The organism is Streptomyces viridochromogenes DSM 40736 (genome assembly GCF_000158955.1).
Classification (GTDB): Bacteria; Actinomycetota; Actinomycetes; order Streptomycetales; family Streptomycetaceae; genus Streptomyces; species Streptomyces venetus.
Genome location: NZ_GG657757.1, coordinates 2581465 through 2639135, shown reverse-complemented (window position 1 = coordinate 2639135; position 57671 = coordinate 2581465). Strand labels below are relative to the sequence as shown.

Genomic DNA, 57671 nt, shown 5'->3' with positions numbered 1-57671 from the left:
TGCTGTGCTTCGCGGTCTTCGCCTTCTGGGAGACGAGGGTGAAGGAGCCGCTGATCCCGCTCGCGCTGTTCCGGTCCGTGGCGCTGTCCGCCGGTGTCGTGCTGATGGTCCTGATGGCCATCGCCTTCATGGGCGGCCTGTTCTTCGTGACGTTCTACCTGCAGAACGTGCACGGCATGAGCCCGATCGACGCGGGACTGCACCTGCTGCCGCTGACCGGCATGATGATCGTCGGCTCGCCGCTCGCCGGCGCGATGATCACCAAGGTGGGCCCGCGGATCCCGCTCGCCGGCGGTATGGCGCTCACCGCGATCGCCATGTACGGGATGTCGACGCTGGAGACGGACACCGGAAGCGGCATCATGTCGCTCTGGTTCGCCCTGCTCGGCCTCGGTCTCGCGCCGGTGATGGTCGGCGCGACCGAAGTCATCGTCGGCAACGCCCCGATGGAGCTGTCCGGCGTGGCGGGCGGTCTCCAGCAGGCCGCCATGCAGATCGGCGGCAGCCTCGGTACGGCCGTGCTGGGTGCCGTGATGGCGTCCAAGGTCAACAGCGACCTCGCGGGCAACTGGGAGAAGGCGGGGCTTCCGCCGCTGACGCCGGAGCAGGAGCACCAGGCGTCCGAGGCCGTCCAGGTCGGTGTCCCGCCGCTGGCGCCGGGGACGCCGGACGCGATCGCCGCCAAGATCACGGGCGTCGCGCACGACACGTTCATCTCCGGTATGAGCGCGGCGTCGCTCGTCGCCTCGGGGGTCGCCGTGGTGGCGGTGCTGGTGGCGTTCCTGACGAAGCGCGGTGAGAACGCGGGGGCCGGCGCGGGCGCGGCGCACATCTGACGGCCGCCCCCGAGGTGTTCGCCTATCAGGGTGAACAGCACCGTCGAACTCTCCCCTCCGGCGCGCATCGCAGGTCACAGTGGGTCAAGTCCTCCGCAGGGCATGGAGGGTGGACGCTGCGGCGCGCTGCTGGAGGGGGGCAGCGCGCAGGCAGCGGGATTAGGGCCTGCATGGGGGGTACTCGACCATCAAGTACCCGAACCGAACCCCAACCGACTGAGGGTTCACGGGAGTTGATGATGGCGAGCTTCGGACACGGTACGCGCAGGCACCCCCGCTCACGTGGCCGGATGTGGTCACGGACCGGGCCGGATCGCGCGACGCTCGGAATCATCGGAGTCATCTGCGCGGTCGCCGGATTCTTCGTGCTGGGGATCATCCTCGGCCCCGCGGCGATCGTCTGCGGCTGGCTCGCCATGGGCCGCGCCTGGTCGGGCTCCCGCCCGACCACGGCCGTGGTCGCCCTCGTTCTGGGCGCCATCGACACGCTCCTGGCCATCATCTGGCTGGCCGGAGCGGCAACACCGGGCAACGGCATGCTGTTCTGAAGCCAGCTGCGGGCATGCGTGCCGCCAGAGGCGGCACGGGTGGGCGCGGCGGCACCCTGCTACGCCGGGCTGCGCAACACCCCGCCCCCAGCGACGACCCCGAGGGCTACTGAACTCGCGTCCCCTTCAGCGCCGCGACCTCTCCCCGCAACGCCCGCACCTCCTCCGCCAGCTCCCGAATCGCCTCCGTCTGCCGCCGCTCCTCCACGTCATCCTTCTCGAACCGCGCGATGAACCACGCCGCGATGTTCGCCGTCACCACACCCAGCAACGCGATCCCCGACAGCATCAGCCCGACCGCGATCATCCGCCCCAACCCGGTCGTCGGCGCGTGATCCCCGTACCCCACCGTCGTCATCGTCGTGAAGGACCACCACACCGCGTCCCCCAACGTCCGGATGTTCCCGTCCGGCGCGTCCCGCTCCACCGACAGCACCGCCAGCGACCCGAACATCAGCAGCCCGACCACCGAACCGGCGACATACGTCGTGAGCCTGATCTGCGACGCCATCCGCGCCCGCTGCCCGACCAGCAGCAGCGTCGACACCAGCCGCAGCAACCGCATCGGCTGCAGCATCGGCAGCAGCACCGCCGCCAGATCGAGCCAGTGCGTGCGTACGAACAGCAGCCGCTCCCGGGCGAGCCCGAGCCGTACGGCGTAGTCGAGCGCGAACGCGCCCCACACCACCCACTCGACGGCCATGCACACCTCCACCACGCCCCGGCTCGCGTCGGGCCGGACGATCGGCACGGCATAGGCGACGGCGAAGGCGAGGGCCAGGCCGAAGAGCGGCCGTTGCGTGTGCTGTTCCCAACGGAATTGGGCCGACTGCTGCTGCATGGCCGAATCGTAGGAAACGTGAAGGGGTGGTGCGCCCACGGTGTACCCGTGAGGCTCACCACCCCTTGACGAGTGCCGGACGCGTTACGCGTCGCCGCCCGCGGCCCCCGGGTCGGCCGCCGCCACGTCGAGCAGCTGGTACCGGTCGATCGCCTGCTTGAGCACCGACCGGTCGACCTTGCCGGCACGCGCCAGCTCGGTCAGCACCCCCACCACGATCGACTGCGCGTCGATGTGGAAGAAGCGGCGGGCGGCGCCGCGCGTGTCCGCGAAGCCGAAGCCGTCCGCGCCCAGCGACTGGTACGTCTGCGGCACCCAGCGCGCGATCTGGTCCGGAACCGCTCGCATCCAGTCGGACACGGCCACGACCGGACCCTGCGCGTCGGCGAGCTTCCGCGTCACGTACGGCACCCGCTGCTCCTCCTCGGGGTGCAGCAGGTTGTGCTGCTCGCAGGCCACGGCCTCGCGCCGCAGCTCGTTCCAGGAGGTCGCCGACCACACGTCGGCCTTGACGTTCCAGTCCTCGGCCAGGATCTTCTGGGCCTCGATCGCCCAGGGCAGCGCCACCCCGGACGCCAGGATCTGCGCCGGGACGGTGCCCGCCGTGCCCTCGCTGAAGCGGTAGAGGCCCTTGAGGATGCCGTCGACGTCCACGTTCTCCGGCTCGGCCGGGTGCTGGATGGGCTCGTTGTAGACGGTCAGGTAGTAGAAGACGTCCTCGCCGTGCGGGTGTTCCTCGTCGCCGCCGTACATCCGGCGCAGGCCGTCCTTCACGATGTGCGCGATCTCGAAGCCGAACGCCGGGTCGTACGCGACGCAGCCCGGGTTCGTGGAGGCCAGCAGCTGGGAGTGGCCGTCCGCGTGCTGGAGGCCCTCGCCGGTCAGGGTCGTACGCCCGGCGGTCGCGCCCAGGACGAAACCGCGCGCCAGCTGGTCGGACATCTGCCAGAACTGGTCGCCGGTGCGCTGGAAACCGAACATCGAGTAGAAGACGTAGACCGGGATCAGCGGCTCGCCGTGGGTCGCGTAGGCCGAGCCGGCCGCGATCAGGGACGCCGTACAGCCCGCCTCGGAGATGCCGTCGTGCAGCATCTGGCCGTTCGGCGACTCCTTGTAGGCGAGCAGCAGGTCACGGTCGACCGACTCGTACTGCTGGCCGAGCGGGTTGTAGATCTTCGCACTCGGGAAGAACGAGTCCATGCCGAACGTGCGGTACTCGTCCGGCGCGATCAGCACGAACCGCTTGCCGATCTCCTTGTCCCGCATGAGGTCCTTGAGGAGGCGGACGAAAGCCATCGTCGTCGCGATGGACTGCTGGCCCGAGCCCTTCTTCACGGTCGCGTACGTCTTGTCCTCGGGTAGCGGCAGCGGCTTGGAGCGCACGACACGCGTCGGGACGTAACCGCCGAGCCCCTTGCGGCGGTCGTGCATGTACTGGATCTCCTCCGAGTCCCGGCCCGGGTGGTAGTACGGCGGGACGCCGGACTCCAGCTCCTTGTCCGAGATCGGCAGGTGGAGGCGGTCGCGGAAGCGCTTGAGGTCGTCGACCGTCAGCTTCTTCATCTGGTGCGTGGCGTTGCGGCCCTCGAAGTTCGGGCCCAGGGTCCAGCCCTTGATCGTCTTGGCGAGGATCACCGTCGGCTGGCCCTTGTGCTCCACGGCCGCCTTGTACGCCGCGAAGATCTTCCGGTGGTCGTGACCGCCGCGCCCCAGGTGCAGGATCTGGTCGTCGGTCATGCCCTCGACCATCGCGCGCAGCCGCTGGTCGTCGCCGAAGAAGTGGTCGCGGATGTACGCGCCGGTCTCCGTGGCGTACGTCTGGAACTGTCCGTCGGGCGTGGTGTTCATCTTGTTGACCAGCACGCCGTCGCGGTCCTGGGCGAGCAGCGGGTCCCAGCTGCGGTCCCAGACCAGCTTGATCACGTTCCAGCCGGCGCCGCGGAAGACCGACTCCAATTCCTGGATGATCTTGCCGTTGCCCCGCACCGGGCCGTCGAGGCGCTGGAGGTTGCAGTTGACCACGAAGGTCAGGTTGTCCAGGCCTTCCCGGGCGGCGAGCGTGAGCTGCCCCAGCGACTCGGGCTCGTCCATCTCGCCGTCGCCGAGGAACGCCCACACGTGCGACTTGGAGGTGTCGGCGATCCCGCGCGCGTGCATGTAGCGGTTCATCCGGGCCTGGTAGATCGCGCCGATCGGGCCGAGGCCCATCGACACGGTCGGGAACTCCCAGAAGTCCGGCATCAGCCGCGGGTGGGGGTACGACGACAGGCCGTGGGGCGCCTTGGACTTCTCCTGACGGAAGCCGTCCAGGTTCTGCTCGCTGAGCCGGTCCAGCAGGAAGGCGCGGGCGTAGATGCCGGGCGAGGCGTGGCCCTGGAAGAAGACCTGGTCGCCGCCGAGGCCGTCGTCCTTGCCGCGGAAGAAGTGGTTGAAGCCGACGTCGTAGAGGGAGGCGGAGGACGCGAACGTGGCGATGTGGCCGCCGACGCCGATGCCGGGGCGCTGGGCCCTGGAGACCATCACCGCCGCGTTCCACCGGGTCGCGTTGAGGACCTTGCGCTCGATCTCCTCGTTGCCCGGGAAGAACGGCTCGCTCTTGGTCGGGATGGTGTTGACGTAGTCCGTGCTGCGCATCTCCGGCACGGCCACGCGCTTCTCGCGGGCCCGCTCGATCAGCCGCAGCATGAGGTAGCGGGCCCGCTCCCGGCCGCGCTCGTCGACGGCGGCGTCGAGGGAATCGAGCCACTCCTGCGTCTCTTCGGGATCGAAGTCAGGAACCTGACTCGGAAGGCCGCCAATGATGATCGGGTTGCGATCGGATGCGGAAGCCACGCTGTTCCTTACCTGTCAGAGGGCCTGCGAGGGCCGCTGTTTCGCTGTCGTCGCCGGGGCGTCGTCGCTGGGGCGCGCCTTCCCCATGGTCCACCTCGGGGCCGGGAAACGTCATCTCTACCGACCGGTAACCCAGACGTGAGATCGACTCCGTGACGTATCGGGCGAATACCTTCGAGTCTCGTACCCACAGACGATTCCCAAACGCCCAAACAGGGCAGAAAGGTGTGGTGTACGTCACCTCGGACCATGATGGTGTGCCTGGAGTTGCGGCGACACGGCCAGGATCGTCACCGTTTCGGCGGTCTGAACGGCCGGGTACTTGCGCGATCCGTCCCGCCCGTGTGGACTACGGCCAATGCTTCGCGCACGCGCGTGGCTGAGATATTCCCAAGACATGATCAGGAGGCAACCCGTGAGCGCGACCGCGGACCACGCGGAGGAGCGGACGAACCCTGCCGCCAGGCTGGGGTTCCAGCCCGGGCAGGTGGTCCAGGAGATCGGCTACGACGACGACGTGGATCAGGAGCTCCGCGAGGCCATCGAGGGCATTGTCGAGAGCGACCTGGTGGACGAGGACTACGACGACGTGGCCGACGCCGTTGTGCTGTGGTTCCGTGACGACGACGGCGACCTGACGGACTCGCTGGTCGACGCCACCACGTACATCGAAGAGGGCGGTGCCATCCTGCTCCTCACGCCGAAGACCGGCCGTTCGGGCTACGTAGAGCCGAGCGACATCTCGGAAGCCGCCACGACGGCGGGTCTGACGGCGTCCAAGAGCGTCAGCGTCGGCAAGGACTGGAGCGGCAGCCGGCTGGCCACGCCGAAAGCGGCCAAGTCCAAGCGCTAGCCGCACGGGCGGGGCGGATCGGCGCTGCCGGTCCGCCCACCGGTCTGCGCCGGTTCCTGCGTAGGGTGGTCCCACTGTCGAAGCCCCAGGAAGGGACACCCACCACGATGGCGATCCAGGTCGGCGACAAGGCCCCTGACTTCGAGCTCAAGGACAACCACGGCGCGAGCGTGAAGCTGTCCGACTTCCGCGGTGAGAAGAACGTCGTCCTGCTCTTCTACCCCTTCGCCTTCACCGGCGTCTGCACCGGCGAGCTGTGCGAGCTGCGCGACAACCTGCCGCAGTTCTCCGACCGCGACACCCAGCTGCTCGCCGTCTCCAACGACTCCATCCACACCCTGCGCGTCTTCGCCGAGCAGGAGGGCCTGGAGTACCCGCTGCTGTCGGACTTCTGGCCGCACGGCAACGTCTCGCGTGCCTACGGCGTCTTCGACGACGACAAGGGCTGCGCCGTGCGCGGCACCTTCGTCATCGACAAGGAGGGCGTCGTGCGCTGGACCATCGTCAACGGCCTGCCGGACGCGCGCGACCTGAACGACTACGTGAAGGCGCTCGACGCCCTGTGACGCCGCTCGGGCCGCACACGCTCGACACCCGCTGATTTGTCGCCTTCAGGGACTGCGAGGGGCGGGAACCCGTCACTAGGATCGACTCGTTGATCCGACATCCGAGCACAACGGGGCATCCCGCCCCAGAACACCAATGGAGGACTCGTGGGAGTCAGCCTCAGCAAGGGCGGCAACGTATCGCTGACCAAGGAGGCGCCGGGCCTGACCGCGGTCATCATCGGTCTGGGGTGGGACGTCCGCACCACGACCGGCACCGACTTCGACCTGGACGCCAGCGCGCTGCTGCTGAACAACTCCGGCAAGGTCGGCAACGACCAGCACTTCATCTTCTTCAACAACCTCAAGAGCCCGGACGGCTCCGTCGAGCACACCGGTGACAACCTCACCGGTGAGGGCGAGGGCGACGACGAGCAGATCAAGGTCGACCTCGCCGGCGTCCCGGCCGACGTGGAGAAGATCGTCTTCCCGGTCTCGATCTACGACGCCGAGACCCGCCAGCAGTCCTTCGGCCAGGTCCGCAACGCGTTCATCCGCGTCGTGAACCAGGCCGGCGGCACCGAGATCGCCCGCTACGACCTGAGCGAGGACGCGTCCACCGAGACCGCCATGGTCTTCGGTGAGCTCTACCGGCACGGAGCGGAGTGGAAGTTCCGCGCCATCGGCCAGGGCTACGCCTCGGGCCTGCGCGGTATCGCGCAGGACTTCGGTGTGAACGTCTGAGCCGCCCGTAAGGCCTCGCTCGCGGGGCCTGAAGGTCTTTTCGTCCGGCGCCGCGCGGTTTACGTGCGGCGCCGGACGCGCAGGACCACCTGGGAAACACCATTCGGGGAGGGAATCATGGGCGTCACACTCGCCAAGGGGGGCAACGTCTCCCTGTCCAAGGCCGCACCGAACCTCACTCAGGTGATGATCGGGCTCGGCTGGGACGCGCGCTCCACCACCGGAGCCGACTTCGACCTCGACGCCAGCGCCCTGATGTGCAGCGGCGGACGCGTGCTCGGGGACGAGTGGTTCGTCTTCTACAACCAGCTCAAGAGCCCGGACGGCTCGGTGGAGCACACCGGTGACAACCTCACCGGCGAGGGCGAGGGCGACGACGAGTCGCTCCTGATCGACCTCTCCAAGGTGCCGCCGCAGTGCGACAAGATCGTCTTTCCGGTCTCGATCCACATGGCCGACGAGCGGGGGCAGACTTTCGGCCAGGTCAGCAACGCCTTCATCCGCGTCGTGAACCAGGCGGACGGCCAGGAGCTCGCCCGCTACGACCTCAGCGAGGACGCCTCCACCGAGACCGCCATGATCTTCGGCGAGGTCTATCGGTACCAGGGCGAATGGAAGTTCAGAGCCGTCGGACAGGGGTACGCGTCGGGGCTGCGGGGCATCGCGCTGGACTTCGGGGTCAACGTCTCATAACGCGATATGAGCAAAATCCGGGGCCCATGGGGGTGCCGAGGGGGTCCGACTAGACTTCGGCTTCAAAAGTTCGTAAAGCCGGGTACGGCGCGGGGGAGCCCCGTACACACACGATTGGGTAGCCAGTGGTTCTGAAAACCTTCGGGTGGTCGTTCGCGGTCACCGCGCTCGGCCTGGTCGCGGCGGTCCTGTTCGGCGGGTGGACCGCGCTCGGCGTCGTCGCGATTCTCTCCGTCCTCGAGATCTCGCTGTCCTTCGACAACGCGGTGGTCAACGCCGGGATCCTGAAGAAGATGAATGCCTTCTGGCAGAAGATCTTCCTCACGGTCGGCATCCTGATCGCCGTCTTCGGCATGCGGCTGGTCTTCCCTGTCGTGATCGTCGCGATCAGTGCCCAGCTGGGACCGCTCGAGGCCGTCAACCTCGCCCTGAACGACAAGGAGCAGTACCAGCAGCTGGTGACGGACGCCCACCCGGCGATCGCCGCCTTCGGTGGCATGTTCCTGCTGATGATCTTCCTGGACTTCATCTTCGAGGACCGGGACATCAAGTGGCTGGCCTGGCTGGAGCGGCCGCTGGCCAAGCTCGGCAAGGTCGACATGCTGTCGGTCTGCATCGCGCTGATCGTCCTGCTGATCTCGGCACTGACCTTCGCGGCCAACGCCCACCAGCACGGCGGCGCACACGTCGACAAGGCCGAGACGGTCCTGCTCTCCGGCATCGCCGGTCTGATCACTTACATGATCGTCGGCGGTCTCTCCGGGTACTTCGAGGACAAGCTCGAAGAGGAGGAGGAACGCGAGCAGGAGGCGGAGGAAGAAGCCGAACGCACCGGCAAGCCCCGCTCCGCCGTCGCCCTGGCCGGCAAGGCCGCCTTCTTCATGTTCCTGTACCTCGAGGTCCTGGACGCGTCCTTCTCCTTCGACGGCGTGATCGGCGCCTTCGCCATCACCAACGACATCGTCCTGATGGCCCTCGGCCTCGGCATCGGCGCCATGTACGTCCGGTCGCTGACGGTCTACCTGGTCCGCCAGGGCACCCTCGACGACTACGTCTACCTGGAGCACGGCGCGCACTACGCGATCGGCGCGCTCGCCGTCCTCCTGCTCGTCACCATCCAGTACCAGATCAACGAGATCATCACCGGCCTCATCGGCGTCGTCCTGATCGCCGCCTCCTTCTGGTCCTCCGTGCGACGCAACAAGGCGCTTGCGGCGGCCGAGGGAAAGGCCGACTCGGACGAGAAGACTGAGGTCTCGTCCGGGGTGTGACACCCCTCCGGGTGAGGAACGCTCTGTGCGGGGCGGCTGCCGAGGCGACTCCTCGGGGCCGCCCCGTCGGTCGTCAAGGGCCGCGGGTACGACGGTGACCCGCGGTCTCCAAGTGAACGTGGGGGCGGAATGGGCCTGTTCGACGGACTCCGGCGTGGCGATGTGCAGTTCGACTCGGGCCACGCGGCAACCAACGCGATCGAACTGACCAAACGGCGCGCTCAGATATCGCTCACCAAGCAGGACGCGGCCACCGGCCATCTGCGCGTCAACCTGAGCTGGCGGATGCGGACCTCCGACATCGGGGGCCCGCAGCGGGAGAGCCTGCTGCGGCACCCCTTCCGGGCGCTGAAGCCGCCGGAGGTCGTCGGCCACAGCCAGAGCATGGTCAACGTCGACCTCGACCTGGGCTGTCTGTACGAGCTCCAGGACGGCACCAAGGGCGTCGTCCAGCCCCTCGGGGGCTACTTCGGCGACGTCAACGCTCCGCCGTACGTCAAGCTCAGCGGCGACGACCGCTTCGGCTCCGGGTCCGGCGAGACGATGTACATCAACCTCGACCACCGCGAGAGCATCAAGCGACTCCTGGTCTTCGTCTACATCTACGACCAGACGCCGGCCTTTGACCGCACCCACGCCAGCCTCACCCTCTACCCGAGCAGCGGGCCGCGCATCGAGATCCACCTCGACGAACGCCAGCCACAGGCCCGCTCCTGCGCCGTCGTCATGATCGAGAACGTCAAGAACGAGATCGTGGTGCGCCGCGAGGCGAAGTTCGTCTACGGCTTCCAGGCCGAGATCGACCGGCTGTACGGGTGGGGGTTGCAGTGGGGCCGGGGGTACAAGACGAAGGTCGATCGCTGAGGGCCGCCGCTGTGCCCGGGGCGCCGCCCGGAGGGAGGACGCTCGGACGCTCGTGCGAGGATCCCCGGGTGCTCGTGCGAAGATCCCCGGGTGAATGATTTACGCGTCCGCCCCGCCATCGAGTCCGACCTTCCCACCCTCGTCCGCCTCCGCGACGACGCGGCACGTTGGATGCTGACCCGCGGCGTCACGGGGCAGTGGCGGCCGGGAGAGCTGGGCGAGGACCACTTCCACCGGGTCATGGCGCACGGCGAGGTCTGGCTCGCGGAGTCGGGCGGGCTCGTCGCGGGCGCCTGGGAGCTGTGGTGGGAGGACGAGAGCGCCTGGGGCCCGCAGCCGCCCGTGGCCGGATACGTGCACCGGCTCATGGTGGACCGGAGCACCGCCTCACCCGGCACGGGGCGCCGGCTGCTGAGGGCCGCGGAACGCCGGGTCGCGGCCGTGGGACGGACCCTTGTGCGTCTGGACTGCCTCGCCGGCAACGCACCGCTCAACGCCTACTACCGGCAGGCCGGGTACCGCGTCGTGGGCCGTAAGGAGGGCAAGCCGCAGCCGGGTGGGCCGCCCAAGGCGTTCACGCTGCTGGAGAAGGACCTCCGGCAGGACGTGGAGGGCGGCGACCAGGGCTTCCTCGCTGTCAGCGGCCGATGAACTGCGGGCCCTGAGGGGGCAGACGGACGTCCGGGTCGGGGGTCCCGGCGGGGACGGGCTGGGGATAGCCGTATCCCGACTGTGCCCCCGTGACGCCCGCCGTGGCCGGCGCCTGAGGGTAGCCGTAGGCGGGCTGGCCGGCGGGCTGCGGGTAGCCGTAGGCCGGCTGCTGGGGCGGATAGCCGTACCCGGGCTGCGCGGGCACCGCGGTCGGCTGCTCCGGCGGCAGTGGCCTGGACACCTCGGCGGCGGGCTGGGCCGGGGGATGCTGGATGGTCGCGGCCGTGGTCGGGGGTGTGGGAACGGTCGTGGTCGGCGGTTCCTCCAGCGCCTCCGACTCGTCCACGGAGATGCCGTAGTCGGTCGCGAGCCCCTCCAGCCCGTTCGAATAGCCCTCGCCCAGCGCCCGGAACTTCCAGCCCTCCCCGCGCCGGTACAGCTCACCGCAGATCAGCGCGGTCTCCTCGCCCGTCTCCGGCTTGACGTCGAAGTACGCCAGCGCTTCCGACCCGGTGCTCGCCGCGTCGTACAGCAGAATGCGCAGCGCCTGTACGCGGTCGAAGGTCACGCCGTCCGCCGATGCGACCAGCAGAATCCGGCTGACTCCCGACTCGACACCGGTGAGCTCCGTCTGGATCGTGTCGGTCAGGCCCTCGGCGACCCGCTTCTTGCCGAGCCGCCACACCTTCCCGGAGGGGTGCCGGGGCTGGTTGTAGAAGACGAAGTCCTCGTCGGAGCGCGTCCGGCCGTCGGGGCCGAGGAGCAGCGCGGAGGCGTCGACGTCCGGAACCCCCTGCCCGGGCGTCCAGCGCAGCACGGCGCGTACCGTGGTGGCTTCCAGCGGGACGTTCGACCCCTTCAGCATCGCGTGCGTCATACGGTCATCCTGCCTTCTCGGTCCTGCTCACGACAACGCGGGGCCGCGGCGTCACGAGCGGCGCCGACGGCCGTCGCGGACTACCGTCGTCATGGCCGAGTCTGGCTGTGCTTGCCCGCGTTACCTGAAATTCATGGCCTATGGGAACCTCTGACAACGCCTTCTACGTACTATTACCGGCCAGCTTTCGACGATTCGCAGGTCGCACAACCACCACGGGGGAGTTCCATGCGTCATTTCGGGCACGTCGCCCCTGAGGTGCGGAAGCGTCTCTTCCATCGCGAGCCGGGCGCGTTCACCCCGGACTCCCCGGCCCGGCTGCTCTCGGCCGCCCTGGGAGCCACGCTCTACAGCCCGGCCACCCGGCCGCGCCTCGCCGACGACATCCTCAAGCAGGCCGGTCGAGGCGTGGTCTCGATGGTGCTGTGCCTGGAGGACTCGATCGACGACGCGGAGGTCGGCCCGGGCGAGGAGAACCTCGTCCGCCAGCTCGCCGGCCTCGCCGGGCTCCCGGACGCCGATGTGCCGCTGCTGTTCATCCGGGTCCGTGTCCCCGAGCAGATCCCCGACCTCGTACGCCGCCTCGGGCCCGCCGTGCGGCTGCTGTCCGGGTTCGTGCTGCCGAAGTTCACCGCGGAACGCGGCATCCCGTTCCTCGATGCGCTGGCGACCGCCGAGGCCGAAAGCGGCCGTCGCCTTTTCGCCATGCCGGTGCTGGAGTCGCCGGAGCTGCTCTACCGGGAGTCGCGCGTGGAGACCCTGGAGGGCATCTCCCGGGCCGTCGACAAGTACCGCGACCGCGTGCTGGCCCTGCGCCTCGGCGTGACGGACTTCTGCTCCTCGTACGGGCTGCGCAGAGGCCCCGACATGACCGCGTACGACGTCCAGGTCGTCGCCTCCGTGATCGCCGACGTGGTGAACATGCTGGGCCGGGCCGACGGCACCGGCTTCACCGTGACCGGGCCGGTGTGGGAGTACTTCCGGGTCCAGGAGCGCATGTTCAAGCCGCAGCTGAGGCAGAGCCCCTTCCTTGAGGTGCAGGCCGCGGAACTGCGCGAGAAGCTGATTGAGCACGCCATGGACGGCCTGCTCCGGGAGATCTCCCTGGACCAGGCCAACGGTCTGCTGGGCAAGACCTGCATCCACCCCTCGCACGTGCTGCCGGTGCACGCCCTGTCGGTCGTCAGCCACGAGGAGTTCTCGGACGCCGAGGACATACTGCGCCCCGAGCGCGGCGGCGGGGGTGTCCTGAGGTCGGCGTACACGAACAAGATGAACGAGGTGAAGCCGCATCGGGCCTGGGCCGAGCGGACCCTGCTGCGTGCCGAGGTTTTCGGCGTGGCCGGCGAGGACATCGGCTTCGTGGAACTGCTGGCGGCGGGATTGCCGGGCTGAGGGCATGGAGAAGGCGGAGAAGGCAGTGAACGAGGGGGAGCACGGCGAGATGCGCGACGACGCCGACGGTGTCTGGTCCGGCAGCTGGGTCGCCGAACGGCTCGGTGTCGAGCTAGTCGGCGACGACCGGCTGACCGACCTGCTGGGGCTGGCACTGCGCCGCAACCCCAAGCGGGCCCACCTGCTGGTGTCGAACGTGCTGGGCAAGCACGTACCGCAGTCCCCGTCCGTCGTCTACGGCTACGGGTTCGAGCTCGGCCGCCGGGTGCGTGAGCTGCTGGGCGACGACGAGGCACGCCGGGCGGTGGTGCTCGGCTACGCGGAGACCGCGACCGGCCTCGGCCACTCCGTCGCCGACGGGCTGGGTCTCGCCCCCTGCCTGCACTCCACCCGCCGCCCCGTCGCCGGTGTCGCCACGGCCGGCGGCTTCGAGGAGTCCCACTCGCACGCCACCTCCCACCTGCTGCTGCCGGAGGATCCCGTGCTGCTGACCGGTGACGGGCCGCTGGTGCTGGTCGACGACGAGTTCTCCACGGGGAACACGGTGCTGAACACCGTCCGGGATCTGCATGGGCGGTATCCGCGGCGGCGCTACGTCGTGGTGGCGCTGGTCGACATGCGGTCGGCGGGGGACGCCGGGCGGCTGGAGGAGTTCGCCCGTGAGATCGGCGCCCGTGTGGACCTGGTCGCGGCGGCGTCGGGGGCGGTGCGGTTGCCCGAGGGGGTGCTGGAGAAAGGGCAGGAGCTGGTGGCGCGGTACGAGTCCGAGAGCGCCGCGGCAGGTGCTCTGCCGTCTGCGGCGCCGTCGGGGTTGTTCGCGCGGTTCCCCGCGCCCCCCAACGATGGCGCTGCCGTCGAAGCCGACCAGGAGGCCGACCCCCTGGGGGGCGCGGGGAACCGCGCGACAAGCCCCCACCGGCCCGCACCCGGAAGTCAACCGCATAGACCTGCGCTGGCCCGCCGGGCTGCCGGACGGCGGTCGGCACGGCTTCACTCCCTCCCATCGGGAGCGCTTGGAGGCCGCCCTGCCCGAGATGGCCGCCCGGCTCGCCGACGCCCTGCCCCCCGACGCACACCGCGTGCACATCCTCGGCTTCGAAGAGCTGATGTACACCCCCCTCCGGCTCGCGCACGAGCTGGAGCGCACGACCGACGTCGAGGTCCGTTACTCCACCACCACCCGCTCACCCGTCCTGGCCGTCGACGACCCGGGTTACGCGATACGCACCCGGCTCACCTTCCCCGCCCACGACGACCCCGCCGACGGCCCCGGCGAGCGGTACGCCTACAACGTCGCCGGTGCCGGATTCGACGCCGTCGTCGCGGTGGTCGACTCGACCGCGGACACTCCCGCGCTGCACGCGCCCGACGGCCTGCTGGCCCGGCTCGCCGCGCACGCCCCGCACGTGCTGCTCGCCGTCATCCCCTCGTACGTCCCCGACGCGTACGTCCCCGAAAGGCCCTCCATGCTGCCCGAGCCCCTCCGCGGCCCCGCCTTCTCCTCGTACGCGCCCGAGGAGGTCGGCTGGCTGCTCCAGGACCTCTCGGACGTGACGCTGGAGGCGCCGACCGAGGAGCGCGAGGAGGCGATCCAGAGCGGCGGCGCGCACTACGCCGAGTCGCTGCCCGTGGAGTACCAGCCGAACGAGCAGTACCAGGCCCTGTTCCACGCCGCGCTGGAGACCTCGGCGGCCCGCATCGCCCAGGCGGTCGGCGTGGTCACCGAGACGGTCCTCACCGAGCGCGCTCCCCGCCCGGTCCTGGTCTCGCTGGCCCGCGCGGGGACGCCCGTCGGCATCCTCATGCGCCGCTGGGCGCAGTACCGGCACGGCATCGACCTGCCGCACTACGCCGTGTCGATCGTCCGCGGACGCGGTATCGACGCCAACGCGCTGCGCTGGCTCGCCGCACACCACGACCCCCGGGACGTCGTCTTCGTCGACGGCTGGACCGGCAAGGGCGCCATCACCCGCGAACTCGCCCAGGCCCTGGAGGAGTTCGAGAAGTCCGACGGCATCACCGGCTTCAGCCCCGAGATCGCCGTCCTGGCCGACCCGGGCTCCTGCGTACGGACCTACGGCACCCGCGAGGACTTCCTCATCCCCTCCGCCTGCCTCAACTCGACCGTGTCCGGCCTGATCTCACGGACCGTGCTGCGGGCGGACCTGGTCGGCCCGCACGACTTCCACGGCGCCAAGTTCTACCGCGAACTCGCCGGCACCGACGTCTCGGTGACCTTCCTGGACGCCGTGTCCGCCCGCTTCCCGGAGGTCGCCGACGCGGCCTGCGTCCAGGCCAAGGAACTGCTCGCCGTCGACCGCTCGCCCACCTGGGAGGGCTGGGCCGCCGTCGAGCGCATCAGCGACGAGTACGGCATCCACGACATGAACCTCGTCAAGCCCGGCGTCGGCGAGACCACCCGGGTGCTGCTGCGCCGCGTGCCCTGGAAGGTGCTGGCACGCGCCGGGGCGGGCAGCGACCTCGACCACGTACGCCTGCTGGCCGAGCAGCGCGGCGTGCCCGTCGAGGAGGTCGACGCACTGCCGTACACCTGCGTGGGCCTGATCCACCCCCGGTACACCCGGGGCGCGACCGGCGCCGACGGCAAGGCGGTGACGCTCTGATGCCCGCACTCGTCGCCAGCGACCTCGACCGCACACTGATCTACTCCGCCGCGGCTCTGGCCCTCACCATGCCGGACGCCCGGGCGCCCCGGCTGCTCTGCGTGGAGGTGCATGAGAGCAGACCGCTGTCGTACCTGACGGAGACGGCGGCCCAGCTCCTCACCGACCTGGGCGACGCGGCCGTGTTCGTGCCGACGACGACCCGGACGCGCAAGCAGTACCAGCGCATCAACCTGCCGGGCCCGGAGCCCAGGTACGCGATCTGCGCCAACGGCGGCCACCTCCTGGTGGACGGCGTATCCGACGCCGACTGGCACGCCCAGGTGACCGCACGGCTCGCCGACCAGTGCGCGCCCCTCGCCGAGGTGCAGGAACACCTGCTGAGGGCCGCCGACCCGGTCTGGGTGCGCAAGCACCGCGTCGCCGACGACCTCTTCGCCTACCTCGTCGTCGAGCGTGAACTGCTGCCCGAGGACTGGGTGAAGGAACTCGCCGTGTGGGCGGAGAACCGCGGCTGGACGGTGTCCCTCCAGGGCCGCAAGATCTACGCCGTGCCCAAGCCGCTCACCAAGAGCGCGGCGATGCGCGAGGTCGCCCGGCGGACCGGGGCCGATCTCACCCTCGCCGCCGGGGACTCCCTGCTCGACGCCGATCTGCTCCTCGCGGCGGATCGGGGCTGGCGCCCGGGGCACGGGGAGTTGGCCGACACCGGTTTCACAGCTCCCTCGATCAGGGCGCTTCCCGAACGGGGGGTTCTCGCCGGGGAGCGGATCCTGACGGAGTTTCTGGGGGCAGTGAGGGGCGCCTGAGAGCTCGGGTGTCCTGGTCGTCGTGCGGGTGCGGCTTCGCTGTGGCTTGTCGCGCCCCGCGGCGGAGCCGCAGATCGACACAGCCCCGCGCCCCTTTGGGGCGCCCCCCTTCAGGGCGCCCCCCTTCACGGCGTCGCAGCAGCCGTAGGGCTATGAACCCCAGCGCCGCGAGCGCCGCCGCGGCGAGGACCACCTTCGAGTAGGTGGAGACGATGTCCGTGACCTGGTGCCAGTTCGCCCCCAGGAAGTAGCCCGCGAGCACGAACGCGGTGTTCCAGATCGCGCTGCCCAGGGTGGTCAGGCCCAGGAACACCGGCAGGCGCATGCGTTCGACTCCCGCCGGCACGGAGATCAGGCTGCGGAAGATCGGGATCATCCGGCCGAAGAACACCGCCTTGGTGCCGTGCCGCAGGAACCACGCCTCCGTCTTCTCGATGTCCGAGACCTTCACCAACGGCAGCCGGGCCGCTATCGCCACCGTCCGGTCACGGCCGAGCAGCGCACCGACTCCGTACAGCGCGAGCGCGCCGATCACCGAGCCGGCCGTCGTCCACAGCAGGACGGCGAGCAGGCTCATCCGGCCGCTGCTCGCGGCGAACCCGGCCAGCGGCAGGATCACTTCGCTGGGCAGCGGCGGGAACAGGTTCTCCAGGGCGATGGCGAGACCGGCGCCCGGCGCGCCCAGCGCGTCCATGAGGTCGTTGACCCACTGCGGCCCGACGTCCGCTGCGATGGCTGTCATGCCGCCACGCTAGGAAACCGGAGCTGAAGAACTCCTGAGGAAAGGCGTCAGCCGCAGCAGCCGCCTCCGCAGCAGCCGCCTCCGCCGCCTCCGGCGCCCGCGCGGGGTGCCGGTGCCGGGGCGGAGGCAGAGCCGCCGACCGCGACCGTGGAGAGGAGTTTCACCGTGTCGTCGTGACCCGAGGGGCAGGCCGCCGGGGCGGAGGACTCCGCCATGGGGCGGCTCAGTTCGAAGGTGTCGCCGCAGGTCCGGCAGCGGTACTCGTAGCGAGGCATGCGAACAGATTAATCTGCTGCCACGGAAAAACCGCCCTACCGGATTCCTTTGGAGCATTCTTGTCCGAACCGGTGTGGAGAATATGTAAAGGCCGCTGGTAACTTTCGATCGTCGCGAGGAGCCGTAAGGCCGGGGGGATGTGGGGCGCGCTGCCGTTGACCACGGCAGTCATGCCCTTCCGCGCGAGCACCATCGAAAGCGGGGAGGGGAGACGCAGCCGTGACCAGGGCTGGGTGGGAACCGGAAGAGACCATGCAGTTGAAATCTCCCGCTTCCCTATATACGAAATACGGGGAAGATGCGGAACTTGCGGACGAGTCCGCGCATTCGCGTGCGGCCTCGGGTGGGAAGCGGGCCGGCAGGTCGCGCCGTCGGCGCAGGGCCCCCCGGCCTTCCCCGCTGTCCCGACTCCGCGCCGCCGCGGGTTCGCGGCTGACCCCACTCATCGCCCGCGTGGCGCCCCACGCCCGTCGCCTGCGGCCCCGGTACCCGCACGCCGACCGCACCGGCTGGCGCCGCTGGGCGCCCTCCTGGCGGCAGTGGCTCGGTGCCGCGCTGACCTTCACCGGCCTCGCCCTGGGCTTCCTCGGCGTCGCCTACGCCGCCACCGACATCCCGGAGAACCTCAACTCGTACGCCACGCAGCAGGACAACGTCTACTACTGGTCCGACGGGACACCCATGGCCCGCACCGGCTGGGTGCGGCGGCAGGCCATGCCGCTGAAGGACATACCCGAGGACGTCCGCGACGCGGTGCTGGCGGCGGAGAACGCGAGCTTCTACAGCGACCCCGGCATCTCCTTCAGCGGCCTCACCCGGGCCCTGTGGCGCACCGTGGGCCAGGGAGACACCCAGGGCGGCTCCACCATCACCCAGCAGTACGTCAAGAACGTCTACCTCAACCAGGACCGCTCGGTCGGCCGCAAGTTCACCGAGGCCATGCTCGCCCTCAAGCTCGACAACGGGATGAGCAAGGACGACATCCTCGAGGGCTACCTCAACACGAGCTGGTTCGGCCGCGGCACCTACGGCATCCAGCGCGCCGCCCAGGCCTACTACGGCAAGGACGTCGGCGAACTCGACGCCGGCGAGGCCGCGTTCCTCGCCTCCCTCCTCAAGGGCGCCTCGCTCTACGACCCGGCCCTCAGCAAGGCCAACCACGCCCGGGCGGTGGAGCGCTGGTCGTGGATCCTCGACCGCATGGTCGACAACGGCATGCTGTCGAAGTCGGAGCGGGCCAAGTACAAGGAGTTCCCCGAGCCGCTGAAGCAGACACCGGGGTACGACACCGGCAAGCAGAGCGACTACCTCGTGGAACTGGCCGCCCAGTACGCCAAGAAGGCCGCGCACATCTCGGCCAAGGAGTTCGACCTCGGCGGCTTCCAGATCTACACGACATTCGACCGCAAGCAGGAGACCGCGCTCACCGACGCCGTGGCCGAGGCCCGTAAGAAGGCACGGAAGGACGACGCGGCCAAGGCGAAGACCCTGCACTTCGGCGCCGCCTCGGTGGCCGCCGACGGGCGGATCCTCGCCATGTACGGCGGCCCCGACCACCGCACGCAGGGCTACAACGAGTCGAACGCGACCACCGTGCCCGCCGGTTCGGCCTTCCTGCCGTTCGTCTACGCCGCCGGCCTGGAGCACGGCGTGCACAAGGCCCGGGACGGCGCCGCGACCGACGTCACGCCGCAGACCCTGTACGACGGGGACGACGGCATCCCCGTCATGACCCCAGAAGGGCCCTACTGGGACCGCGGCGGCAAAAAGGTCACCACCCACAACGACGGCAAGCGGTCCTACGGGCGGATCAGCCTGAGCCGGGCCCTCGCCCTGTCGGTGAACACACCGTTCATGCAGCTCGGCATGGACACCGGCCTGGACAAGGTGCGCGACACCGCTCAGGCGGCGGGCCTGCTCTCCTCCAGCTTCGGCCCGCAAGTGCCCGGGATGTCCCTGGGCAGTGCCACGCCCAGCGCGATCCGCATGGCGAGCGGATACGCCACGTTCGCCGCCGCCGGCACGCATGTCGAGCCGTACTCGGTGGCCCGGATCACCCGCAACGGTTCCGAGGTCCGGCTGGCGAAGCCGGCGTCCCGCCGCGCGGTGCGGGCGAGCGTGGCCGCGTCGGTCCAGTCCGCCCTCACGGACGCCTTCCGCACCGCCCGCCCCGGGGCGGACCCGGACACCGAGGTGGCCGGGAAGGCCGGCACCGTGCAGAACGACACCGCGTCCTGGTACGTCGGCACGGCCCACTCCGTGTCGACGGCCGTCGTGGCCTACCGCATCGACCTCAGCAAGAGCCTCGAACCGCTGCCGTTGCAGGGGATCGCGGGCACCTCCGACGACAGCGTCCCGTACCGCGTCTGGTCCGGTGCCCGAGGCCTCGGCTGACCCCCGCGCCCGGCACCACCCCACCACCCCCACCCCCCTCGCAGAATGAGCCGCGCATGAAGTCACCGTCCGGCCGCCGCCGCCGACCCCGCGGTCCCCGCCGCACCACGCCCCCGGGCATACTGACCCTGGCGGCCCTCCTCGTCGTCGCCTCCCTGGTCTCGGGCTACCTGGCCCTGAACCGCTCGGACCCCACCACCCCCACCGCCTCCTCCGGGGCCCGTAAGGCAACCTCGGAGAAGGGGGACAAGGAACCGTCTTGGGACGGCAGGACCAAGGTCCTCGGGGACGGCTCCACCTCCTACACCGGCCCGCAGAAGGGGCAGTTGAAGCCGGTGCCGCTCAGGCCGGGCGAGAAGCCGCCCCAGTTCGTGGTCTTCTCCTGGGACGGCGCGCTGCAGGGCGACGACGAACTCTTCTCGCACTACCGGGAACTGGCCGAGCAGTACGACGCCCACATGACCTTCTTCCTCACGGGCATCTACCTGCTGCCCAAGAGCAAGAAGGACCTCTACTCCCCGCCCCAGCACGCCAAGGGCTCGGCGGCGATCAGCTACGCCACCGACGAGCACATCCGCACCACGGTGGAGGAGCTCGGCAAGGCGTGGCAGGGCGGGAACGAGATCGGCACCCACTTCAACGGCCACTTCTGCGGCAAGAAGGGCGGCGGCGACTGGAGCGTTGCGCAGTGGAAGAGCGAGATCGACCAGTTCTACGACTTCGTCGAGAAGTGGAAGACCAACACCGGCTTCCAGGACGTCGACCCGCTGCCGTTCGACATCAGGAAGGAGGTCACCGGCGGCCGCGCGCCCTGCCTTGAGGGCCAGAAGAACCTGCTGAAGGCCGCCGAGGGCTACCACTGGCGCTACGACGCCAGCTCCGCGGGCGACTTCCAGATATGGCCCGGCAAGAAGAACGGCATCTGGGACTTCCCGCTGCAGATGCTCCCGTACGAGGGCGGCACGTACCAGGGCCTGTCGATGGACTTCAACTTCCTCTACAACCAGTCCGACGGCGAGACCGAGGGCGACTCGGCGAAATACCCCCAGTGGGAGGAGCAGACCGTCGCCTCCTACATGTCGGGCTTCAACCGCGTGTACTACGGCAGCCGGGCCCCGCTGTTCATCGGCAACCACTTCGAGGACTGGAACGGCGGCATCTACATGAGGGCCGTCGACCGGGTCGTCAAGGACATGTGCACGAAGAAGGGCGTCAAGTGCGTGTCCTTCAGGGAACTGGCCGACTGGCTCGACGTGCAGAAGCCCGAGACGCTGCAACGGCTGCGCACCCTGGACCCGGCGCAGTCGCCCGACTGGTCGACGGTCGTGAAGTAACGGGGACAACACCCTGAAATAACAGAGGCAACACCCTTCACAGCAGCCACACACTTCATGCGAAGATTTTCTCCCCCGGCAACCCTTTGGCCGGGGCAAGAGGGGAAACACCAGTGAAATCAAGGAAGTTGAACGTGACGCGCCGCCGCGTCTCGATACTCGGCGCCGCGGCGACCTCGGTCGTCGCGGGAGTCGCCCTGCTGCCCAACTGGAGCGCCGGCGCGGCGGTCATCGACGACCCGACCGTGGACGCGCGGACCAAGGCCACCTTCCAGCGGCTCGCCGACGCGGTCTTCACCGACCGCACCGACGCCCTGGTCACCGGCGCGCAGGGGGACCGCGAGAAGCCGCTGACCGACGGCTTCTCCGGCGACGTCAAGCTCTCCTCCGGCACGGCCCGCTCCGAGGACGCCACCCTGTCCGGGCTGGGACAGCGCAAGGAGACGCTGGCCAAGGCCGGCGAGAAGTACCGCAAGGCCAGCACCACCGTCACCCTGAACGCCACCCGGGTGACGGGGCGTACGGCCAAGGCGGCGGTCACCGAGACCACGACCCTGACCTACGCCGGGGCCCGGGGTGACGCGCCGCGGACCACCGGCTTCCAGGCCCGGCACGAGCTGACCTTCAGGGCCGACCGGCAGGGCGACTGGCAGCTGACCGGCATCCGCGACACCGACCAGGGCGGACTCGCGGTGAACACGCTCGCCAAGCCCGCCCCCGTCAAGGCGACCACCGCCGACGACACCATGCCGGACGCCCCGCGCGCGGCGACCACCCGCAACCCGGCCGCCGCCCCGAAGACCGGCACGACGTACGACTACAAGGCCATGGCGGCCTACGCCGAGAAGTACTGGAACGTCTACAACAAGGACTACCCGGACTTCAACGGACACGGCGCCGGCGGCGACTGCACCAACTTCGTCAGCCAGTCCCTCAAGGCGGGCGGCTGGAAGCACGTCCCCGGCTACGTCTACGACTACACCAAGTGGTTCGGCAACGCCGAGATCCAGTCGGACTCGTTCGTCGGCGTCAACGAGTGGTCCTGGTTCGCACAGAACTCCAAGCGGACCAAGCCCCTCGCCAACGTCTACCAACTGGAGGTCGGTGACGTCCTCCAGATGGACTTCGACAAGGACGGGTCCAAGGACCACACGATGGTCGTCACGTACAAGAGCGGCGGCGTGCCGTACGTGACCTACCACTCCAACAACACCCTCCGCAGGTCGGTGGCGAGCCTCGTCGCGTCGTACCCGACGGCGTACTACTACGCCTACCGCACCTGATTCCGGCCGGGGCCTGAGATCGGGCGGGGGCCGGGCTCAGTGTCCGGCCCCGCGCTCCTCACGGATCCGGCCCACCACACCGGCCGCCGTCTGCCGGATCGCTTCCGTCTCCGTCAGGAAGTGCCAGTAGTCGGGGTGGCGGCCCTCCAGGCCGGCGATCGCGCGATCGAGACGGGACACCGCCTCGTCCAGGGGACGGGCATGGCGCGGGTCGGGTGTGTTGCGGCCCGACATGGCCAGACGCTGGGCGTCGCGGAGGGCGAAACGGGTGCGTTCGATCTCCTGGTGGGGATCCTTCTGTACGGCGTTCAGCCGGTGCAGGCGGTCGCCGGCGGCCGAGACGGCCTCGTCGGTGCTGTTGAGCAGGGCCCGTACGGTCGACAGCAGGGACGTCGCGTCGGGCCAGCGCTGCTCGTCACGGGCGGTGCGCGCCTCGGCCAGTTTGGTCTCCGCCTGGCGGACGTTCTCGGCGGCGATGTCGGGGACGTGCTGCAGGTCCTGCCAGCAGGCGGCCGTGAAGCGGCGGCGGAGCTCGCTCAGGAGGGGTTCCACCTGTTCGGAGCGGGTGGTGAGGGCCTGCGCGCGGGTCCGCAGGGAGACCAGCCGGTGGTCGATCTCGGCGGCCCGCTCCGGGAGCCGCTCGGCCTCCACACGGATCGCCTCCGCCTCGCGTGTGACGCGCTCGGCCCGCTCCAGGGTCTCGGGCACGCCGTGCCGGCCGGCGCCCTGGTTCAGCTTGGTCAGCTCCGGGGAGAGGGCGGCGAGACGCGCGGCCAGGTCGTGCGCCGTCAGCCCCGATGATCGCGACGTGTCGAGGGCGTTGGAGGCGGCGAGCAGGGCCTGGCGGGCGCGCTCGACCGCCGGGGCGAGGCGGGCCAGCTGGGTCTCGGCCTTGCCGAGCAGCGGGCCGAGGCCGTCGGGGGAACCGGGCCAGGTCCTGCTTGACCCCGGCCCGAGTTTCCCTCCTTGGCGGGGGGTCAACCTCGGCGGGGGGCCCCCCGAGGGCCACCGAGGGCCTCCAGGTTCGTCACGGTTGAGGTCATAGGGGTCGACGGGCGTCGGATGTACCGGTGGGCTGACCTCGTCGATACGCCGGCCGAGGGCGTCGAAGTCGGCGACGGCACGCCGGGCGGCGGGGGAGTCGTCGACGGCGGTGATCGTCTCTATCGAGATCCGCAGGTCGCGCTGCGCCGTGTCGAGCTCGTAGAAGGCGGCCGCCGCGGCGTCCTTCGCGGCCTGTGCCTCGGCACGCTGGCTCTCGGCACGGCCGCCGAACCAGCGCCGGGTGCCCCCGCCCGCGAAGGCGGCGGACAGCGCCAGCGCGGCCATCAGCGGCAGTCCCATCAGGGTGAGTGTGTCGCGCAGCGGGCCCGGGGTGCGCGGGAGGCGGCGGCGCGGGCGGTGGGCGCGCGGCACCGACGGCGAGTACGGCTGTGCTGGTGTCGCCGTCACATGCCTCTCCCGTGGTGTGGTCCACCCTGCCCGGTGTCATTCTCCCACCGGTTAAGGACGAACACACGGGCCGGTCAGTTCACCGTTCGGACCGTGACTTTGCCGTCGCCGGTGTGGGCGGACACCACGTGGGAGCTGGTCTCGTCGCGGGGCACGGACACCTCCACGCCGCCGTCGCCGGTCTCGGTGGTCACCCGGTAGGCCGCCTCGGGCAGCGCGATGGTCACGGAGCCGTCGCCGCTGCGGGACTCCACACGGGTTTGCGGGACCGTGCCCCGGGCAATGTAGGCTGTCGACTCGTCCTGGCCGTGTGGTCCGGGAGCCGGGTGCGTAGCTCAGGGGTAGAGCGCCTGCCTTACAAGCAGGATGTCGGCGGTTCGAAACCGTCCGCGCCCACGGTACTGCGTAGCAGGTCAGAGGCCCTTCAGTGATCACCCTGGGGGGCCTCTCCTGTGGGCGGGTCCACCACGGCGATGCCCCGGCGGGCGGCCGAGCACCTCGCTGTCGTACGGCGCGTCGGCGCCGTGGCCGAGGAGCCCGTCGCCCGTGACCCGCAGGAGCCCCGCTCCGGGAGGATGGGCGGGGTCTGCGGCATGAGCGGCGCTACCGCCTCGGCAGTGCGATCTCCAGCGTCTGCTCGCTCTCGGGATCGAGGAGCTTGACCACCGGCGTGGGGCTGGAACGCTGAGCGGGCACAGCACCCACAGGAGGCACAGACGTGGGGCCGGCACTGAGGGAGACCTCAGCGCCGTTCTGCCGGGTGCCCCAGCCGGTGCGGGCACATGTGGCCATGCCGTACCAACGCAGCCAGCGCAGCGCCGTCCACGCCAGGATGATCGCCAGGGGCATCATCAGCCACGTCACCGCGCGCGAGCGGATCCGCTCGTCGCTGCGGATCACGCCGAGGTAGCGCAGCCCCTGTGCCCAGCCGATCAGGAACGGCACCCACAGCATGCTCGTCGGAGGCAGGTTGTCGAACGCGATCGGTTCCACCAGCAGGAGCCACGCCGTGACCATCTGCACGAGGAACACCTGGAACCAACGCATCAAGTGCAACCAGAACGCCGGCCGAGCGGGAGACAGGTACTTCATCCGCCACACGGAGCGGATCGTCGAGCCGCGCATCCACCGCAGATACATGCGCGTGAAGTGGCTCCATTTCTCCGGCATGGCGGTGAACACGACGGCGGAGGGCTGCTGGACGGTCAGGCCGCGCTCTTGCGCGTACAAGGTCAGCAGGCTGTCGTCGGAGAACATCACGGGTCTGCCGAGGAATCGCTCGTTGAGGTACGAGCCGAGATTGTCGCGGACGACCTCGGCCCGGTACGCGGCGAGTGGCCCGGAGTTCACTGTGACGGCACCGACGGCCGACTGCCCGGAGCGATCCACGAGTTGGCTCGTGGTGAACCACAGGTCGGTGATCCGGGCGAGGAGGTTGGCGCGGTTGTTCGTAGCGATGACGATCCCTGCCACGGACTGCACACGCGGCCGCGCGAACGGGGCGATGATCTCCGCGACGGCGTTCGGCGCGAAGCAGGAGTCGGAGTCGCAGGTGATGTAGATGTCCGCGTCCGGGCTGACGCCGACGCCGTGCGCCTGGGCGTGGCGCTTGCCCCCGTTGGGGACGCGCTGCCAGGTGCCGGCGACACCGGCCTGCCGGGCTGCCTGCTCCCACCAGGCCCGTACCTCGGCGTAGTCGCTGCTGGTGGAGCCGTCGTCAACGATGTGGACGCTGTCGGGACGCCGGGTCTGCCGGAGGAACGACTCGAGGCCGAGTCTGAGGTAGCCGGGATCCTCGTTGTAGACGGGGACGAGGATGGAGACGTGGAGCTCGTCGAGTTGGCGCAGCAATCGGGGTGTGAGCTTGCGGGGCCGCTCGAGGTGGTACATGAGCGTCTGCATCATGAACACGAGGAACAGCGCCAGCCATACGAGTGACAGCCGACTGGCGGTGTGGCTGTCGAAGGCGGCGGCGGTCAGGGCGTGGTGTGCGGTCCACGCGGTGGCCATGGCGAGGACGACGATACCCATGAGGATGGTGCCGGAGCGGTGCTGGCGGGCGGCCAGCACCGGCATCCGGCGGCGCTTTGCGCTCACTCGTCGCCCACGCTGCGTCCACGGCGGAAGCCGAAGCGGATCAGTACTACGCCGGCGATGACCGCTGCTGCTGCGGCGGCGATCATCCATCCGCCGACGTAGTAGGCGGTGCCGCCGATGACGACGGTGCCGAGGCCGGTTTGCGCGAGTTGCGCGTTGTCGGACATGCGGTTCCCCCCCTGGGAATGATTGTTGTGCAGGTCGAAGTGCATCAGGTTGTCGGTGGTGGACCGGGGGTAACTGGCGATGTTGGGCGCATGTTGCGCGTGTCATGTGACGTGGGTGAATGCCGGCGCCGTAGGTGAAGTAGTCATTCCGGCTTGAAGGGCACTGATTTCACTTTGTGAGGGCGTTCCGGCATGTGCGTCCGAGCCCGCCGAAGGGCTTGTCTACGATGTGCGTTGTGAACAGCCCCGTCCCGCGCCCCCCGCGCCCCGCCGTCCGGCGCCGGCGTGTGCTGTGCGTGCTGGGGCTGTTGGCGGGGCTGCTGGCCATGCACGGTCTCGCGCCCGGTGGCGCCATGCCGAGCCAGGAGCACATGCCGCAGGCGCGCATGGTGCAGGCGTCCGAGCGTTCCGAGGCCCAGGACGGTTGCGGGCAGGGCGGGCACTGCGGTGGCGGGCACGTCCAGCACGCCGACGCGACCTGTGCCTCGGGGGCTGTCGGGGGCGGGCCGGTGTTGCCCGCGCTCGTCGCCTCCCCGGTCGCCGTGGGCGTACGGGAGGACGTCGTACGGGATCGCGCGGCCGTGGAACAGGACGGTGCGCGTGCCCCGCCCTCCCTCGCCGAACTCCAGCTTCTGCGGATCTAGACACCCCTGCGCAACGCGCCGGCCCCATGCCGGTGCGGTGCGTCGCCGTGTCCGAATCCCTTGCTGATCCGTTCCTGATCCGTTCCGGATCAGCAGAAGCATCAGAAGCAGGAGTTCACGTATGAGCAGCATCCGTACCCTGACCCGCCGGGCCGCCCTCGTCGTGGCGGCCGTCGGCACCGGGTTCGTCCTCACCGCGTGTGGTGGGGGCAGTGGTGACGACAACGGCGGCGGGCACGGGGCGCACGCCTCCGCGTCCGAAGCCACGGCCGGTGCCCACAACGCCCAGGACGTCTCCTTCGCGCAGGGCATGATCCCGCACCACCGGCAGGCGCTGGAGATGGCGCGGCTGGCCGACGGCCGGGCCTCGTCCGGCGCGGTCAAGGACCTCGCGGCGCGGATCGAGAAGGCCCAGGACCCGGAGATCAAGACCATGACCGGCTGGCTGAAGTCCTGGGGCGAGGACGTCCCCGCGGCCGGAGGCGGCATGGAGGGCATGGACCACTCCGGCTCGGGCCACGGCGGGATGCCGGGGATGATGGGCGAGGCCGACATGGCCGAGTTGGAGAAGTCCTCGGGCAATGCCTTCGACACCAAGTTCCTGGCCCTGATGGTCGAGCACCACCAGGGCGCGGTGGAGATGGCCACCGTCGAGAAGAGCAAGGGCGGCTACGGCCCCGCCAAGGCCATGGCCGAGGACATCATCACCGCCCAGAACGCCGAGATCGGCGAGATGAACAAGCTCCTCGGCAAGGGCAACGGCGAGAGCGGCAGCAAGGGCTGACGCCCGGGTCGCTACGAGGTTCCGCCGGGCTCCTCCGGCGGAACCTCGTGGGCGTGCTTCAGCTCCGAGCGGGCCGCCACCCGCTCGGAGCCGGTGAGTTCGGACCAGTAGCGGTGGGTGCTGACGAACACCGCGAGCTCGTGCTCCCGCCGCCGCAGCTTCTCCACCTCGGCCTGCTCGTCCGCGCCCCAGCCGGGAGAGGCGGGGCGCTCCACCTTGCGCCAGCCGTTGTCGTCACTGAAGCCGTCCAGCGGCTCCACCGACCAGGGGAGCCGCTTCAGCAGGGCCGACAGCTCGGCCCGGACCTGATGGAGTTCCTCCTGACCGGCGAGGAGGTCACTCGGAAAGTCGTAGGTCGCAGCCACGACCCAATGATACGCCTGTTCGATTTTGGGTGGCGAGTTCCGTCTCGTGGTTCACCCCGAGGGGGTGTTCCTTCGCCAGCTCGCCCACCACCCGGGCCGCCACCGGGGCCGCCACGCCGTGCCGCTCGGCCGCGCGGAGCAGCGCCCCGCCGATGGCGTCCAGTTCGAGGGGCCGGCCCGCCTCGGCGTCGCGTTGCATCGACGACTTCGTCGCCGGTGGGAAGGCGTCGTAACGGGCGAGGGCCTGGGCAGGGTCCGCCGGTCCGCCGCACGCGCGGCTGATCGCGGCCGTCTCCTCCACGAGGGCCGTCAGCTCCTCGCGGTGGAGGGTGCGAACGTCGCCCAGGGGGAGTCCGTAGCGGGTGGTCAGCAGGGCGAACGGGGCGAGGAACGACATCTTCGCCCACAGGGCCGCCGTCTCGTCGTCCTGGACGCGGGTCGCCGGACCCGCGGCGGCGATGGCCGCCGCGAGGGTCTCGAGGCGGGCCCGGGGCGCCTGCGCACCGGCCAGGTCGACCTCGGCGAAGGGACTGGCGTGTTCGATGACGCCCGGGGCGACCCGGGTCGACTCGACGCGGATGACGGCGGGGGCCACGCGGCCCGGGCGGTAGCGGGCGCGCAGGGCGGCCGGGTGCTCCACACCGTTCAGGAACGGCACGAGGAGGCCGTCGGCGAGCGCCTTGGCGGGCACGCGCGCCAGGGCGGTGTCGAGAGCGGTGTGCTTGACGGTCACCAGACACGCGTCGACCGGTTCGCGCAGCCGGGTGTCGGCCTCCACCCCGGCCGTGAAGTCGCCGAAGCGTGCGCTGCGGACCCGTACGCCGTCAGCGCGCAGGACCTCGGCCGTCTCCTCGCCGGACAGGCAGATCACGCGGTGACCTGCGCGGGAGAGCAGGGCGGCGAGGAGGCCGCCCACGCCGCCCGGGCCCAGGACGGCCACGGTGAGTTCGTTTCCCATGTCGGTTCCCTCTCTCCGGTCGGCCCCGGAACGGTGGCCGCCTTTGAGTGATCATGACAGGAATCTCTGTCGTGGCGGGGCCGAAAGGGCGAGACTGGGGGCATGTGCCGGAGTATCAAGACCCTGCGTCCGCCCGCGATGCCCGAAGAGGCCACGGAAGCGGACATCCGGGCCGCCGCGCTGCAGTACGTGCGGAAGGTCTCGGGTTTCCGCGCCCCCGCCGCTCACAACCAGGAGGTGTTCGAACGCGCCGTGGAGGCCGTCGCGCAGGCCACGGCCGAACTGCTGGACGGACTGGAGATCAGGGGAGCCGGCGCCCGGCAGGCGAGCTAGTGCCCCGACAGGCGACGTTCGCCCCGTCGCGACGCCCGGCACGCTCCCCCAAGCTCTTCGAGCAGGGGGTACCCCCACTCGCCGCACCGGCCGAAAGCCTGAGTACGTCCCGTACGAGGACGTCCGGCCGGCACTCCCCAAGCTCTTCGAGCAGGGGGTACCCCCAGAGCACGCACCGGACGCCGCTCCTCGACGGGCAAACGTTGCCTGCCGTGGCATCAGGACACCGGCCCGGCTGAGGCCTACGGACGCCTCCGACACCTTCGGCCGGCGTCTGGGGCCTACGACGCCTCCGACACCTGCGGCCGGGGGCGCATCAGGTACGTCGCCCCGGCCCCCGCGCCGAACAGCGCCCCCACCGACACCGCCGTCGCCAGCCAGCTCGCGCCCAGCCAGTGGGCGCCTAACCAGCCGAGGGCGACGCTGTACGCGGCCCAGGTCAGACCCGCCAGGGCCGACCAGGGGAGGAAGTCGCGGGCGCGGCGGTGGGCGGCGCCCGCGCCGAGGGAGACGACCGAGCGGCCGGCGGGGGCGAAGCGGGCGAGGACCACGAGGGCGCCGCCGCCCCGGGCGAGGGCCGCGCCGAGACGTTCCTGCGCGGTGGTCAGGCGGCGGGAGCGGGAGATCGCCCGGTCCAGGCGGTCGCCGCCGCGCCAGGCGAGGCGATAGGCGGCCAGGTCGCCCAGGACGGAGGCGGTGGCCGCGCACAGGGTCAGGACCAGGATGTCGGGCACGTCGGTCGCCGACCCCGCGGCCGCCGCCGTGGCGGCCGTGATCACCAGGACGCCGCTGGGCAGCACCGGCAGGAACACGTCGAGCAGGACCGACAGGATCACCACCCCGTAGATCCACGGACTGGTGGCCAACACCCCCACTTGCTCCAGCACCGCAACTCCCCGTGACTCCCCCGTGGGCCGGACCGTGCCGCGGTGTCGCGGGGGAGCGGCAAGGGCGGCCGATGACAGCCATACAGCGTACGCCGGGGGTGTGACGGGCGGTTCACGGGGGGCTCGTACGTTCGGTACCACTTGTTCACCTCCGCGGACGCGGAAGGCGCCCACCCCGGCCCACATGGGAAGGCGCCCACCCCGGCCCACATGGGAAGGCGCCTCCCCGCGATCGCGGGAAGGCGCCGTCGCGCGAGGTGCCGGCCGGGCGGCTCAGGCGGCCACTGGGGTCTGGTCCGTGGACCGCTGTCCCTGCGTCGAGGTGCGCTTGGCGAACAGCCGGTCGACGCCGAACGCGCCGGAGCCCGTGAAGATCAGCAGGAACATGGCCCAGCAGTACATGGCCGCGCCCTCGCCGTTGTTCTCGATGGGCCACAGACCCTGCGGCTGGTGCACCTTGAAGTAGGCGTACGCCATGGCGCCGGAGGAGATGAAGGCCGCGACGCGGGTGCCGAGGCCCAGCAGCACCAGGATGCCGCCGACGAGTTCTATGACGGCCGCATACCAGTTGGGCCAGGCGCCGGTCGGCGCGGTGCCGCCCTTGCCGTCCGCGCCGCCGAGGACGCCGAAGAGCGCGACGGCGCCGTGGCAGGCGAACAGCAGGCCGATGACGATCCGGAACAGTCCGAGAGCGTACGGCTGTGCGCCGTTGAGGCGAGCGGTCATGTGGGGGTCTCCTTCGGACGGCCGGCCCGGGGAAGGCCGGTCGGGGGACAGAACCGATGAGTAGCCCACGTTAGGTGTGCCTAATTGATGCTTGCAAGTTCAACATTTGGCCACTGGTTTACCTCTGATTGCGGCCCTCTCGCGCCCCTAACTGCACGTAGGGCGGCTCTCGCCACTGCATCCGCGTCCGAAAGTGTGACCGAATCCACCCCCGGCCGGGCCCCCGCCGCGGTCACCCAGTGCACGCCCTCCGTCGGCACCCCGAAAGCGAACCGCCGTGCGTGCGCGGCTCCTTGACGGTCAATCAGATGATAGGGGCGCGGGGTCACATCCAACCCCCCTGTTTCGTGACCGTCGACGGTGTGCGGCCGGCACCGCCCGGTCCGCAGCAGCCCCGCGAGGAGTTCGTCGGCCGTGTGCCGCAGGTCGGGCTCCGGCAGACGGGCCTCTATGAGGGTTTTCACGCGGACCGACGAGCCCGGTATGTCGGGGGAGTACGCCGTCCAGGCTCCGTCCACCTCCGCCACCCGCAGCCGCGGCCCGAGCACCCGCACCACACCCGCCTCCACCAGCGCCGCCAGCTCCTCGATACGGCGCCGGGGCGGGCCGATCGACAGGAAGGCGTTGAGCGGGGTGTACCAGCGGTCCAGGTGGTCCCGGCGGGAGGCGCCGGCGATGCCGCCGTGGTCGACGATCAGCCGGAGCTCGTTGCGCAGGTCGCGCAGCACGTCGAGGGCCGCCTTCGACGGGCCGCGCACATTGCCCAGGGCGGCCTGCGCCGCGTCCTCGCGCAGGTACGACAGCAGCCAGTCGCGCCACTCGCCGGGGTGCGCGAAGTGCCGTCCGGCATACGGGCGGGAGAGCCGCTCCCAGCACCAGCGCTCCTCCTGCGGCACGCCGAACTCGTCCAGCAGCAAAGCCTCTTGGGGGTCGCCATGCGGTACGGCCAGGAAACGCTCGACGAGTTCGCGGCCCCGCCGTCGCCCGGGCGCTCCCGGCCGCTGGAGCAGCGCGGCGTAGTAGACCGCCTCCACCTCCTTCGCCACCAACGGCCACACCTCCGCCAGGAAGTCCGGCGCCTCCCCGGAGTCGGCGCGCTTGCGGAAGCCCGCGATCACCTCCGGCGTGAGGACCAGCGGGACGTGCCGGCCGTAGGGCCCCTTCGCGTTGTCGCCCCGTGCCTGGTACGGGATCCCGCGCCGCGACCCCGCGTACAGCCGCGGTTCGCGGCCGGAGGGGAGATAGCGCAGGCCCCGCGCGTCCGGTACGAAGCGGCCGCCGCGGCCGGTCGTCAACAGGGCCGCGTGGTCGAAGAAGTTGAGGCCGAGGCCGCGCAGCAGGACGGGTTCGCCGGACGGTACGCGGGACAGGTCGACGTCGGCCGGATTGGCGGGCGGGACGTGGCACAGGCCGTGGTGTGCGGCGTGGGCCGCCAGACGCCGCTGGTCCGGGTCCGCGGTCGTCGGCAGGTGCCCCTGGGCCAGGACCACCGCGGACAGGCCGGTGAGGACACGGCCGTCGTCGAGGGCGAGGTCCTGGTGGCCGTCAGGGGCGTCGTCGAGCCGGACCGCGCGTGCCCGGTGCGTCTCGACGCGTACGGCCGCCGGAGCGTCCCGTACGACCCGCGCGAACACCCACTCCAGGTAACGGCCGTAGTCCGCCCGGGCCGGGTACTCGTCCGGGCCCAGCGTGCCGCCCGCCCACTCGTGCAGGCTCGGACCCGGGCGGATCGGGCCCGAGCAGTCCACGCTGTCGTCGGTGAACAGGGTCACCTGGCAGGCCACGGTGTTCATCAGCAGCTCGGACGACTGGCCGGTGCGCCAGACGCGGCCGGGGCCGGGCGGGTCCGGGTCGATCACGTGCACCGTCAGCCGGGCACCGGGCGGGAGGAGCTCCGGGGCGGAGGCGCAGAGACGCTCCAGCACGCTGGTGCCGCGCGGCCCGGCGCCCACCAGGGCGACGGCGAAGGGCGGGGGGTGATCTTCCGGTACGGATTCCTCGGTCGACGCAGGCAAGGGTGGGACTCCCGGGCGTGTGGGGCGCGTGTCGGCGGGTCCGCCGGTCGGGAAGCGGACGGTCCGCCTCATCATGCCGTCGTCGGGAGCCGGAACCGAGTCCGGTGGGAAGGACGGACGCTCGCTGTGGCATGCGTCACGAGCATCGTGGGGCACAGTGGCGACAAGCGGACGGAACGGGTGGAATGCCGGGATCCGGATGCGGCGCCGTGCACGACCGGGACCACAACGCAGCCCGCAACGTCCTTTTCGAAGGACGCCGCATCGTCGCCGCCGGACGGGCCCGGACGCCAAACGCCTCGTGGAGCGCCGGTAAGACCAGGGCGAAAGTCCCGGCACGGCGCGGTGAAGCGGGAAGCCCCGGAGGGTCAGCCGACCCAGGCCGGATCCCCTGGTGATGAAGCCAGGGAGCACGTCAAGGGGCGAGCTCGGAGTCCAGGAGCGTCGCGAGCCGCGGGCCCGCTCCCTCTCGCGCCCGTGCCCGCTCCAGCCGCAGCCGTGCCGAACGCCCGCGCAAGGTCAGTGTCATGAGCTGGTTGCCGAACCAGGGGCCGTCGGTCTTGCGCCAGGTGACCGGCGGTGGCGCGAGTCGTCCGTGCCGGGCGAGGCAGCGGCCGATGCCGCGCGACACGGCGGTCCAGCCGATGCGGAAGGCCAGCCGCATGGAGAGCGGCACCGAGTTGTGGACGGGGGAGCAGACCAGCTGCACCACCCGGGCGCCGGGCCAAGAACAGCGGACCACGAGGGCTCGGCGACGTAGGCGTGGTGCACGTCCCCCGACAGCACGCACACGGTCGCCGGCGCGTCCGGCCCCGAGCCGGCCTCGGCGATCAGGCCGGCGAGCCGGGCGAAGGACTCGGGGAAGGCCGACCAGTGCTCCAGGTCGGCGGCCCGCCGCACCTTCTCGCCGAACCGGGCCCAGCGGGGACCCCGTTCGCCCCGGCACAGCGCCGCGTTCCACCCCTCGGCGTCATGCACCAGATGCGGCAGCAGCCAGGGCAGCGAGGTGCCGACGAGGAGGTGGTCGTACGCCCCGGGCGAGTCCAGCACCTGCTCGCGCAGCCAAGCCTCCTCGCCCGGGTCGAGCATCGAGCGGCCCTGCTCGTCGAGGACGCGGGCCGCCCGGCTGTCCACCATCAGCAGGCGTACGCGCCCGAAGTCACGGCGGTAGCTCCAGCGGACCGTGGCCGGGTCGGCGTCGGCCCGGGCGGCGAAGGTGCGCAGCACATCGGTGCCGTCGGGCAGCTTCCGGACCTGCTCGTACACCGGGTCGGCCGCCAGCTCCTCCAAGGAGAGGTTCCCGAGGTGCTGGTGGACCCAGTACGACATCAGCCCGCTCAGCAGCCGCTCCCGCCACCAGTCGGTGGCCCGCATGTCGGCGAGCCAGGCGGCGGAGGTGTTCCAGTCGTCGATGACGTCGTGGTCGTCGAAGATCATGAAGCTGGGCACGGTCGACAGCAGCCAGCGGATGCGCGGGTCGAGCCAGGACTCGTAGTAGAGGTGCGTGTATTCCTCGTAGTCGGCGACCCCGTTGCCCGGCGGGTCGTTCAGGTCGCGGCGGGCCGCCAGCCAGCGCTGGGTGCCGTCGGAGGTCTCGTCGGCGTATACCTGGTCGCCGAGCAGCAGCAGGACGTCCGGCCGCTCGCCCTCCGGGTCGGATGAGAGACGGGTGGCCAGCGCGTCCAGGGCGTCCGGGCCGACCGGGTCGTGCCCGCCCGCCGGCGGGGAGGCCCAGCGGCAGGAGCCGAAGGCGACACGGAGGCCGCCCTCCGGCCCCGGCGCGTGGATCGCCGAGGGCGGGAAGGGCGAGCCGGGCAGCGGCCACACCCGGCCGCCGTCGAGCAGGACCTCGTACGTCGTGCTCGTCCCGGCCGTGAGGCCGGTCACCGGGACCAGGGCGTAGTGGTGGCCGGCGATCTGGAAGGTGCGGGCCGTGCCACCGGAGCCGTCGGCGCAGCGCACCTCGGCGGTGCACGGACGGCTCGTCTCGACCCATACGGTCGCGGACGAGCCGTCGGTGTACCTCAGCAGTGGTCCGAGGCGCAGTCCGGCCATGGTGATCCCCTCTCCGTCGCCCCGTACGGTACGGAACGACGGAGGTCGGCGGGGAGACGCCGACCGGAATTACCTGTATGTCAGCAACTCGCGAGGTAGTTCGTCAGCGCGGACTTCTCGGCGGAGTCGACCGAGAGGCCGTAGTAGTACTTCACCTGGACCCAGGCGCGCACGTAGGTGCAGCGGTACGCCGTCCGGGAGGGCATCCAGGTGGCCGGGTCCTGGTCGCCCTTGGCCTGATTGACGTTGTCGGTGACCGCGATGAGCTGCGGACGGGTCAGGTCGTTGGCGAAGGACTGGCGGCGGGACGTCGTCCAGGAGTCGGCGCCGGAGTCCCAGGCCTCGGCCAGCGGGACCAGGTGGTCGATGTCGACGTCGGAGGCGGCGGACCAGGTCGCGCCGTCGTAGGGGGAGTACCAGCTGCCGCTGGTGGCGGCGCAGGAGGAGTCCTGCTGGACGTTGGTGCCGTCGCGCTTGAGGACGACCTCGCGGGTGTTGCAGGCGCCGGACTGGGTGATCCAGTGCGGGAAGAGGTCGCGGTCGTAGCCGGTGCGGTCCTCGGTGGCCACGGTGAGCGAGGAGAGGTAGGAGCGGGCGGTGGCGGCGCTCACGGGGGTGGGGAGGGCGGCGGAGGCGGCCGGACCGTTGATCAGTCCGGCCGAGGCTATGAGGCCGGTGAGGCCGGCGAGCACGCTGAGTCGTCGACGCGCGTAGAACTTGGGCATGCGAACTCCCTTGTGGGGTGGGGGTGTTGGGCGGCGAGCGGGAGAATGCTCGCCGCGCCGTGTTGCGGGGAGGTGTGCGTCCGGTGAGAAGTTAGTGACGCGGCCATGACATGACAAGATTCAAGCCGGAACTTTTCACTCCTGGAGCGTCACGTACCATGGACGGCGCAGAAGGGGAGTAGCTCTTCGCCGGACCGTCGACATACTGCTCAGCCAGCCTGAGCCGGCGCCCGGAGGCCGGTCCTTCCAGGACCTGCCAGCGAGACCTTCGGCAAGCAGTGCACGCCCGTGCCCGACGGCACGGGTTCCGAGTGTGCTGCCGTGCCGAGGTGTCTTGGGTGATGTTCAGCACTCTCGGTGGGGCAGCCCGACCGATTGAGGAACCCTTGATCAGCCTGACCGTGACGGCCGTCGTCTTCGGTGTCGTCTTTCTCGCCGAACTGCCGGACAAGACCGCCCTCGCCGGCCTCGTCCTCGGCACCCGCTACCGCGCCTCCTACGTCTTCGCCGGTGTCGCCGCCGCCTTCGCGCTGCACGTCGCGCTCGCCGTCGCGGCGGGCAGCGTGCTGACGCTGCTGCCGCAGCAGCTCGTGCAGGCGCTGACGGGTGTGCTCTTCCTGGGCGGGGCCGCGGTGCTGCTGCTGAAGAAGAGCGAGGACGAGGAGGAGGTCCGCAAGCCGGAGAACCAGTCCTTCTGGAAGGTCTCGGGCGCGGGCTTCATGCTCATCCTGGTCGCCGAGTTCGGCGATCTCACCCAGATCATGACGGCGAACCTGGCCGCCCGCTACGACGACCCGCTCTCCGTCGCCCTGGGCGCGGTGCTCGCGCTGTGGGCGGTGGCCGGGATCGGCATCGTCGGCGGGAAGGCCCTGATGAAGAAGGTGCCGCTGCGGCTGATCACGCAGATCGCGGCGCTCGTGATGCTCGGGCTCGGGGTGTGGAGCCTGTGGGAGGCCGTGACCGGCTGAGCCGGCTGAGTCGCTGGGTGTGCCGACCCGGGGAGCTGAACGGTGGGTGAACGTCCGCCGGGGCCCCTGGCGCAATCATGGCCTTCTTTTGTACCGTGGGGGAACAAAGTGGCCCTCGCCCGTTTTCCCTGACCGGCGGGCGGGGCCGCCTTGTCCCTCCGGGGGTGCCGCGAAACCGTCGCGCGCCTCTCCCGCCCTGAGCCTTGGAGCTGCCGATGACGGCCACCGCCGTGCTCACCGCCCGCGCCCTCCTGCTGGACATGGACGGCACCCTCGTCAACTCCGACGCCTCGGTCGAACGCGTCTGGCGGCGCTGGGCCGAGCGGCACGGGCTGGACGGCGACGAGGTCATGAAGGTCGTCCACGGCAGGCAGGGATACGCCTCGATGGCGCTGCTGCTGCCCGGCCGTCCCATGGAGCAGAACCACGCCGACAACGCCAGGATGCTGGCCGAGGAGACGGCCGACACCGAGGGTGTCGTCGCGATTCCCGGGGCGCCGGAGTTCCTGGCCTCGCTGCGGGGACTGCCGCACGCGCTCGTGACCTCCGCCGACGTCGCCCTGTCGACGGCGCGGATGGCCGCCGCCGGGCTGGAGCAGCCCGAGGTGCGGGTTACCGCGGAGTCCGTCGGGGCGAGCAAGCCCGACCCAGAGGGCTTTCTGAAGGGGGCCGCCGAGCTGGGTGTGGCACCCGCGGACTGCGTGGTGTTCGAGGACTCCGGAGCCGGGATCGCGGCGGGGCGCGCCGCCGGGATGACGGTCGTCGGCGTCGGGCCGCGCGCCGCGGCCCACGAGCCCGACGTGGTCGTGGCGGACCTCACGAAAGGTGCGCGTGGAGGCCGTGGGGGACGGGACGGTCCGCCTGCACGTGGGGTGACGGCCGCCCGCATCCGTGGTCCGAGGCCGGTCAGCCCCGGCCGACGCGCTCGGCGATGACGCGCGCGCACTCCAGGGACTCGGTGTGGGTCGTGTCCACTTCCAGGTCGTAGCGCAGGCCCTCGTGCACCAGGTGCGCCTGTGACGCGGCCATGCCCCGGGCCCGGTCGCCCCGTGCGATCTCACGCCCGGCGGCGACCGCGCTGTCGCATCTGACGCCGACCCACAGCAGGTCGAGCCCCACCAGAGCCTTCTCCCAGCGCTGTCGCGACGCCGGTCCGCCGAGGAAGACGTCGTCGACGACGACCCTGGCGCCGGCGCGGGCCATCGCCGCGATGCCCTCGGTCCAGGCCGCGTCCAGCGCGCGGAACTCCGCCCCCACGCGCACGCCGCCGTCCGCGGCGAAGGTGATGCCCTCGTCCGAGCCGTGCATCCTCGCGGGCAGGGCCTCGACGAACGAGTCGACGCCGAAGGCCGGCCACGGGTCCGGCAGCACCTGTTGCAGGCACCGTACGATCCCCGACTTGCCCGAGCTCGAACCGCCGTTGAGGACGATCACCTGAGTGGTCATCGCGCCACCGTACGGCTTCGGGCGGCCTACGGCTCCTTGGTTTCCGACTCCAGCCTGGTCCGGGTCCCCCGGCCGTAGACGCCGAGGTCGTCGTCCTGGATGCCGCGGGACCACTGGTAGGTGCGGACGGCGTCCTCCAGCCCTTCGTCGTAGGTGCCGTCGTCGTCCTCGACGTAGAGGGACAACTGGCGCAGGCGGAGCTGGAGTTCGGTGACCTCCGGGCCGCGGTCGCCGAGCCGCAGGGTGGTGGGGCCGCCGTTCTGGCGGGAGTTGTCCGGGGGTGCCTGCCCGGGGCCGGTCGGTGTGGCGGACGTCTGCGGCGCCGAGGGGATGGCCGACCGCGACGGGCTCGGTGAGGCGCTCGGCGTGGACGGCGACGGGGAGGCGGACGGGCTGCTGGTGGCCGACGGCGACGGCGGCGGTGCCGCGGGTGCGGACTCAGTGCCCGGGGCGCTCCGCTCGGCCGGTGTGGACGCCGCGCTGCTCGACGGGCCGTCCGGCACGCTCGCCCGGATGTCGTCCGGCAGCGCGGTGTCCCGCGACGGCGCCTCGTAGGCGAACAGTCCGCTCGCGTAACCGGCCGCCGCCACGACCGCGACACAGGCCGCGGCGGCAGCGGCGAGCAGCACGCCACGACGCCGTCGACGGGGCCCGCCGTCGGGCTCGGCCGCCCCCGGGACGCCCTCCCCGGACGTCCCGTCGAAGAGCCGCAGGTCCGTCACGCTGGGCTCGCTCGCGGCGGACGTCAGGGGCGTCGGCAGCACGGTGGTGTCCGGGGAGACCGGCAGCACTGTGGTGTCCTGCGCGGTCGGCAGCGCGGTGGTGGCATCCGGGTCGACAGGGCGCAGGGGCATGGTCGTGTCGGCGGGGGAGGGCGGCGGAGCGGCGGCGCCCTCGGCGCGGAAGGCGTCGGCAGGGTTCGCGAACGGTCTGCTGGGGGTCGGCTTCGGGGTCCGGCCGGACCGTCTGCGCGCGGGCCTTTGCATACGGGGGTGTGGCGGGGCCCGTTCGGGTGGGACGGGTGCGGGGCGCCTTCGGCCGCTCGGGCGGAACCCTCGCCGGGCGAGGTCCGTACGTGCAGCGGCGGCGTGGCCCCGCCCTGCGCCGACAGCGACCGCTCGGGTCCCCGCGGGTGTGCGGCCGGGGCGTCCGGCCGAGGAGGCGGCTGGGAGCCTTCGGGTGTCGACGTGAGGCCGTCGCCGCCGGAGGGGCCCGCTGAGTCTCCGGCGGTCCGCCCTGCGTGGGAGGGCTCCGCCCGCCGAGGTGCGGGCCGGCCGTCCACCCGAGTGCGGCGCGTGGCGTCTTCGGGCGCCGGGCTTGCCGGACGGCCGGAGCCCGGGGGCTGCTCGTGCGCGGAGACGGCCGGGTCGCCCCCGGCGGGGTGTCGCGGCGCGGTCCCGTCCGCCGTAGCCCGCTCGGGCCCTGTCTTCGGGTCGAGTTCGACGTACGGCCGGATGCGCAGGGGGTCGAAGTCCTCCGCCGCCGCTGCCTGGGCCGTACGGGCGTCGCGGAGGGCCTCAGCGGCGCGGTGGGTGCAGGCGCAGGAAGGGGTGTTGTCCGGGCGTCTGGGCGCGCCGCACTCCGGGCACGGGTGGCCGTTCGGCTGGTCCACGCGTCACTCCCTCCCCTCGCGAACTCCAGAGATTATCCAGATCTTCTCCACAGTGCGGCCGGCGAGCCCCCGGAACGACTGCTTCCAAAGGGGCTCGGCAGGCCATAGCGGGTCACACCGGTCACGATGGAAAACGTCACATCAGCCCTGGGAGGACGCATGGCAGGGGACGAGGTCTTCGAGGCCGAGGACGCGCGCGCCGCCACACCGCCGGACCAGGGCATTCCCGCTCAGGAGCGGGTCTCCGGGAACGTGCTGGTCTCCATCGGCGCCCTGCTCCTCGGCCTGCTGCTCGCCGCCCTCGACCAGACCATCGTGTCGACCGCGCTGCCCACCATCGTCAGCGACCTCGGCGGCATGGAGCACCTGTCCTGGGTGGTCACCGCGTACCTGCTGGCCGCGACCGCCGCGACCCCGCTGTGGGGCAAGCTCGGCGACCAGTACGGGCGCAAGAGGCTGTTCCAGACGGCGATCGTGATCTTCCTGGCCGGCTCCGCGCTGTGCGGCACCGCGCAGGACATGGCCCAGCTGATCGCCTTCCGGGCCGTGCAGGGGCTCGGCGGCGGCGGGTTGATCGTGCTGTCCATGGCGATCGTCGGCGACCTCGTCCCGCCGCGTGAACGAGGGCGCTACCAAGGGCTGTTCGGGGCCGTCTTCGGAGCGACCAGTGTGCTCGGGCCGCTGCTCGGCGGAGTGCTCACCCAGCATCTGAGCTGGCGTTGGGTGTTCTACGTCAACCTGCCCGTCGGCATCGTCGCGCTCGCCGTGATCGCGACCGCGCTGCACATCCCGCGCCGGACCCAGCGGCACGTCATCGACTACCTCGGCACCTTCCTCATCGCCGCCGTCGCCACCTGCCTGGTGCTCGTCGCCTCCCTCGGGGGGACCACCTGGGGGTGGGGGTCCGCGCAGATCGTCACGCTCGCGGTCCTGGGCGTCGTCCTCGCCGTCGCCTTCGTGGTCGTCGAGCGCCGGGCGGCCGAACCCGTCCTGCCGCTGACGCTCTTCCGCGTCCGCACCTTCACGCTCTCCGTCGTGATCAGTTTCGTCATCGGCCTCGCCATGTTCGGCGCGATGACCTACCTGCCGACCTTCCTCCAGATCGTGCAGGGCGTCAGCCCCACCATGTCCGGTGTGCACATGCTGCCCATGGTGCTGGGCCTGCTGCTGGCCTCGACGGTCTCCGGGCAGATCGTCAGCCGGACCGGCCGCTGGAAGGTGTTCCCGGTCGCCGGCACCGGCGTCACCACCCTCGGTCTGCTCCTGCTGCACCAGATCGACGAACACAGTCCCGGCATCGAGCTGAGCTGCTTCTTCTTCGTCTTCGGACTCGGTCTCGGCCTGGTGATGCAGGTCCTCGTGCTCATCGTGCAGAACGCCGTCCCGTACGAGGACCTGGGCGTCGCCACCTCCGGCGCGACCTTCTTCCGCTCCATCGGCGCCTCGTTCGGCGTCGCCGTCTTCGGCACGATCTTCGCCGGCCGGCTCGGCGACCAGCTCACGGACGCCTTCCGGGGCGCGCGGCTCCCGCCCGGAGCCTCCGTGGACGCGCTGGAGGCCGACCCGCGCGGCATCGCCGCCCTGCCGCCCGACCTGCGCCCGCCCGCCCTGCACGCCTACGCCGTCTCCATCACGGACGTCTTCCTGTACGCCGCCCCGGTCGCGCTCCTCGGCTTCGTGCTGGCCTGGTTCCTGAAGGAGGACCGGCTGCGCGCCTCGGTCACCGCGCCCGACGGCACCGAGACCCTGGCCAGCAACCCCGTGGAGCGGTCCTCCTACGACGAGGTGTGCCGCGCGCTGTCGGTGCTCGGCACCCGCGCGGGACGGCGCGAGATCTATCAGCAGATCATCGCGAGGGCGGGCTACGACCTGCTGCCCGCGGCCGGCTGGCTGCTGCTGCGGATCCGGTGGCACGGCGCGGTGGAGCCCGGCGTGCTGGCCGACCGCATGCCCGTCCCGCTCGGCGTGATCATGGACGCCGTACGCCAGGTGGAGGAACGGCGGCTCGTCGAACGCGGAGGGGGCGAATTGGTCCTGACCGGCCAGGGGCGCGAGGTCGCCGAGCGGCTGGCGCAGGCCCGTGAGGCGTCGCTCGCCGAGCTGCTCGGCGACTGGTGGGGGCCCGACCGGCCCACCGACCTGGTGCAGCTCGTCCACGAGCTCAGCGGCGGAACTGTGCGGATCGAGGCAGGAGCGTCCGCACGAACCGCCCCCGGGAACCTTTGGGGTGAGGGCGCCCGGGTTCCGGCCCAGGTGTTGGGCGAACCAGTGCTCGGCGTACGGGTCGTCGTTGTACGGCTCGGTCTCCGTGTAGCCGAGGCGGGCGTAGAGGGCACGGGCCTCTACGAGGTCACCGCGGGTGTCGAGGACCATCCGGGTGGCGCCGAGGGCCCGGGCGGCGTCCTCGGCGGCCCGGACCAGCAGCGCGGCGCCGCCCCTGCCGCGCAGCGCCTCGCGCAGGAACACCCGCGTGAGCTCGCCGGTCGAGCCCTCCCGCAGCCGCACCCCGGCGGTGCCGGCCGGCTCACCGCCGTACCGGGCGACCAGCAGCTGCCCGCGCGGCGGCGCGAGATCGGTGCCCGGCCGGGCGGCGATCTCCCGCTCCAGCTCGTCCGGGTCGGTCCGGCGCCCCTCGTGCAGCAGGTACCAGCGGTCGCTGACCTCCGTGTAGTAGGCCCGCCAGAGGGCGGCGGCGACGGGGGAGTCGTACGGCTCCGGGGTCACGGTCCAGGTCATGTCCGGCATTCTCGGCGGCCGCCCTACCTCGCCCGCAACCGGATAAACCAGGGGGTGTTCGGGCGTGGGCAGGCCGAGGGTGCCGTTTGGGGGCGGGCTTCCGGGCTACCCGATCGGCGAACCGGCTCGCGAGGAGAGCCGGTTGGGCCGAGAACCCGGAAGGCATTCATGTCCACTGGCCTGATCATTGCTCTGATCGTGATCGCGGCGGTCGTCATCATCGCGGCCGCCATGACCCTGCGCGCCCGAGGGCCTCGGCGTGGCCCGAGCCTCAAGCGGCGCTTCGGACCCGAGTACGACCGGGCCGTCGCCCGGCACGACGGCGACGCCAAGGCCGCCGAGCGTGAACTCACCGAGCGTGTGCACCGCCACGGCGACCTGCGCGAACGGGCGTTGGAGCCGGCGCAGCGCGAGCGGTACGAGGCGCGCTGGACGGCCGCCCAGGAGCGGTTCGTCGACTCGCCGCGGGAGGCGGTCGCCGAGGCGGACCGGCTGCTCGCCGAGCTGGCCGGCGCCCGGGGCTTCCCGGACGGCGGGCAGTACGAGGAGCAGCTCGCCGCGCTGTCCGTGCACCACGCCCACCACGTCGACGGCTACCGGCGCGTCCACCGTGCCGCGCATCTGCGGGCGGAGGACGCCCGGGACGGCGGCACCGGTACGGAAGACATGCGCGAGGCCATGGTGGCGGCCCGCGCCCTGTTCGAGGAGCTGGTCCGGCCGGCCCGCCACGACGGCGGAGGCCACACCGGCGCACGGCACGAGGGCGGACGCGAGGACAGCGGACGGCACCGTGCCGGACTGAACGGCGGCCGCGAGGCCCCGTCCGCCCGCGGCGGGCACATGCCGTGGGCGCTCCACCGACGTCAGGCGAAGGAGAGTTGAGCCATGTCCGACATGACCCGCCAGCCCGGCGACCCCTCCGTCGCCGGCGACCCCACCGCCCCTGACGCCCGCGGCGAGACCGCCCTGGGCACCGGCCACGGCACGACGGCACCGCGCACGGACCGTGGCGTGGACACGGACCGCACCGGCAGGCACGGCACGGACGTGCACGCCACGGACCTGCACGGTACGGAAGCGCCCCGCGGCGACTCCTACGGCACCGGCCCGGAGGGCGCCACCGGCGCGGGGACCGGCACCCACGCGGGAGACCTCACCGGCACCCACAAGACGGGCGCCTCCGGCTCCCACCTCCTCGCCCACGACGAGTCCGACAAGCTCGGCTCGCAGTTGCAGCACGCCGTCGCCGGGTTCGTCGACGGGCCCCGGGCCGCCGTCGAGGAGGCCGACCACGTGCTGGAGGAGATCGCGGCCCGCTTCACCGAGGCCGTGACGAAGCGCCGCCGCACCCTGCGCCACTCCTGGCAGTCCGTCGAGAGCGGCGAGGGCAAGCCCGTGTCGAGCGCCGACACCGAGCAGCTGCGGCTGGCCCTGAAGGACTACCGGGAACTGGCGGAACGACTGCTACACGTCTGACCGGGGCGAACCACCCGGCTGCTGCGCCGCCCGGCGCTCCCGCCACTGCCGTACGACGTCCTCGACGTCGTACGGCTTCTTTCCCAGCGGGGGGCCGGGCGGCGGCTTGAACATCATCTCGCGGATCTTGTCGTTGACCTCGCCGATGATCTTCCTGACGATCCGCTCGGAAGGGGCCGCGTACGCGGCCTCGAGCGCGTCCTCCGCCTCCTTGCGCAACGCCAGCGCCGGCGGGAGCACGGAGAAGCCCTCGCGGGCCATCTTCCGCTTGACCCACCACAGTTCGTCGTACGTGCTCTCCACGTCGCGCGGGAGCGGCTCGCCCGCTCCCGGCAACCGTTCGAACTCCCCGCGTGCCTCCGCGTCGCGGATCTGCCGGTCGACCCAGGACTCGAAGTCGACGCCAGGTGGCTTTCGCTCGGTCATGAGGCCATTGTGCCGGACACCGCGCGGCCGGGCGTTCTATCATGCGGCGGGCTTCGCAGACCTATTGGGACGTCTCAGGAGGAGCGCACGTGCTCGAACTCACCATGGCCGCCGTGTCCGCGGCGGAGGAGGGTGCCACGGCCGGCATGCTCATGGCCGACGCGCCCAGCGAGCCGGGCGCCGTGCTGCGGGTGGGCCGCGACAAGTCGGTGTGCCGGCTCACGACGCCGGACGACTGGCTGTTCGTCTCCCGCGTCCACCTGGAGTTCCTGTGCGGCCCCGACGGGACCTGGCAGCTGACCTGGCTGCGTGGCTCCCAGCCCGACCCGTCCTCCGAAGTCCGGCTGACGGTCGGGGAGTACGCCCAGCCCCTGGCCTACGGCGGCACCGTCCCGCTGCCCAGGGGCGGCAGCGGCGAGGTCATCATCCAGGACCGCACCGCCCCGCGCAGCGTCAACGTGGGCTTCTTCCACGAGGCGTGACCCCCCGGGCCTTCGGCGTGACCGCCCCGGCCTTCCGCGCGACCGCCCGCGGCGCGGTGACCCGCGGCGCGGTGGTCTGTGGTGCGACGGCCTGGCGCGGAAGGCCTGCTGGCGTGTCCGCCGGGGATCACGCCAGTACGCGCGCCAGCGCGAAGCCGTCGTAGCCCTTCATGCCGACCGTCTGGATCGCCGTGCCGCTCAGCCTCGGATGGCCGGCGATCAGTTCGATCGCGGTGCGGGTGCCCGTCACGTCCGGGGCGGTGCTGTCCGCGTCCAGGACCCGGCCGCCTCGTACGACGTTGTCGAGGACGATCAGACTGCCCGTGCTGGTGAGCTTCAGGGCCCACTCCACGTAGTGCGGGTTGTTGACCTTGTCGGCGTCGATGAAGACCAGGTCGAACGGCGGCGGGTTCTCGTCCGCCAGCTTGGGCAGCGACTCCAGGGCCGGTCCCACCCGCACCTCCACGAGCTCGTCGAGGCCGGCGCGGGCGATGTTGCGGACGGCGACCTCGGCGTGCCGGGGGTCGTACTCCAGGGAGACCAGCCGCCCGTCGGCGGGCAGGGCACGGGCCAGCCAGATGGTGCTGTAGCCGCCGAGCGTGCCGATCTCCAGGATGTGGCGGGCGCCCTGGATCTGGGCCAGGAGCTGCAGGAGCTTGCCCTGGTTGCCCGCGACGTTGATGTGCGGAAGCCCGGCGGCGTCGCTGTCACGCAGGGCTGCCGCCAGGGCTTCGTCGTCCGGGGCGAGGTGAGCGGTGAAGTAGGCGTCGACCTCGTCCCAGACGTGCGACTCGCTCATGCACCTGTACCTTTCGTACGCATAGTTAGCTTCCCTAACCAGTGGCGCCGACGAAGATAGTTGGTGCGCGCGTCGACTGTCAGCCGGGTTTTCACCCGGCGTGTCTCACCGCTCCACGGAGGGTGCCGACCCCGGCAGCGGACGACCCGCCGACTCCGCCATGCGCCACACCGCGAAACCGCCGATCACGGCCGCCGCCATCATGTAGTAGGCGGGCATCATCATGTTCCCGGTCGCGCCGATCAGAGCGGTGACCACCAGCGGCGTCGTACCGCCGAAGAGGGACACGGAGACGTTGAAGCCGATGGACAGGGAGCCGTAGCGCACGTTCGTCGGGAACAGCGCGGGCAGGGCCGAGGGCATCGCCGCCGTGAAGCACACCAGCAACATGCCGAGGGCGCCCATCCCGAGTCCGACGGCGAGCAGGCTGCCCTGGCGGATCAGCAGCAGGGCCGGGACGGACAGCAGCAGGAAGCCCGCGCAGCCGGTGGCGATCACCGGGCGGCGGCCGACCCGGTCGGTCAGCGCGCCGACGAACGGCTGGGCGATCATCATCAGCGCCATCACGCCGAGGACGACGAGCAGACCGTGCGTCTCGTCGTAGTGGAGCTGACCGGTCAGGTAGCTCGGCATGTACGACAGCAGCATGTAGTCGGTGACGTTGAAGACCAGCACCAGGCCGACGCAGAGCAGCAGCGCGCGCCACTGGCCGGTGACCATCTCGCGCAGCGGCGTCTTGGGGCGGTTGTTCTCGGCCTTCTCCGCCTCGGCCGCGAACGCCGGGGTCTCCTCCAGGCGCATGCGCAGGTAGAGGCCGATGATGCCCATCGGGCCCGCGATCAGGAACGGGATGCGCCAGCCCCAGGAGGTCAGGTCGTCGGCGGAGAGCAGGGCGGTCATGATCGTGACCAGGCCCGCGCCGCCGATGTAGCCGGCCAGCGTGCCGAACTCCAGCCAGCTGCCGAGGAAGCCGCGCCGCTTGTCGGGGGCGTACTCGGCGATGAACGTGGAGGCGCCCGCGTACTCACCGCCGGTGGAGAAGCCCTGCACGAGCCGGGCCACCAGGAGCAGGATCGGCGCGCCGACACCGATCGTCGCGTACGACGGGATCAGACCGATCGCGAAGGTGCCCGCGGCCATCATGATCATGGTCAGGGCGAGGACCTTCTGGCGGCCGACGCGGTCGCCGAGCGGGCCGAAGACCATGCCGCCGAGGGGGCGGACCAGGAAGGCCGCGGCGAAGGCGCCGAACGTGGACAGCAGCTGGGCGGTGGGGTTGCCCGAGGGGAAGAAGACCTTGCCCAGCGTGACCGCGATGTAGCTGTAGACGCCGAAGTCGAACCATTCCATCGCGTTGCCCAGCGCCGCCGCCTTCACGGCGCGCTTGACGAGCGCGGGATCGGTGACGGTGGTGTCGGGGGCCTTCGCGGTGCGGCTCTTGATCAGGGACGTAGGAGCGATGACTGAGGCAGTCACAAGATTCGCTCGCCTACCTTTCGACGGGGACAGGGACGCGGTCCGCGCGGCGGCGCTGTCGTACGGGCCGAAAAAGCGACGATAGGCGGAGAATGCCCGTTCACGGGCGGTATGCCTTTCGTTGCAGGCTGCATCTAAATGCCGGTTGTGCAGGCACGTCTGCCCGGCCGGGAACGGTTCCCGCATGATCTTGATGTGATCCTTCTCGCGTTCACGGGAGGCAGCCGCACGCCTCGCGCACTATCGTCAACCGGACGAAGGGGGTCATATCGGGTAGAAGGTCAACGGGGTGTGACGAATGCGGAGCGCAGCGGACGGCCGACGGAAGTCCTCGGAGCGACTGCCGTCGGCGGAGCCCGCGCACGTCTGCGTGTGGTCTGCCTCGGGCTGTGGCTGGCCGTCGCCGCCCTCGCCGCACGGCAGATGGCCGTCGTCCTCGGCTCCCCCCGCGGGAAGCGGCTGACGGACCTGGAGACCTGGGTCGGGCCGAACGGCGTGCTGCACGTGAACGGCTCCCTCTACGACTCCACCCGCTTCACCGGCACCCCCTTCAGCGGGCTCGTCCTCAAACCCCTCACCCGTTCGGCCGAACAGGCCCTCGGCTGGGGCTGGACCTTCGGCACGCTGCTGCTGGTCGTCGCCCTCGGCCTGATCGCCGCCCGCGCGTTGCCCCCGCCCGTCGGACGCCGCACCGCCCTGCTGGCCGCGCCCGTCGCCATCGGCCTGCTCATGCTGTCCCTGCCGGTGCGCAACGCCCTGTGGCTCGGCCAGACCAGCATCGTCCCGGTCCTGCTCGTCCTGCTCGGCTGCTTCGTCGTCCACGGTCAGCGCACCAGCGGCCTGCTCATCGGCGTCGCCGCCGCGCTCCAGCCCACCCTGCTGCTCTTCGCGCCCCTGCTGTGGTTCACCGGCCGCCGACGCGCCGCCCTCGCCACCGGCGTCACCTTCGCCGCCGGCACCGCGCTCGCCTGGGCCGCGATGCCGCACGACTCCCACACCTACTGGGTCCACCACCTGGCCGGCGTCGGCCTCGGCGGCCGGGCCGACGGCCTCGGCAACCAGTCCCTGCACGGCGCCCTGCTGCGGCTCGGCCTGAACGGCACCCTGGAGGTCGCGCTCTTCCTCACGCTCGGCACGGTCGTCGCCGTCCTGGCCCTGCGCCGCGCCGTGCGCTGCTTCGACGACGGCCAGCTCCTCCTGGCCGTCGCCATCACCGGCTGCGCCGCGATCGTCGTCTCGCCCACGGCCTGGCAGCACCAGCTGCTGTGGCTGCTGCTCGCGGTCGTCGGCCGGGCCGGCCGACGGGCCTGCGACCGGTACGTGTGGCCGGTCGCCGTCGTCCTGGTCATGACCCTGCCGGCCGGCATGCTGCTGCCCGAGATGTCGTCACTGGACCCGCTGCGCGACAACCTCGTCCTGCTGGCCGCCGTCGCCGCCGCCGTGGCCGTGCCGTTCCTCTCCCGCGCCTCGCCGTACTACCGGTCGCCCCTGCCGGCCCAGTACGCCCCCGCCGTCCCGGCCCGACTCCGCCACGTGCCGCTGGTGCCGTACCTGCGCAGGGCCCTCAACCGGCCCAACCTCCTCCTGGAGCTGCTCCTCCTCCGGGTCGCCTACGCCGCCTACTCCGAGATCCGGCTCGCCGCCACCGGCGGCAGCAACTCCTCCGGCCGGGCCGGGGCCGAGGAGCACGGCCGGCAGATCCTGGGCCTGGAACGGGCCCTGCGCATCGACGTCGAGCGCTGGGCCAACCATCTGGTCGCCGGGACCGCCTGGCTACGGGAGTTCCTCGACCACTACTACGTGTCGTTCCACTTCGTCGTCCCGCTGGCCGTCCTCGCCGTCCTGTACGGGCGCCGCCCGGCCGACTACCGCTGGGCCCGCTCCGCCCTCGGCTTCGCCACCCTGCTCGCCCTGGCCGGCTTCTGGCTCTACCCCCTGGCCCCGCCGCGCCTGATGCCCGGACTCGGCTTCATCGACACCGTCCACGGCGTCCAGGACTTCTCCCAGCCCGACTACGGCACCCTCACCCACCTGACCAACCAGTACGCGGCCATGCCGTCCCTGCACTTCGGCTGGGCGCTGTGGTGCGGCATCGTGATCGCCGTCCTGGCGCGCCGGTGGTGGGTGAAGACCCTGGGAGTGCTGCACCCGCTGCTCACCGGCTGCTCGATCGTGGCGACGGGCAATCACTGGGTGCTCGACGCGGTGGGCGGGGCCGTCGCCGTCGGGGTGGGCTTCGGGCTCGTGTACGTGCTGACGGGGCCGCGGGCGACGGTCGCACGGCCTGCCCCTGTCCTGCGTCCGTCCTGCACGAGCGGCTTCCGGCCATCGTGAGTCCTCGGCGTGGGATCTCCTCCGTGGCGGAGGAGATGAGGCTGTGCTGTGGGGCGCCTGGGAGCGTGACGCGGAACTCGCGCGGTCTGCGTGTGACAGATGCCGTCAGTTGATGCCGGCTCGGCGGGCTGTCCGTGTGGCAGGAACGGTATTCGTACAGACGGATTCCTCTTTTGCAGAGGCCAGGAATCGGGCAGTCTTTCCGAGCACGATAAAGACTGCATATTCGAACGTTTTCGCAGTCATCTGTGACGCGGGCAGTGGGAGGTGTGCGCATGAGTGAGAGCGTCATAGCGCAGCCGATAGCCCGCTCTTTGGGGTAACAGCAGGCTCTGATCCGGGCATGTGAACCGGATATTGAACCAGATGCCCGTGCCCGGCGATTCCATACCGCATTTCTTCCAGTTCGCCCTTCGCACAGCCGGTCTGTGCTGGGGGAGTCCCTGCTGTCCGGAGAGAAAGGACAAATGCTGTGACCGGTCTCGAAACCATGCGTGTCGTCACGCGTGAACCCGCCATCTACATTGTCGCGGGTAACGGCACCGCTGGTTTTAGCAGCGACTATGGGCCGGCCGTCTGCGCCCAACTCAACTATCCCCGCAAAGTCGCGGTGGATTCCAGCGGAAACCTCTTCTTCTCCGACTACAGCAACCATCGGGTGCGGAGGGTGGACGCGGCGACCCAGCAGATCACCACGGTCGCGGGTAACGGCACCGCCGGCTTCAACGGCGACAACCAGCCGGCCGTCTATTCCCGACTCCACTATCCCCGTGGTGTCGCGGTGGATGCGGGCGGCAACCTCTTCATCGCCGACTGCAACAACCATCGGGTGCGGAGGGTGGACGCGGCGACCCGGCAGATCACCACGGTCGCGGGGACCGGCATCGCCGGCTTCAACGGCGACAATCAGCCGGCCGTCAACGCCCAGCTCAACAGTCCCATCGGTGTCGCGGTGGATGCGGGCGGCAACCTCTTCATCACCGACTTCAACAACCAGCGGGTGCGGAGGGTGGATGCGGCGACCCGGCAGATCACCACGGTCGCGGGGACCGGCACCGCCGGCTTCAACGGCGACAACCAGTCGGCGGTCAACGCCCAGCTCTACGGTCCCGTTGGTGTCGCGGCGGATGCGGGCGGCAACCTCTTCATCGGCGACTACGCCAACCATCGGGTGCGGAGGGTGGACGCGGCGACCCGGCAGATCACCACGGTCGCGGGGACCGGCATCGCCGGCTTCAACGGCGACAACCAGCCGGCCGTCAACGCCCAGCTCAACGCTCCCCACACTGTCGCGGTGGATTCCGGCGGCAACGTCTTCATCGCCGACACCTCCAACCATCGGGTGCGGAGGGTGGATGCGGCGACCCGGCAGATCACCACGGTCGCGGGGATCGGCACTGCCGGTTTCAACGGCGATGGTGGGCCGGCCATCGGTGTCCAGCTCAACTCTCCCGTAGGGGTCGCGGTGGATTCCGGCGGCGGTCTCTTCATCGCCGACGCCTCCAACTATCGGGTGCGGAAGGTGAGTGATGTCGCGTCCACCGCCCGGTTCTCGGTGGCACCCGGGGGGCCGCCGGATGTGAGGCTGGAACGTGCCGGCAACACCGGCTACCCGGGTGTGCAAGTACGCGCCGAGGACGACGGCACGATCGCTCCGCAGAACGTCCGTGTGGATCTCCCCGCGGGAGTGGGTCTGCAGTTCGTGGGCGAACCCCGGTACACGCTGACCGTACTGCCCGCCGCCGGGACCTCGCGTTCCTACTACGGGACCGTGTCGCCCGACGGGCAGAGCCTCACCTTCGACAATGTCGACCTGGCCCTGTCGGGAAGGGATTCGGTGTCCGCCGTATGGGTCGCGGTGAAAGCCCCCGCCGGTGCCCGGCTGGGAGACACCAGGCTGACGTTCCGCATCGGCGACCGGCTCTCGGACTCCACGACCATCCGCGTCGAGGAGCCGCCCCCGGCGTGACCGCCGGGGTCTCCCCGCCGAAGTGACACCACGAGAGACAGCCTGCCCGCGGGGTCCGCGGCCCGCGTCCTGCGGACCCGCGCGGGCAGGGTGTTCGAGGGCGTCGCGCCGGTGCAGTGCCGTCTTGTCCTCAACAAAGGGAGTACCTACAGGTGGATACGGTGGCGTCTCGCCCCCACAGGCCCGCTCCGGCCACACCGGCCAGGTCGCGGAGCATGTCCATCATGGCCCGGGTGTACGGATATCCCCCGGCCCACAACGCGGGATCCGAGTGGATGCTCCACTCGATGCTTCGTCCCTTGAGCGAGCGCGGCCACCGGGTGACGGTCTGGCTGTCGCATCCCGGAAGCATGCAGAAGAGTTATGACATCGACGGAGTACGGGTCGTGCCCTATCAGGAGGGCGCGGACTTCGCCGCCGAGGTCCAAAGGGCAGACGTACTCCTGTCCCATTTCGAGAATGTCCCCCTCGTGTCGGGACTTGCCCGAGCCCGCCGGATACCCGTGGTCGTGATCTGCCACGACAATTTCGCCACGAGCTTCCACAACGCGGCGGGTGCCGATCTCGTGGTCTACAACAGCGAGTGGATCCGACGGGACGGCGAGATCTTCTACGCGCGGTACCCTCCCGAGTTTCTGCCCCGGCGCACGATCGTCGTCCGCCCTCCCGTGATCGCCGAGGAGTACCACACCACACCGGGTGACTGCGCGACCCTGGTCAACCTGAACGCCGACAAAGGCGGCGACATCTTCTGGCAGATCGCCGCGTGGACGCCGGAATGGAGGTTCCTCGGTGTCCGCGGCGCCTACGGGCAGCAAGTCATGCCGCCACCACGGCTGCCCAACTGTGAAGTTGTCGACGGGGTGCCGGGACAGATGATGCGCGAACACGTCTACAGCAGGGCGCGCGTGATACTCATGCCGAGCTTGTACGAGTCATGGGGACGGGTGGCGGTGGAGGCGTTCGCCTCGGGCATCCCGGTGATCGCCCATCCCACGCCCGGGCTCGTCGAGTCCCTGGGCGAAGCCGGGATCTTCGCCTACCGAGACGACCTCAACGCGTGGACCGAGGCCCTGACGTTCCTGCGGGACCCGGGCAACTGGGCCCGGGCCTCCCGCCGGGCCAAGGCCCGCTCCATCGAACTGAGTGCGGCTCCCGACCTCGACATCTGGTGCGACGCCGTTGAATCCCTGAACGAGACCAGCCGGCGGAACGGCTTGCGCAGGCGCGCCATCGGCACGCTCATCGATGCCGGTGAGATGGGCCGCAGCGCCGGTGAGTTGGGCCGCAGTCCTGGAGCCGGTGTCGCGGACTCGGGAGGCGAAAAACACGTGTGTCCCTGATAGACGCCCGAGCCGCCACCGGCGCCGCGGCCGAGAGCGAACACGCCGCGGCACGAAAACCCGTACCCAGATGACGAGTCGCTCCCCCCCGACGTTCCGGGCCCACGCCGCGGGGCGGCCGCACACCTGGCCCGGTGCCGGCCTCCAGGGCGCGGCCGGTGTCAGGACCAGGCGATCTCGCCATGGCGGGAGACGAAGCGGCCGCTGCCGGCGCCGGGGCCCTCGGTGGCGAGAGCGACGATCGCGTCCGTGCCCTCGGTGACGGTTTGGGGGCCGCTGTGACCAGGGTGAGTCCCGATGTCGAGCAGGTCCTCGGCCGCCCGCCCCGCACCTTCGCCGAGTGGGCCGCGCGCAACGCAGCAGCCTTCACATAGGAGGTCGCGCGAGCTCAGCAGGACTGTTCACTCAGAGACGTACCCCTCCTCGAGATGCAGCCCCGGTAAGAGCCACGGACGATGAGAAAAGGACCCCCTTTCTGGAGGTGATCGAGATGCGACGTGTGCTCACCGCCGTAGCGGCACTGGCTCTTCCAATTTCCCTCGCGGGAGCACCAGCTGTAGCGGCATCACACGGCTCTTCCGCGCACTCTGCGGTGACCAGCGCCCAGGCCGCACACACATTGAATCGTCCAACAACCCTGGTGACTCAACGACCGGTCGACGTATGCAACTACACCGCTAGTCGACCCAGCCTTAGCGTGGGGTCATCCGGGGCGGCAGTCCAGCAAGCCCAGTGCTACATGAATCAAGCGATCGGCGCCGGCCTCGACGAGGACGGAGATTTTGGCCCAGTCACGCAATCCGCGACAAAGGCCTTCCAACGGTGCGCCCACATCGTCGTCGACGGCCGTATCGGAGCCCAGACCTGGTCGTTCCTTTCCTTCTGGGCCAACGCGCCAGGTGCGCCCTTCTGCTGACAGGGCACAGCCGTCTCACCGAGCCGAGCAGCCTGCGCGGCATATGCTCCCGCTCGATCCCGCCGCGTTCAGCACCTTCGTCGACTGGACGACGACTACAGCCGCTGAATGATCGTGCCGGTGGCCAAAGCGCCCCCCGCGCACATGGTGATCAGCGCGAACTCCTTGTCCGTGCGCTCCAGTTCATGAAGCGCCGTCGTGATGAGCCGGGCCCCGGTCGCTCCCACCGGGTGCCCGAGTGCGATCGCGCCGCCGTTGACGTTCACCTTCGACAGGTCCTGCTCGAAGACCTGCGCCCAGCTCAGGACGACCGACGCGAACGCCTCGTTGATCTCCACCAGGTCGATGTCCTTCAGGGACATCCCGGCTTTGCCCAGGACCGCCCTGGTCGCGTCGATCGGGCCGTCGAGGTGGAAGTGAGGGTCGGAACCGACCAGCGCCTGGGCGACGATCCGGGCCCGGGGCCTCAGCTTCAGGGCCCTGGTCATCCGCTTCGACGCCCACATGATCGCCGCCGCCCCGTCGGAGATCTGCGACGAGTTGCCGGCCGTGTGCACCGCCGTCGGCATGATCGGCTTCAGGGACGCCAGGGCTTCCGCCGTCGTGTCGCGCAGGCCCTCGTCCCGGTCGACCAGGCGCCACATGCCCTGTCCGGCGTGCTGCTCCTCCTCGGTCGTCGGGACCTGTACGGCGAAGGTCTCTCGTTTGAAACGCTCCTCCGCCCACGCGTGGGCGGCCCGCTCCTGGGAGGCGAGACCCAGCGCGTCGACGTTCTCCCGAGTGAGACCCCGGTGGCGGGCGATGCGCTCGGCCGCCTCGAACTGGTTCGGCAGGTCCACGTTCCACTCGTCGGGGAACGGCTTGCCCGGCCCGTGCTTCGAGCCGGACCCGAGCGGCACCCGCGACATCGACTCCACCCCGCACGAGATGCCGACGTCGATCACGCCCGCCGCGACCATGTTGGCCACCATGTGCGAGGCCTGCTGCGAGGACCCGCACTGCGCGTCGACGGTCGTCGCGGCCGTCTCACAGGGGAGCCCCATCGTGAGCCAGGCCGTGCGGGCGGGGTTCATGGACTGCTCGCCGGCGTGTGTGACCGTGCCGCCGACGATCTGCTCGACGCAGTCGGCGGGGATGCCGGTGCGGCCGAGGAGTTCGCGGTACGTCTCGCCCAGCAGGTAGGCGGGGTGCAGGTTGGCGAGCGCGCCGCCGCGCTTGCCGATGGGGGTGCGTACGGCTTCGACGATCACGGGTTCGGCAGCCATGGGTGCGGGTCCTCTCCGGGAGGCTCAGCGGAACTAGTACGCGTTCTAGTTCTGTCAGCAGTGTGCTGAGGGCTGCTCGTCGACCGCAAGGGTCGTGCGGGCAATTGGGGGGCTCGTGCCTCTTGCTACTTGTAGAACCCGTTACTACCGTCACCGCAACTCCGCACAGCTGATGGGCCGTCAGACTCAGAGTCGGTACGAGTGGTGGGAGCCGCCCATGCCCTGTCCCGCGCTGCCCGACGGGTTCGACTTCACCGACCCGGATCTGCTGCACCACCGCGTGCCCCTGCCGGAGTTCGCCGAGCTGCGCCGGGTGGAGCCGGTCTGCTGGGTGCCGCAGCCGGCCGGTCTCGCCGGCTTCCAGGACGAGGGGTACTGGGCGGTCACCCGGCATGCCGACGTCAAGTACGTGTCCACGCACCCGGAGCTGTTCTCGTCGTACCTCAACACGGCGATCATCCGCTTCAACGAGCACATCGAGCGCGACGCCATCGACGCCCAGCGGTTCATCCTGCTCAACATGGACCCGCCGGAGCACACGCGGGTGCGGCAGATCGTGCAGCGCGGGTTCACGCCCCGGGCGATCCGGGCGCTGGAGGAGAGGCTGCGGAACCGGGCCCACGCCATCGTCGAGAAGGCCCGCGCGCACACCGAGCCGTTCGACTTCGTCACCCAGGTGGCCTGTGAACTGCCGCTCCAGGCGATCGCCGAACTGATCGGCGTCCCGCAGGAGGACCGGGACAAGATCTTCGACTGGTCCAACAAGATGATCGCGTACGACGACCCCGAGTACGCCATCACGGAGGAGGTCGGCGCCGAGTCGGCCACGGAGATCATCGCCTACGCGATGAACATGGCCGCCGACCGTAAGCAGTGCCCGGCCCACGACATCGTCACGCAGCTCGTGGCGGCGGAGGACGAGGGCAACCTCAACTCCGACGAGTTCGGCTTCTTCGTGCTGATGCTGGCCGTCGCGGGCAACGAGACCACCCGCAACGCCATCACCCACGGCATGCACGCCTTCCTCACCCACCCCGGGCAGTGGGAGCTGTACAAGAGGGAGCGCCCGGCGACGGCGGCCGAGGAGATCGTGCGCTGGGCGACCCCGGTCGCCGCCTTCCAGCGCACCGCCACCGAGGACACGGAGCTCGGCGGCAAGCGGATCCGCGCGGGCGACCGGGTCGGGCTGTTCTACGCCTCCGCCAACCACGACCCCGAGGTGTTCGACGAGCCCGACGGCTTCGACGTCACCCGCGACCCCAACCCGCACCTGGGTTTCGGCGGGGGCGGCCCGCACTACTGCCTGGGGAAGTCCCTCGCCGTGCTGGAGATCGACCTCATCTTCAACGCCGTCGCCGACGCCATGCCGGGTCTGCGGCTGGTCGAGGACCCGCGCCGGCTGCGGTCGGCGTGGATCAACGGCGTGAAGGAACTCCGGGTGAGTACGGGCTGACGTACCGGGCCGGACAGGGGAAAGGCGGCGGCCCCGGGGATCGGGGGGCCGCCGCCTTGCCGACCAGAGAAACAGGGCCCGGCCCGTGGCCGCAAAGGCCCCCTTTACTAGGCCGGGCCGCATGTCGGGCGCTGCTTCGCCCGGGTGACCGGGGACTTTTTCCTACGACCTCGCTTCGTACGTGACGTGGGTCATGTGGGGGGCCTCACTGCCGGGGCGCCTCGAACGTGACCGGCGTCTCGAAGGCCGCCCGGCGCGTGGCCCGCCGCAGCGCCCTGAGCACGGCCGGGCCGACGAGCAGCGTCAGCACCACCGTGACGACGGCCCGGCCCAGGTCCCAGCCGAGCGAGGTGGCCAGGCAGTACGCGAGGAAACGGGCCAGGTTCGTGGCGACCGCCGCCTGCGGGTCGAAGGCCACGGTGGAGGCGAGGGCGCTCATGAAGGGCCAGCCCGCCATGTTCATCACCGTGCCGTAGACGAACGCGGCGAGGAAGCCGTAGGCCGCGAGCATGACGAGTTCCGCACGGCCGCGCAGCCGGTCCGGGCCGGGCAGCAGGCCCGCGCCCATCGCGAACCAGCCCATCGCCAGCATCTGGAACGGCATCCACGGGCCCACCCCGCCCGTGAGCAGCGCGGACGCGAACATCGTCACCGAGCCGAGGACGAACCCGAAGCCCGGCCCGAGGACCCGCCCGCTCAGCACCATCAGGAAGAACATCGGCTCGACACCGGCGGTACCGGCGCCGATCGGCCGCAGCGCCGCCCCCGTGGCGGCCAGCACACCGAGCATCGCCACCGCCTTCGGGCCGAGACCGGACTCCGAGATCGCCGCGGCCACCACCGCCACGAGCAGCACCAGCAGACCCGCGAAGAGCCAGGGCGCGTCCTGCGCGTGGGCGCCGAGCCGCGAGCCGGGTGGGGCCAGGAACGGCCAGCCGAAGCCGACGACACCCACCGCGCTGACGAGGACCAGGGCGGCGAGCGAGCGGGGGCCGAGACGGACGGCCCGGGCCTGCTTCTGGGAGTTCACGAGCCGGCCAGGGGACGAGGATCCGGCTGCAGCGCCGCGCGGACCTGGGAGACCGTGAGCCAGTGCTGCGGGGCCAGGATCTTGGTGACCTGCGGGGCGAAGGACGGGGATGAGACCACGATGTCCGCCGTCGGACCGTCGGCGATCACCTCCCCGTCGGCCAGGAGCACCACCCGGTCGGCGATCTCGGCCGCCAGCTCCACGTCGTGCGTGGCCAGCACGATGGCGTGCCCCTCGGCGGCGAGATCGCGCAGCACGGTCACCAGGCGGGCCTTCGCCGCGTAGTCCAGGCCACGGGTCGGTTCGTCCAGCAAGAGCAG

The 57671-nt window shown here is 70.8% G+C and carries 48 protein-coding genes, 1 tRNA gene and 7 pseudogenes (1 of these 56 running past the window's edge); 30 read left to right on the top strand and 26 right to left on the bottom strand.

The features are described from left to right. A protein-coding gene (locus SSQG_RS11575; protein WP_003989940.1) for an MFS transporter crosses the window boundary here: on the top strand, window positions 1-836 show its 3' portion. Its footprint begins 790 nt before the window's first position; only the last 836 of its 1626 coding nucleotides appear in the window; the start codon falls outside the window, past its left edge; the stop codon is at window positions 834-836. Between the two features lie 236 nt (window positions 837-1072). Continuing rightward, complete coding sequence (locus SSQG_RS11570) at window positions 1073-1384, top strand: hypothetical protein (RefSeq protein ID WP_003989939.1); 312 nt, start codon at window positions 1073-1075, stop codon at window positions 1382-1384. Window positions 1385-1490: 106 nt separating this feature from the next. On the opposite strand, the gene SSQG_RS11565 is transcribed toward SSQG_RS11570, so the two are convergent. Together SSQG_RS11565 and aceE are read right to left on the bottom strand one after the other, a co-directional pair. Continuing rightward, window positions 1491-2225 (bottom strand): potassium channel family protein, encoded by a 735-nt coding sequence (locus SSQG_RS11565; protein WP_039932422.1) that lies wholly within the window; start codon window positions 2223-2225, stop codon window positions 1491-1493. 84 nt (window positions 2226-2309) lie between these two features. After that, on the bottom strand, window positions 2310-5057 hold the full coding sequence (gene aceE, locus SSQG_RS11560; protein ID WP_003989937.1) for a pyruvate dehydrogenase (acetyl-transferring), homodimeric type: 2748 nt from the start codon (window positions 5055-5057) through the stop codon (window positions 2310-2312). Window positions 5058-5472: 415 nt separating this feature from the next. On the opposite strand from aceE, the gene SSQG_RS11555 reads away from it, so the two are divergent. The 7 genes from SSQG_RS11555 (at window position 5473) to SSQG_RS11525 (ending at window position 10678) form a co-directional block, all read left to right on the top strand. Then, window positions 5473-5910, top strand: coding sequence for a DUF3052 domain-containing protein (locus SSQG_RS11555; protein ID WP_039932421.1), 438 nt, complete (start codon window positions 5473-5475; stop codon window positions 5908-5910). Window positions 5911-6017: 107 nt separating this feature from the next. Then, window positions 6018-6476 carry a peroxiredoxin gene (locus SSQG_RS11550; RefSeq protein ID WP_003989934.1) on the top strand — a complete coding sequence of 153 codons (459 nt, stop codon included), beginning with the start codon at window positions 6018-6020 and terminating at the stop codon, window positions 6474-6476. A gap of 147 nt (window positions 6477-6623) precedes the next feature. Continuing rightward, window positions 6624-7199, top strand: a complete 576-nt coding sequence (locus tag SSQG_RS11545; RefSeq protein ID WP_003989933.1) for a TerD family protein — start codon at window positions 6624-6626, stop codon at window positions 7197-7199. A 117-nt stretch (window positions 7200-7316) separates the two neighbouring features. Then, window positions 7317-7892: a TerD family protein gene (locus SSQG_RS11540; RefSeq protein WP_003989932.1), complete on the top strand. Its 576-nt coding sequence runs from the start codon at window positions 7317-7319 to the stop codon at window positions 7890-7892. Between the two features lie 125 nt (window positions 7893-8017). Then, window positions 8018-9163, top strand: a complete 1146-nt coding sequence (locus SSQG_RS11535; RefSeq protein WP_003989931.1) for a DUF475 domain-containing protein — start codon at window positions 8018-8020, stop codon at window positions 9161-9163. A 129-nt stretch (window positions 9164-9292) separates the two neighbouring features. Next, window positions 9293-10027, top strand: a complete 735-nt coding sequence (locus tag SSQG_RS11530; RefSeq protein ID WP_003989930.1) for a TerD family protein — start codon at window positions 9293-9295, stop codon at window positions 10025-10027. Between the two features lie 90 nt (window positions 10028-10117). Next, on the top strand, window positions 10118-10678 hold the full coding sequence (locus tag SSQG_RS11525) for a GNAT family N-acetyltransferase (protein ID WP_039932419.1): 561 nt from the start codon (window positions 10118-10120) through the stop codon (window positions 10676-10678). Here the strand turns inward: SSQG_RS11525 and SSQG_RS11520 are convergent. Then, a complete protein-coding gene (locus SSQG_RS11520; protein WP_003989928.1) occupies window positions 10665-11555 on the bottom strand; it encodes a TerD family protein in 891 nt (296 codons plus the stop codon). The two genes, SSQG_RS11525 and SSQG_RS11520, sit on opposite strands and share 14 nt — an antisense overlap. 228 nt (window positions 11556-11783) lie before the next feature. Between SSQG_RS11520 and SSQG_RS11515 the strand changes: the two genes are divergently transcribed. The 3 genes and pseudogenes from SSQG_RS11515 (at window position 11784) to SSQG_RS11500 (ending at window position 16383) form a co-directional block, all read left to right on the top strand. Next, complete coding sequence (locus SSQG_RS11515) at window positions 11784-12950, top strand: HpcH/HpaI aldolase/citrate lyase family protein (RefSeq protein WP_003989927.1); 1167 nt, start codon at window positions 11784-11786, stop codon at window positions 12948-12950. Window positions 12951-12999: 49 nt separating this feature from the next. Next, a pseudogene (locus SSQG_RS43975) lies at window positions 13000-15574 on the top strand (phosphoribosyltransferase). After that, entirely contained in the window at window positions 15574-16383 is an 810-nt protein-coding gene (locus SSQG_RS11500) for a hypothetical protein (RefSeq protein ID WP_039932416.1), read from the top strand. Before SSQG_RS43975 ends, SSQG_RS11500 begins: the two are co-directional and overlap by 1 nt. Here the strand turns inward: SSQG_RS11500 and SSQG_RS11495 are convergent. Both SSQG_RS11495 and SSQG_RS39030 read right to left on the bottom strand, forming a co-directional pair. Further along, a complete protein-coding gene (locus tag SSQG_RS11495; protein WP_003989924.1) occupies window positions 16304-17125 on the bottom strand; it encodes a DedA family protein in 822 nt (273 codons plus the stop codon). The genes SSQG_RS11500 and SSQG_RS11495 overlap by 80 nt on opposite strands. Window positions 17126-17172: 47 nt before the next feature. Continuing rightward, the gene (locus SSQG_RS39030) at window positions 17173-17400 is read right to left on the bottom strand and encodes an FmdB family zinc ribbon protein (RefSeq protein WP_003989923.1); all 228 of its coding nucleotides are present in this window, start codon (window positions 17398-17400) and stop codon (window positions 17173-17175) included. A gap of 220 nt (window positions 17401-17620) precedes the next feature. Here SSQG_RS39030 and SSQG_RS11485 point away from each other — a divergent pair, with 220 nt between their 5' ends. From SSQG_RS11485 to SSQG_RS11475, 3 genes are all read left to right on the top strand, one after another. Then, entirely contained in the window at window positions 17621-19795 is a 2175-nt protein-coding gene (locus SSQG_RS11485; RefSeq protein WP_003989922.1) for a transglycosylase domain-containing protein, read from the top strand. Window positions 19796-19851: 56 nt separating this feature from the next. After that, window positions 19852-21129 carry a hypothetical protein gene (locus tag SSQG_RS11480; protein ID WP_003989921.1) on the top strand — a complete coding sequence of 426 codons (1278 nt, stop codon included), beginning with the start codon at window positions 19852-19854 and terminating at the stop codon, window positions 21127-21129. 134 nt (window positions 21130-21263) lie between these two features. After that, complete coding sequence (locus tag SSQG_RS11475; RefSeq protein WP_003989920.1) at window positions 21264-22412, top strand: amidase domain-containing protein; 1149 nt, start codon at window positions 21264-21266, stop codon at window positions 22410-22412. A gap of 36 nt (window positions 22413-22448) precedes the next feature. On the opposite strand, the gene SSQG_RS11470 is transcribed toward SSQG_RS11475, so the two are convergent. Then, complete coding sequence (locus tag SSQG_RS11470; protein ID WP_003989919.1) at window positions 22449-23864, bottom strand: hypothetical protein; 1416 nt, start codon at window positions 23862-23864, stop codon at window positions 22449-22451. A 74-nt stretch (window positions 23865-23938) separates the two neighbouring features. Further along, window positions 23939-24139, bottom strand: a pseudogene (locus SSQG_RS11465) (hypothetical protein); the annotation flags it as partial. A 49-nt stretch (window positions 24140-24188) separates the two neighbouring features. On the opposite strand from SSQG_RS11465, the gene SSQG_RS11460 reads away from it, so the two are divergent. Then, window positions 24189-24260 (top strand) — tRNA-Val (locus SSQG_RS11460). Between the two features lie 207 nt (window positions 24261-24467). Here the strand turns inward: SSQG_RS11460 and SSQG_RS11455 are convergent. After that, window positions 24468-25961, bottom strand: coding sequence for a glycosyltransferase (locus SSQG_RS11455; protein ID WP_244299091.1), 1494 nt, complete (start codon window positions 25959-25961; stop codon window positions 24468-24470). Next, the gene (locus SSQG_RS11450; RefSeq protein WP_003989916.1) at window positions 25958-26173 is read right to left on the bottom strand and encodes a hypothetical protein; all 216 of its coding nucleotides are present in this window, start codon (window positions 26171-26173) and stop codon (window positions 25958-25960) included. Before SSQG_RS11450 ends, SSQG_RS11455 begins: the two co-directional genes overlap by 4 nt. 182 nt (window positions 26174-26355) lie before the next feature. On the opposite strand from SSQG_RS11450, the gene SSQG_RS11445 reads away from it, so the two are divergent. Next, window positions 26356-26772 carry a DUF6153 family protein gene (locus SSQG_RS11445; protein WP_003989915.1) on the top strand — a complete coding sequence of 139 codons (417 nt, stop codon included), beginning with the start codon at window positions 26356-26358 and terminating at the stop codon, window positions 26770-26772. A 121-nt stretch (window positions 26773-26893) separates the two neighbouring features. Further along, entirely contained in the window at window positions 26894-27556 is a 663-nt protein-coding gene (locus tag SSQG_RS11440) for a DUF305 domain-containing protein (protein ID WP_039932411.1), read from the top strand. Between the two features lie 11 nt (window positions 27557-27567). Here SSQG_RS11440 and SSQG_RS11435 read toward each other — a convergent pair whose 3' ends face one another. After that, the gene (locus SSQG_RS11435) at window positions 27568-27921 is read right to left on the bottom strand and encodes a hypothetical protein (RefSeq protein ID WP_003989913.1); all 354 of its coding nucleotides are present in this window, start codon (window positions 27919-27921) and stop codon (window positions 27568-27570) included. Next, window positions 27893-28879 (bottom strand): ketopantoate reductase family protein, encoded by a 987-nt coding sequence (locus SSQG_RS11430; RefSeq protein WP_052310263.1) that lies wholly within the window; start codon window positions 28877-28879, stop codon window positions 27893-27895. Before SSQG_RS11430 ends, SSQG_RS11435 begins: the two co-directional genes overlap by 29 nt. A gap of 102 nt (window positions 28880-28981) precedes the next feature. Between SSQG_RS11430 and SSQG_RS11425 the strand changes: the two genes are divergently transcribed. Beyond that, complete coding sequence (locus tag SSQG_RS11425; RefSeq protein WP_003989911.1) at window positions 28982-29212, top strand: DUF2277 domain-containing protein; 231 nt, start codon at window positions 28982-28984, stop codon at window positions 29210-29212. 281 nt (window positions 29213-29493) lie between these two features. Here SSQG_RS11425 and SSQG_RS11420 read toward each other — a convergent pair whose 3' ends face one another. The 5 genes and pseudogenes from SSQG_RS11420 to SSQG_RS11400 all read right to left on the bottom strand — a co-directional run bounded on the left by SSQG_RS11420 (window position 29494) and on the right by SSQG_RS11400 (window position 35620). Further along, the gene (locus SSQG_RS11420; protein WP_003989910.1) at window positions 29494-30099 is read right to left on the bottom strand and encodes a DedA family protein; all 606 of its coding nucleotides are present in this window, start codon (window positions 30097-30099) and stop codon (window positions 29494-29496) included. Between the two features lie 273 nt (window positions 30100-30372). Further along, complete coding sequence (locus SSQG_RS11415) at window positions 30373-30825, bottom strand: DoxX family protein (RefSeq protein WP_003989909.1); 453 nt, start codon at window positions 30823-30825, stop codon at window positions 30373-30375. 80 nt (window positions 30826-30905) lie between these two features. Then, a complete protein-coding gene (locus SSQG_RS11410) occupies window positions 30906-32840 on the bottom strand; it encodes an FAD/NAD(P)-binding protein (RefSeq protein WP_003989908.1) in 1935 nt (644 codons plus the stop codon). A gap of 415 nt (window positions 32841-33255) precedes the next feature. Further along, window positions 33256-34895: pseudogene (locus tag SSQG_RS11405) on the bottom strand (alkaline phosphatase D family protein). Between the two features lie 80 nt (window positions 34896-34975). Then, window positions 34976-35620, bottom strand: coding sequence for an HNH endonuclease family protein (locus SSQG_RS11400; RefSeq protein WP_003989905.1), 645 nt, complete (start codon window positions 35618-35620; stop codon window positions 34976-34978). Window positions 35621-36006: 386 nt separating this feature from the next. On the opposite strand from SSQG_RS11400, the gene SSQG_RS11395 reads away from it, so the two are divergent. Next, window positions 36007-36588, top strand: a complete 582-nt coding sequence (locus SSQG_RS11395; RefSeq protein WP_039932408.1) for a TMEM165/GDT1 family protein — start codon at window positions 36007-36009, stop codon at window positions 36586-36588. A gap of 215 nt (window positions 36589-36803) precedes the next feature. Next, window positions 36804-37464 (top strand): annotated as a pseudogene (locus tag SSQG_RS11390) (HAD-IA family hydrolase). Window positions 37465-37494: 30 nt separating this feature from the next. On the opposite strand, the gene cpt reads toward SSQG_RS11390, so the two are convergent. Continuing rightward, entirely contained in the window at window positions 37495-38034 is a 540-nt protein-coding gene (gene cpt, locus SSQG_RS11385) for a chloramphenicol phosphotransferase CPT (RefSeq protein ID WP_003989902.1), read from the bottom strand. 26 nt (window positions 38035-38060) lie between these two features. Beyond that, window positions 38061-38888 carry a peptidoglycan-binding protein gene (locus tag SSQG_RS11380; RefSeq protein WP_052310262.1) on the bottom strand — a complete coding sequence of 276 codons (828 nt, stop codon included), beginning with the start codon at window positions 38886-38888 and terminating at the stop codon, window positions 38061-38063. 917 nt (window positions 38889-39805) lie between these two features. On the opposite strand from SSQG_RS11380, the pseudogene SSQG_RS11375 reads away from it, so the two are divergent. After that, window positions 39806-41960, top strand: a pseudogene (locus SSQG_RS11375) (MFS transporter). On the opposite strand, the pseudogene SSQG_RS39015 reads toward SSQG_RS11375, so the two are convergent. After that, a pseudogene (locus tag SSQG_RS39015) lies at window positions 41897-42382 on the bottom strand (GNAT family N-acetyltransferase); the annotation flags it as partial. The pseudogenes SSQG_RS11375 and SSQG_RS39015 overlap by 64 nt on opposite strands. Before the next feature lie 168 nt (window positions 42383-42550). On the opposite strand from SSQG_RS39015, the gene SSQG_RS11370 reads away from it, so the two are divergent. Together SSQG_RS11370 and SSQG_RS39010 are read left to right on the top strand one after the other, a co-directional pair. Further along, entirely contained in the window at window positions 42551-43264 is a 714-nt protein-coding gene (locus tag SSQG_RS11370) for a hypothetical protein (RefSeq protein ID WP_039932405.1), read from the top strand. A 3-nt stretch (window positions 43265-43267) separates the two neighbouring features. After that, entirely contained in the window at window positions 43268-43858 is a 591-nt protein-coding gene (locus SSQG_RS39010) for a hypothetical protein (protein WP_003989897.1), read from the top strand. On the opposite strand, the gene SSQG_RS11360 is transcribed toward SSQG_RS39010, so the two are convergent. Continuing rightward, the gene (locus SSQG_RS11360) at window positions 43847-44284 is read right to left on the bottom strand and encodes a DUF1992 domain-containing protein (RefSeq protein WP_003989896.1); all 438 of its coding nucleotides are present in this window, start codon (window positions 44282-44284) and stop codon (window positions 43847-43849) included. The genes SSQG_RS39010 and SSQG_RS11360 overlap by 12 nt on opposite strands. 89 nt (window positions 44285-44373) lie before the next feature. Here SSQG_RS11360 and SSQG_RS11355 point away from each other — a divergent pair, with 89 nt between their 5' ends. Next, window positions 44374-44766 (top strand): FHA domain-containing protein, encoded by a 393-nt coding sequence (locus SSQG_RS11355; RefSeq protein ID WP_039932403.1) that lies wholly within the window; start codon window positions 44374-44376, stop codon window positions 44764-44766. Between the two features lie 127 nt (window positions 44767-44893). Here SSQG_RS11355 and SSQG_RS11350 read toward each other — a convergent pair whose 3' ends face one another. Both SSQG_RS11350 and proP read right to left on the bottom strand, forming a co-directional pair. Continuing rightward, complete coding sequence (locus SSQG_RS11350; protein ID WP_003989894.1) at window positions 44894-45565, bottom strand: O-methyltransferase; 672 nt, start codon at window positions 45563-45565, stop codon at window positions 44894-44896. 105 nt (window positions 45566-45670) lie between these two features. After that, a complete protein-coding gene (gene proP / locus SSQG_RS11345) occupies window positions 45671-47041 on the bottom strand; it encodes a glycine betaine/L-proline transporter ProP (protein WP_003989893.1) in 1371 nt (456 codons plus the stop codon). Between the two features lie 291 nt (window positions 47042-47332). Here proP and SSQG_RS11340 point away from each other — a divergent pair, with 291 nt between their 5' ends. From SSQG_RS11340 to SSQG_RS11330, 3 genes are all read left to right on the top strand, one after another. After that, on the top strand, window positions 47333-49375 hold the full coding sequence (locus tag SSQG_RS11340; protein ID WP_052310261.1) for a bifunctional glycosyltransferase 87/phosphatase PAP2 family protein: 2043 nt from the start codon (window positions 47333-47335) through the stop codon (window positions 49373-49375). 472 nt (window positions 49376-49847) lie between these two features. Then, window positions 49848-51344, top strand: a complete 1497-nt coding sequence (locus SSQG_RS11335) for an NHL repeat-containing protein (protein WP_003989891.1) — start codon at window positions 49848-49850, stop codon at window positions 51342-51344. A gap of 215 nt (window positions 51345-51559) precedes the next feature. Then, entirely contained in the window at window positions 51560-52687 is a 1128-nt protein-coding gene (locus SSQG_RS11330) for a glycosyltransferase family 4 protein (RefSeq protein WP_039932402.1), read from the top strand. Between the two features lie 161 nt (window positions 52688-52848). Here the strand turns inward: SSQG_RS11330 and SSQG_RS42585 are convergent. After that, window positions 52849-52971: pseudogene (locus SSQG_RS42585) on the bottom strand (short-chain dehydrogenase); the annotation flags it as partial. A 206-nt stretch (window positions 52972-53177) separates the two neighbouring features. On the opposite strand from SSQG_RS42585, the gene SSQG_RS43970 reads away from it, so the two are divergent. Then, window positions 53178-53603 carry a peptidoglycan-binding domain-containing protein gene (locus tag SSQG_RS43970; RefSeq protein WP_425314990.1) on the top strand — a complete coding sequence of 142 codons (426 nt, stop codon included), beginning with the start codon at window positions 53178-53180 and terminating at the stop codon, window positions 53601-53603. 95 nt (window positions 53604-53698) lie between these two features. On the opposite strand, the gene SSQG_RS11320 is transcribed toward SSQG_RS43970, so the two are convergent. Further along, window positions 53699-54868 (bottom strand): steroid 3-ketoacyl-CoA thiolase, encoded by a 1170-nt coding sequence (locus SSQG_RS11320; RefSeq protein WP_003989888.1) that lies wholly within the window; start codon window positions 54866-54868, stop codon window positions 53699-53701. Window positions 54869-55085: 217 nt separating this feature from the next. Between SSQG_RS11320 and SSQG_RS11315 the strand changes: the two genes are divergently transcribed. After that, entirely contained in the window at window positions 55086-56321 is a 1236-nt protein-coding gene (locus SSQG_RS11315) for a cytochrome P450 (RefSeq protein WP_003989887.1), read from the top strand. Window positions 56322-56526: 205 nt separating this feature from the next. Here SSQG_RS11315 and SSQG_RS11310 read toward each other — a convergent pair whose 3' ends face one another. Both SSQG_RS11310 and SSQG_RS11305 read right to left on the bottom strand, forming a co-directional pair. Beyond that, a complete protein-coding gene (locus SSQG_RS11310; RefSeq protein ID WP_003989886.1) occupies window positions 56527-57351 on the bottom strand; it encodes an ECF transporter S component in 825 nt (274 codons plus the stop codon). Beyond that, the coding region (locus SSQG_RS11305) for an AAA family ATPase (RefSeq protein WP_039932397.1) at window positions 57348-57671 on the bottom strand (324 nt) is incomplete at its 5' end. The genes SSQG_RS11305 and SSQG_RS11310, both read right to left, overlap by 4 nt.

Coding starts and splice junctions, on each gene's coding strand:
- SSQG_RS11570 (WP_003989939.1), top strand. CDS start 1,073: ATGATGGCGAGCTTCGGACACGGTACGCGCAGGCACCCCCGCTCACGT.
- SSQG_RS11565 (WP_039932422.1), bottom strand. CDS start 2,225: ATGCAGCAGCAGTCGGCCCAATTCCGTTGGGAACAGCACACGCAACGG.
- SSQG_RS11550 (WP_003989934.1), top strand. CDS start 6,018: ATGGCGATCCAGGTCGGCGACAAGGCCCCTGACTTCGAGCTCAAGGAC.
- SSQG_RS11540 (WP_003989932.1), top strand. CDS start 7,317: ATGGGCGTCACACTCGCCAAGGGGGGCAACGTCTCCCTGTCCAAGGCC.
- SSQG_RS11530 (WP_003989930.1), top strand. CDS start 9,293: ATGGGCCTGTTCGACGGACTCCGGCGTGGCGATGTGCAGTTCGACTCG.
- SSQG_RS11520 (WP_003989928.1), bottom strand. CDS start 11,555: ATGACGCACGCGATGCTGAAGGGGTCGAACGTCCCGCTGGAAGCCACC.
- SSQG_RS11515 (WP_003989927.1), top strand. CDS start 11,784: ATGCGTCATTTCGGGCACGTCGCCCCTGAGGTGCGGAAGCGTCTCTTC.
- SSQG_RS11500 (WP_039932416.1), top strand. CDS start 15,574: ATGCCCGCACTCGTCGCCAGCGACCTCGACCGCACACTGATCTACTCC.
- SSQG_RS11495 (WP_003989924.1), bottom strand. CDS start 17,125: ATGACAGCCATCGCAGCGGACGTCGGGCCGCAGTGGGTCAACGACCTC.
- SSQG_RS39030 (WP_003989923.1), bottom strand. CDS start 17,400: ATGCCTCGCTACGAGTACCGCTGCCGGACCTGCGGCGACACCTTCGAA.
- SSQG_RS11480 (WP_003989921.1), top strand. CDS start 19,852: ATGAAGTCACCGTCCGGCCGCCGCCGCCGACCCCGCGGTCCCCGCCGC.
- SSQG_RS11450 (WP_003989916.1), bottom strand. CDS start 26,173: ATGCACTTCGACCTGCACAACAATCATTCCCAGGGGGGGAACCGCATG.
- SSQG_RS11445 (WP_003989915.1), top strand. CDS start 26,356: ATGTGCGTTGTGAACAGCCCCGTCCCGCGCCCCCCGCGCCCCGCCGTC.
- SSQG_RS11440 (WP_039932411.1), top strand. CDS start 26,894: ATGAGCAGCATCCGTACCCTGACCCGCCGGGCCGCCCTCGTCGTGGCG.
- SSQG_RS11430 (WP_052310263.1), bottom strand. CDS start 28,879: ATGGGAAACGAACTCACCGTGGCCGTCCTGGGCCCGGGCGGCGTGGGC.
- SSQG_RS11425 (WP_003989911.1), top strand. CDS start 28,982: ATGTGCCGGAGTATCAAGACCCTGCGTCCGCCCGCGATGCCCGAAGAG.
- SSQG_RS11415 (WP_003989909.1), bottom strand. CDS start 30,825: ATGACCGCTCGCCTCAACGGCGCACAGCCGTACGCTCTCGGACTGTTC.
- SSQG_RS11400 (WP_003989905.1), bottom strand. CDS start 35,620: ATGCCCAAGTTCTACGCGCGTCGACGACTCAGCGTGCTCGCCGGCCTC.
- cpt (WP_003989902.1), bottom strand. CDS start 38,034: ATGACCACTCAGGTGATCGTCCTCAACGGCGGTTCGAGCTCGGGCAAG.
- SSQG_RS11380 (WP_052310262.1), bottom strand. CDS start 38,888: ATGCCCCTGCGCCCTGTCGACCCGGATGCCACCACCGCGCTGCCGACC.
- SSQG_RS11370 (WP_039932405.1), top strand. CDS start 42,551: ATGTCCACTGGCCTGATCATTGCTCTGATCGTGATCGCGGCGGTCGTC.
- SSQG_RS39010 (WP_003989897.1), top strand. CDS start 43,268: ATGTCCGACATGACCCGCCAGCCCGGCGACCCCTCCGTCGCCGGCGAC.
- SSQG_RS11360 (WP_003989896.1), bottom strand. CDS start 44,284: ATGACCGAGCGAAAGCCACCTGGCGTCGACTTCGAGTCCTGGGTCGAC.
- SSQG_RS11350 (WP_003989894.1), bottom strand. CDS start 45,565: ATGAGCGAGTCGCACGTCTGGGACGAGGTCGACGCCTACTTCACCGCT.
- SSQG_RS11330 (WP_039932402.1), top strand. CDS start 51,560: ATGTCCATCATGGCCCGGGTGTACGGATATCCCCCGGCCCACAACGCG.
- SSQG_RS43970 (WP_425314990.1), top strand. CDS start 53,178: ATGCGACGTGTGCTCACCGCCGTAGCGGCACTGGCTCTTCCAATTTCC.
- SSQG_RS11320 (WP_003989888.1), bottom strand. CDS start 54,868: ATGGCTGCCGAACCCGTGATCGTCGAAGCCGTACGCACCCCCATCGGC.
- SSQG_RS11315 (WP_003989887.1), top strand. CDS start 55,086: ATGCCCTGTCCCGCGCTGCCCGACGGGTTCGACTTCACCGACCCGGAT.